The sequence below is a fragment of the Pseudomonas brassicacearum genome, from assembly GCF_003732175.1.
In the GTDB taxonomy this organism is placed as follows: domain Bacteria; phylum Pseudomonadota; class Gammaproteobacteria; order Pseudomonadales; family Pseudomonadaceae; genus Aquipseudomonas; species Aquipseudomonas brassicacearum_G.
In genome coordinates this window covers 1-55,301 of record NZ_MOBI01000011.1, presented here as the reverse complement: position 1 = coordinate 55,301, position 55,301 = coordinate 1, and the positions used below count along the sequence as shown (strand labels likewise).

56 protein-coding genes, 2 tRNA genes and 2 pseudogenes are annotated in these 55,301 nt (G+C 59.4%); 38 read left to right on the top strand and 22 right to left on the bottom strand.

Annotation, left to right across the window (positions count from 1 at the left end; translation table 11 throughout):
- Positions 1–61 precede the first annotated feature (61 nt).
- The 14 genes from BK658_RS10085 (at position 62) to BK658_RS10020 (ending at position 15,938) form a co-directional block, all read left to right on the top strand.
- Positions 62–1,261: a hydroxymethylglutaryl-CoA synthase gene (locus tag BK658_RS10085; RefSeq protein ID WP_221178604.1), complete on the top strand. Its 1,200-nt coding sequence runs from the start codon at positions 62–64 to the stop codon at positions 1,259–1,261.
- A complete protein-coding gene (locus BK658_RS10080) occupies positions 1,261–2,043 on the top strand; it encodes an enoyl-CoA hydratase-related protein (RefSeq protein WP_123582185.1) in 783 nt (260 codons plus the stop codon). The genes BK658_RS10085 and BK658_RS10080 overlap by 1 nt, the downstream gene beginning before the upstream one ends.
- Before the next feature lie 99 nt (positions 2,044–2,142).
- Positions 2,143–4,089, top strand: coding sequence for an asparagine synthase (glutamine-hydrolyzing) (asnB, locus tag BK658_RS10075; RefSeq protein WP_123582184.1), 1,947 nt, complete (start codon positions 2,143–2,145; stop codon positions 4,087–4,089).
- Positions 4,086–5,210 carry an FAD-dependent monooxygenase gene (locus tag BK658_RS10070; RefSeq protein WP_123582183.1) on the top strand — a complete coding sequence of 375 codons (1,125 nt, stop codon included), beginning with the start codon at positions 4,086–4,088 and terminating at the stop codon, positions 5,208–5,210. The genes asnB and BK658_RS10070 overlap by 4 nt, the downstream gene beginning before the upstream one ends.
- Positions 5,211–5,220: 10 nt before the next feature.
- Entirely contained in the window at positions 5,221–6,297 is a 1,077-nt protein-coding gene (locus BK658_RS10065) for an acyl-CoA dehydrogenase family protein (RefSeq protein WP_123582182.1), read from the top strand.
- Between the two features lie 10 nt (positions 6,298–6,307).
- Positions 6,308–6,745: a PaaI family thioesterase gene (locus tag BK658_RS10060; RefSeq protein ID WP_123582181.1), complete on the top strand. Its 438-nt coding sequence runs from the start codon at positions 6,308–6,310 to the stop codon at positions 6,743–6,745.
- A 218-nt stretch (positions 6,746–6,963) separates the two neighbouring features.
- The gene (locus tag BK658_RS10055; RefSeq protein ID WP_185019809.1) at positions 6,964–7,611 is read left to right on the top strand and encodes an FMN-dependent NADH-azoreductase; all 648 of its coding nucleotides are present in this window, start codon (positions 6,964–6,966) and stop codon (positions 7,609–7,611) included.
- A 1-nt stretch (position 7,612) separates the two neighbouring features.
- Entirely contained in the window at positions 7,613–8,482 is an 870-nt protein-coding gene (locus BK658_RS10050) for a glutathione S-transferase C-terminal domain-containing protein (protein ID WP_123582179.1), read from the top strand.
- 582 nt (positions 8,483–9,064) lie between these two features.
- Positions 9,065–9,673 (top strand): thermostable hemolysin, encoded by a 609-nt coding sequence (locus tag BK658_RS10045; protein ID WP_123582178.1) that lies wholly within the window; start codon positions 9,065–9,067, stop codon positions 9,671–9,673.
- Positions 9,670–11,202, top strand: a complete 1,533-nt coding sequence (locus tag BK658_RS10040) for an AMP-binding protein (protein WP_123582177.1) — start codon at positions 9,670–9,672, stop codon at positions 11,200–11,202. The genes BK658_RS10045 and BK658_RS10040 overlap by 4 nt, the downstream gene beginning before the upstream one ends.
- A 12-nt stretch (positions 11,203–11,214) precedes the next feature.
- Entirely contained in the window at positions 11,215–12,084 is an 870-nt protein-coding gene (locus BK658_RS10035; RefSeq protein WP_123582176.1) for a TauD/TfdA family dioxygenase, read from the top strand.
- On the top strand, positions 12,084–13,217 hold the full coding sequence (locus BK658_RS10030; protein WP_123582175.1) for an aminotransferase class III-fold pyridoxal phosphate-dependent enzyme: 1,134 nt from the start codon (positions 12,084–12,086) through the stop codon (positions 13,215–13,217). Before BK658_RS10035 ends, BK658_RS10030 begins: the two co-directional genes overlap by 1 nt.
- Positions 13,207–14,535, top strand: a complete 1,329-nt coding sequence (locus BK658_RS10025; RefSeq protein WP_123582174.1) for an aspartate aminotransferase family protein — start codon at positions 13,207–13,209, stop codon at positions 14,533–14,535. The genes BK658_RS10030 and BK658_RS10025 overlap by 11 nt, the downstream gene beginning before the upstream one ends.
- Positions 14,532–15,938 (top strand): amidase, encoded by a 1,407-nt coding sequence (locus tag BK658_RS10020; protein ID WP_123582173.1) that lies wholly within the window; start codon positions 14,532–14,534, stop codon positions 15,936–15,938. Before BK658_RS10025 ends, BK658_RS10020 begins: the two co-directional genes overlap by 4 nt.
- Positions 15,939–16,028: 90 nt before the next feature.
- On the opposite strand, the gene BK658_RS10015 is transcribed toward BK658_RS10020, so the two are convergent.
- Positions 16,029–16,667 carry a helix-turn-helix transcriptional regulator gene (locus BK658_RS10015; RefSeq protein WP_259740074.1) on the bottom strand — a complete coding sequence of 213 codons (639 nt, stop codon included), beginning with the start codon at positions 16,665–16,667 and terminating at the stop codon, positions 16,029–16,031.
- 134 nt (positions 16,668–16,801) lie between these two features.
- Here BK658_RS10015 and BK658_RS10010 point away from each other — a divergent pair, with 134 nt between their 5' ends.
- The 4 genes from BK658_RS10010 to BK658_RS09995 all read left to right on the top strand — a co-directional run bounded on the left by BK658_RS10010 (position 16,802) and on the right by BK658_RS09995 (position 19,661).
- The gene (locus BK658_RS10010; RefSeq protein ID WP_123582171.1) at positions 16,802–18,220 is read left to right on the top strand and encodes an MFS transporter; all 1,419 of its coding nucleotides are present in this window, start codon (positions 16,802–16,804) and stop codon (positions 18,218–18,220) included.
- 109 nt (positions 18,221–18,329) lie between these two features.
- A complete protein-coding gene (locus BK658_RS10005) occupies positions 18,330–18,671 on the top strand; it encodes a type II toxin-antitoxin system RelE/ParE family toxin (protein WP_123582170.1) in 342 nt (113 codons plus the stop codon).
- 10 nt (positions 18,672–18,681) lie between these two features.
- On the top strand, positions 18,682–18,984 hold the full coding sequence (locus BK658_RS10000; RefSeq protein WP_123428043.1) for an XRE family transcriptional regulator: 303 nt from the start codon (positions 18,682–18,684) through the stop codon (positions 18,982–18,984).
- Positions 18,985–19,367: 383 nt separating this feature from the next.
- Entirely contained in the window at positions 19,368–19,661 is a 294-nt protein-coding gene (locus BK658_RS09995; RefSeq protein WP_123582169.1) for a short-chain dehydrogenase, read from the top strand.
- 103 nt (positions 19,662–19,764) lie between these two features.
- Here BK658_RS09995 and BK658_RS09990 read toward each other — a convergent pair whose 3' ends face one another.
- The 3 genes from BK658_RS09990 to pdxR all read right to left on the bottom strand — a co-directional run bounded on the left by BK658_RS09990 (position 19,765) and on the right by pdxR (position 22,027).
- Positions 19,765–20,052 carry a type II toxin-antitoxin system RelE family toxin gene (locus BK658_RS09990; protein ID WP_123582168.1) on the bottom strand — a complete coding sequence of 96 codons (288 nt, stop codon included), beginning with the start codon at positions 20,050–20,052 and terminating at the stop codon, positions 19,765–19,767.
- 12 nt (positions 20,053–20,064) lie between these two features.
- The gene (locus BK658_RS09985; protein ID WP_123582167.1) at positions 20,065–20,355 is read right to left on the bottom strand and encodes a type II toxin-antitoxin system Phd/YefM family antitoxin; all 291 of its coding nucleotides are present in this window, start codon (positions 20,353–20,355) and stop codon (positions 20,065–20,067) included.
- A gap of 169 nt (positions 20,356–20,524) precedes the next feature.
- The gene (pdxR, locus tag BK658_RS09980; RefSeq protein WP_123582166.1) at positions 20,525–22,027 is read right to left on the bottom strand and encodes a MocR-like pyridoxine biosynthesis transcription factor PdxR; all 1,503 of its coding nucleotides are present in this window, start codon (positions 22,025–22,027) and stop codon (positions 20,525–20,527) included.
- Between the two features lie 204 nt (positions 22,028–22,231).
- Here pdxR and BK658_RS09975 point away from each other — a divergent pair, with 204 nt between their 5' ends.
- Entirely contained in the window at positions 22,232–23,476 is a 1,245-nt protein-coding gene (locus tag BK658_RS09975) for a multidrug effflux MFS transporter (protein ID WP_123582165.1), read from the top strand.
- Between the two features lie 104 nt (positions 23,477–23,580).
- Here BK658_RS09975 and BK658_RS09970 read toward each other — a convergent pair.
- The 5 genes from BK658_RS09970 to dapA all read right to left on the bottom strand — a co-directional run bounded on the left by BK658_RS09970 (position 23,581) and on the right by dapA (position 27,267).
- Positions 23,581–23,670, bottom strand: a tRNA-Ser gene (locus tag BK658_RS09970).
- Between the two features lie 84 nt (positions 23,671–23,754).
- Positions 23,755–24,465, bottom strand: coding sequence for a phosphoribosylaminoimidazolesuccinocarboxamide synthase (gene purC, locus BK658_RS09965; RefSeq protein ID WP_019692525.1), 711 nt, complete (start codon positions 24,463–24,465; stop codon positions 23,755–23,757).
- A 27-nt stretch (positions 24,466–24,492) separates the two neighbouring features.
- A complete protein-coding gene (locus BK658_RS09960; protein ID WP_123582164.1) occupies positions 24,493–25,251 on the bottom strand; it encodes an MBL fold metallo-hydrolase in 759 nt (252 codons plus the stop codon).
- A gap of 4 nt (positions 25,252–25,255) precedes the next feature.
- Positions 25,256–26,371 carry an outer membrane protein assembly factor BamC gene (bamC, locus tag BK658_RS09955; RefSeq protein WP_123582163.1) on the bottom strand — a complete coding sequence of 372 codons (1,116 nt, stop codon included), beginning with the start codon at positions 26,369–26,371 and terminating at the stop codon, positions 25,256–25,258.
- A gap of 17 nt (positions 26,372–26,388) precedes the next feature.
- Positions 26,389–27,267 carry a 4-hydroxy-tetrahydrodipicolinate synthase gene (gene dapA / locus BK658_RS09950; protein WP_054596114.1) on the bottom strand — a complete coding sequence of 293 codons (879 nt, stop codon included), beginning with the start codon at positions 27,265–27,267 and terminating at the stop codon, positions 26,389–26,391.
- Positions 27,268–27,596: 329 nt separating this feature from the next.
- Between dapA and BK658_RS09940 the strand changes: the two genes are divergently transcribed.
- Complete coding sequence (locus tag BK658_RS09940; RefSeq protein ID WP_019692529.1) at positions 27,597–28,157, top strand: glycine cleavage system transcriptional repressor; 561 nt, start codon at positions 27,597–27,599, stop codon at positions 28,155–28,157.
- Between the two features lie 10 nt (positions 28,158–28,167).
- The gene (locus BK658_RS09935) at positions 28,168–28,641 is read left to right on the top strand and encodes a peroxiredoxin (RefSeq protein WP_123582162.1); all 474 of its coding nucleotides are present in this window, start codon (positions 28,168–28,170) and stop codon (positions 28,639–28,641) included.
- Positions 28,642–28,766: 125 nt separating this feature from the next.
- On the opposite strand, the gene BK658_RS09930 is transcribed toward BK658_RS09935, so the two are convergent.
- The gene (locus BK658_RS09930; protein ID WP_123582161.1) at positions 28,767–29,837 is read right to left on the bottom strand and encodes an AI-2E family transporter; all 1,071 of its coding nucleotides are present in this window, start codon (positions 29,835–29,837) and stop codon (positions 28,767–28,769) included.
- 31 nt (positions 29,838–29,868) lie between these two features.
- The gene (locus BK658_RS09925) at positions 29,869–30,108 is read right to left on the bottom strand and encodes a sulfurtransferase TusA family protein (protein WP_054596111.1); all 240 of its coding nucleotides are present in this window, start codon (positions 30,106–30,108) and stop codon (positions 29,869–29,871) included.
- A gap of 97 nt (positions 30,109–30,205) precedes the next feature.
- Between BK658_RS09925 and BK658_RS09920 the strand changes: the two genes are divergently transcribed.
- The gene (locus BK658_RS09920; RefSeq protein ID WP_123582160.1) at positions 30,206–31,639 is read left to right on the top strand and encodes a M48 family metalloprotease; all 1,434 of its coding nucleotides are present in this window, start codon (positions 30,206–30,208) and stop codon (positions 31,637–31,639) included.
- Positions 31,640–31,703: 64 nt separating this feature from the next.
- Here BK658_RS09920 and BK658_RS09915 read toward each other — a convergent pair whose 3' ends face one another.
- The 4 genes from BK658_RS09915 to rpoE all read right to left on the bottom strand — a co-directional run bounded on the left by BK658_RS09915 (position 31,704) and on the right by rpoE (position 35,548).
- The gene (locus BK658_RS09915) at positions 31,704–33,131 is read right to left on the bottom strand and encodes a DegQ family serine endoprotease (RefSeq protein WP_123582159.1); all 1,428 of its coding nucleotides are present in this window, start codon (positions 33,129–33,131) and stop codon (positions 31,704–31,706) included.
- A 248-nt stretch (positions 33,132–33,379) separates the two neighbouring features.
- A complete protein-coding gene (locus tag BK658_RS09905) occupies positions 33,380–34,339 on the bottom strand; it encodes a MucB/RseB C-terminal domain-containing protein (protein ID WP_123582157.1) in 960 nt (319 codons plus the stop codon).
- 8 nt (positions 34,340–34,347) lie between these two features.
- On the bottom strand, positions 34,348–34,935 hold the full coding sequence (locus BK658_RS09900; protein ID WP_054596107.1) for a sigma-E factor negative regulatory protein: 588 nt from the start codon (positions 34,933–34,935) through the stop codon (positions 34,348–34,350).
- A 31-nt stretch (positions 34,936–34,966) separates the two neighbouring features.
- On the bottom strand, positions 34,967–35,548 hold the full coding sequence (gene rpoE / locus BK658_RS09895; protein WP_019692537.1) for an RNA polymerase sigma factor RpoE/AlgU: 582 nt from the start codon (positions 35,546–35,548) through the stop codon (positions 34,967–34,969).
- A gap of 555 nt (positions 35,549–36,103) precedes the next feature.
- On the opposite strand from rpoE, the gene nadB reads away from it, so the two are divergent.
- Positions 36,104–37,720: an L-aspartate oxidase gene (gene nadB / locus BK658_RS09890; protein WP_123582156.1), complete on the top strand. Its 1,617-nt coding sequence runs from the start codon at positions 36,104–36,106 to the stop codon at positions 37,718–37,720.
- Here nadB and BK658_RS09885 read toward each other — a convergent pair.
- Both BK658_RS09885 and BK658_RS09875 read right to left on the bottom strand, forming a co-directional pair.
- Positions 37,689–38,138 carry a protein YgfX gene (locus BK658_RS09885; RefSeq protein WP_123582155.1) on the bottom strand — a complete coding sequence of 150 codons (450 nt, stop codon included), beginning with the start codon at positions 38,136–38,138 and terminating at the stop codon, positions 37,689–37,691. The genes nadB and BK658_RS09885 overlap by 32 nt on opposite strands.
- Before the next feature lie 146 nt (positions 38,139–38,284).
- A complete protein-coding gene (locus BK658_RS09875; RefSeq protein WP_007944081.1) occupies positions 38,285–38,539 on the bottom strand; it encodes an FAD assembly factor SdhE in 255 nt (84 codons plus the stop codon).
- Positions 38,540–38,688: 149 nt separating this feature from the next.
- Here BK658_RS09875 and ygfZ point away from each other — a divergent pair, with 149 nt between their 5' ends.
- Both ygfZ and BK658_RS09865 read left to right on the top strand, forming a co-directional pair.
- Positions 38,689–39,630: a CAF17-like 4Fe-4S cluster assembly/insertion protein YgfZ gene (gene ygfZ, locus BK658_RS09870; RefSeq protein ID WP_123582154.1), complete on the top strand. Its 942-nt coding sequence runs from the start codon at positions 38,689–38,691 to the stop codon at positions 39,628–39,630.
- A 36-nt stretch (positions 39,631–39,666) separates the two neighbouring features.
- On the top strand, positions 39,667–40,488 hold the full coding sequence (locus tag BK658_RS09865) for an HDOD domain-containing protein (protein ID WP_123582153.1): 822 nt from the start codon (positions 39,667–39,669) through the stop codon (positions 40,486–40,488).
- Between the two features lie 119 nt (positions 40,489–40,607).
- On the opposite strand, the gene BK658_RS09860 is transcribed toward BK658_RS09865, so the two are convergent.
- Complete coding sequence (locus BK658_RS09860) at positions 40,608–41,993, bottom strand: sensor histidine kinase (RefSeq protein WP_123582152.1); 1,386 nt, start codon at positions 41,991–41,993, stop codon at positions 40,608–40,610.
- Positions 41,986–42,657, bottom strand: a complete 672-nt coding sequence (locus BK658_RS09855) for a response regulator (protein ID WP_019692544.1) — start codon at positions 42,655–42,657, stop codon at positions 41,986–41,988. Before BK658_RS09855 ends, BK658_RS09860 begins: the two co-directional genes overlap by 8 nt.
- Positions 42,658–42,891: 234 nt before the next feature.
- On the opposite strand from BK658_RS09855, the gene BK658_RS09850 reads away from it, so the two are divergent.
- The 5 genes from BK658_RS09850 to BK658_RS09830 are packed head-to-tail and all read left to right on the top strand — an operon-like array spanning position 42,892 to position 48,291.
- Positions 42,892–44,184: an OprD family porin gene (locus BK658_RS09850; RefSeq protein ID WP_123582151.1), complete on the top strand. Its 1,293-nt coding sequence runs from the start codon at positions 42,892–42,894 to the stop codon at positions 44,182–44,184.
- A 54-nt stretch (positions 44,185–44,238) separates the two neighbouring features.
- Complete coding sequence (locus BK658_RS09845) at positions 44,239–45,228, top strand: Bug family tripartite tricarboxylate transporter substrate binding protein (RefSeq protein ID WP_054596101.1); 990 nt, start codon at positions 44,239–44,241, stop codon at positions 45,226–45,228.
- Positions 45,229–45,286: 58 nt separating this feature from the next.
- Complete coding sequence (locus BK658_RS09840; protein WP_123582150.1) at positions 45,287–45,745, top strand: tripartite tricarboxylate transporter TctB family protein; 459 nt, start codon at positions 45,287–45,289, stop codon at positions 45,743–45,745.
- 1 nt (position 45,746) lies between these two features.
- Positions 45,747–47,261, top strand: coding sequence for a tripartite tricarboxylate transporter permease (locus BK658_RS09835; protein WP_123582149.1), 1,515 nt, complete (start codon positions 45,747–45,749; stop codon positions 47,259–47,261).
- Positions 47,254–48,291: an AbrB family transcriptional regulator gene (locus BK658_RS09830; RefSeq protein WP_123582148.1), complete on the top strand. Its 1,038-nt coding sequence runs from the start codon at positions 47,254–47,256 to the stop codon at positions 48,289–48,291. Before BK658_RS09835 ends, BK658_RS09830 begins: the two co-directional genes overlap by 8 nt.
- A 183-nt stretch (positions 48,292–48,474) precedes the next feature.
- Here the strand turns inward: BK658_RS09830 and ung are convergent, their stop codons facing one another.
- Positions 48,475–49,167 carry a uracil-DNA glycosylase gene (ung, locus tag BK658_RS09825; RefSeq protein ID WP_123582147.1) on the bottom strand — a complete coding sequence of 231 codons (693 nt, stop codon included), beginning with the start codon at positions 49,165–49,167 and terminating at the stop codon, positions 48,475–48,477.
- A 131-nt stretch (positions 49,168–49,298) separates the two neighbouring features.
- Here ung and BK658_RS09820 point away from each other — a divergent pair, with 131 nt between their 5' ends.
- On the top strand, positions 49,299–50,411 hold the full coding sequence (locus BK658_RS09820) for an enoyl-CoA hydratase/isomerase family protein (protein ID WP_123582146.1): 1,113 nt from the start codon (positions 49,299–49,301) through the stop codon (positions 50,409–50,411).
- A 53-nt stretch (positions 50,412–50,464) separates the two neighbouring features.
- Here BK658_RS09820 and BK658_RS09815 read toward each other — a convergent pair whose 3' ends face one another.
- Entirely contained in the window at positions 50,465–50,881 is a 417-nt protein-coding gene (locus tag BK658_RS09815; protein WP_123582145.1) for a hypothetical protein, read from the bottom strand.
- A 203-nt stretch (positions 50,882–51,084) separates the two neighbouring features.
- Between BK658_RS09815 and BK658_RS09810 the strand changes: the two genes are divergently transcribed.
- The 7 genes and pseudogenes from BK658_RS09810 to BK658_RS09780 all read left to right on the top strand — a co-directional run bounded on the left by BK658_RS09810 (position 51,085) and on the right by BK658_RS09780 (position 54,894).
- Positions 51,085–51,291 (top strand): cysteine-rich CWC family protein, encoded by a 207-nt coding sequence (locus BK658_RS09810; protein ID WP_123582144.1) that lies wholly within the window; start codon positions 51,085–51,087, stop codon positions 51,289–51,291.
- A 37-nt stretch (positions 51,292–51,328) separates the two neighbouring features.
- Positions 51,329–52,021: a pseudouridine synthase gene (locus BK658_RS09805; protein WP_123582143.1), complete on the top strand. Its 693-nt coding sequence runs from the start codon at positions 51,329–51,331 to the stop codon at positions 52,019–52,021.
- Positions 52,022–52,333: 312 nt separating this feature from the next.
- Positions 52,334–53,218 carry an alpha/beta fold hydrolase gene (locus BK658_RS09800; protein ID WP_123582142.1) on the top strand — a complete coding sequence of 295 codons (885 nt, stop codon included), beginning with the start codon at positions 52,334–52,336 and terminating at the stop codon, positions 53,216–53,218.
- A gap of 248 nt (positions 53,219–53,466) precedes the next feature.
- Positions 53,467–53,540 (top strand) — tRNA-Gly (locus BK658_RS09795).
- A gap of 275 nt (positions 53,541–53,815) precedes the next feature.
- Positions 53,816–54,058 (top strand): annotated as a pseudogene (locus tag BK658_RS09790) (Fic family protein); the annotation flags it as partial.
- A gap of 116 nt (positions 54,059–54,174) precedes the next feature.
- Complete coding sequence (locus tag BK658_RS09785; RefSeq protein WP_123582141.1) at positions 54,175–54,657, top strand: hypothetical protein; 483 nt, start codon at positions 54,175–54,177, stop codon at positions 54,655–54,657.
- A 3-nt stretch (positions 54,658–54,660) separates the two neighbouring features.
- A complete protein-coding gene (locus BK658_RS09780) occupies positions 54,661–54,894 on the top strand; it encodes a hypothetical protein (RefSeq protein ID WP_123582140.1) in 234 nt (77 codons plus the stop codon).
- A gap of 149 nt (positions 54,895–55,043) precedes the next feature.
- Here the strand turns inward: BK658_RS09780 and BK658_RS30720 are convergent.
- A pseudogene (locus tag BK658_RS30720) lies at positions 55,044–55,169 on the bottom strand (LysE family translocator); the annotation flags it as partial.
- Between the last annotated feature and the right edge of the window lie 132 nt (positions 55,170–55,301).

The window sequence follows — 55,301 nt, the reverse complement described above, 5'->3', positions numbered from 1 at the left end:
TACTTGACAAATCGACGCCGCACTGCCGTACACCAACACCTCACTTATGGAATAAAAGATCATGGAATTGAACATGAAGATCGGCATCGATGTCATTGGGCTGTATGTACCGGAACACTTCTTCCCGCTTCACGAACTTGCCGTGCGGCATAACATTGATCCCAACAAATATCTGGTGGGTATTGGTCAGGAATTCATGGCGGTTCCAGCGCCTGACGAAGACATCGTCAGCATGGCCGCCAATGCCACTCAACCACTGTTGACCGACGAGCTGAAAGCGTCCATTTCGACCGTCATCCTGGCCACCGAGAGCGGTATCGACCAGTCCAAGTCCGCCGGGCTTTTCGTGCACCGGATGCTGGGGCTCAAAGCCGATTGCCGAGTCATCGAATTCAAACAGGCATGCTACGGCGCAACCGCCGGCCTGCAGATGGCCTGTGCCTTGGTACGCCAGCGTCCAAACGAAAAAATCCTGCTGATTGCCTCGGACATCGCCCGCTACAAACAGGACTCGGAAGGCGAATGCACCCAAGGCGCAGGAGCCATCGCGATGATCATCGCCAAGGACCCGCGCATTCTGGAAATTCACCCGCACCAGGGTAAATACAGCCTGGACGTCATGGATTTCTGGCGTCCGAACTTCGCCTCCACCGCGTTTGTCGACGGTAAGCTGTCGATCGATATCTACATGGAATCGCTCAAGCATTCCTGGCAGAACTACCGCAATGACGGTGGCCTGGCGCTCACCGATTTGAGCTACCTGTGCTTCCATCAGCCGTTCACCAAAATGGCCAAGAAAGCTTTTTCGGTGTTCGAAACCCTGGAGCCAACCGCAGCCGCCGCGCTCGGCGAAAGCAGCTACGCCGACAGCCAGATCTACGGTAAAGCCATCGGCAACTGCTACACCGCCTCGCTTTACATCGCACTGTTGTCACTGCTGGAAAACAACACGCAAGACCTCTCTGGCAAAAACATCGGCCTGTTCAGCTACGGCTCCGGCAGCGTCGGCGAGTTCTTCTCCGGTACGGTGGTCAAGGATTATGCAAAGCATTCGCGCAAGCGCTTCCACGCCGACATGCTCGAACACCGCACACAGCTGGAACACGCGCAGTACACCGATTGGTTCTACGACGACAAACACAGCGATGCCGAGACCTATCAAACGCCACGCATCAGCAGCGCCAGCTATCGCTTCGCCGGTACCGAAGGCTATCGCCGGCTGTATGAAGACAACACCCAGCAAGCCTTGAGAGTCGCGTAATGAGTGAGGTTCTGCTGAGCTGGATAACTCCGGACGTAGCTTGTCTGACACTGAACAGGCCCCATGCCGGCAATGCGCTGAACGAAGCGTTGTTGCTGCAATTGGCCGAGCACCTCGAACAACTCGCCAGCCAGGACGACCTTCGGGCCCTGGTGCTCGATGGGGAGGGACCGCACTTTTGCACCGGCGCAGACCTGCACTGGATGCGCCGCAGCCTGGAGTTCAGTCACGCGCAGAACCTGGACGATGCCGAACGCCTGGCCATCGTGCTGCAGCGCCTCGACGAATTCCCGGTTCCGGTGCTCGCCCTGGCCAAGGGCTCGGTGTTCGGCGGCGCCCTGGGGCTGATCAGTTGCGCCGACTATGTGCTGGCCAGCAGCGATGCGCGGTTCTCGTTCAGCGAGGCCCGCCTGGGGCTGGTCCCGGCATTGATCAGTCCCTATGTGGTCCGTGCCATCGGTCTGCGCCAGGCCCGGCACTACATGCTCTCAGCCGAGATTTTCGATACCGCCAGCGCCGTGCACCTCGGCCTGGTGCATCGACAGACCGCGACCTCGGCACTCCACCGCAGTCGCGATCAGTGGCTAGGGCATATCCACAAAGGCGGGCCGCAAGCCTGCCGCGAAATCAAAACCATGCTGCGCCGACTGGGCAAGCACGATGGTCTGCTGCAAGAGCAGCCCGACAACCTTCGCCTGATCGCCAAGGTCCGCACCTCCCCTGAAGGACAGGCCGGCCTGAATGCGTTCTTCAACAACCGCAAACCTGATTGGGCCCTCTGAAACATCGCCCGGACCGTACGTGAACACACGGTCCACGGGCTCGGAGCAAACGCAGTGAAGCGTTGCCAACATTATTGATTTTCTAAAGGAAAAATTTTTATGTGTGGTTTTATCGGTATGTATCAAGCCGCTCCAGGAGCCCTGTCCGAGCAGGCCATGGCCGACGCCCTTCAGAGCATCAACCATCGCGGGCCGGACGAAAACAGTGTCTGGCGCGACCCGGCGGGCCGTGCAGCACTGGGTCACACGCGCTTGAGCATCATCGGTCTGGACAATGGCGCACAACCCATCGTTGCCGACGAAGGCGACCTGGTGATCGTGGTCAACGGTGAACTCTATGACCATGAGCGGATTCGCCAGGAACTCGAAGCCGAAGGCTGCGTGTTCAAGACCGAATCCGACAGCGAGATCGCCTTGCACCTGTACCGTCGCTATGGCATGGCCGGCTTGAAACGCCTGCGCGGCGAGTTCGCGTTCGTGCTGTTCGACCGCCAGCGTCGCCTGATGCTGGCGGTGCGTGACCGCCTGGGCATCAAGCCGCTGTTCTACACCCAACACGAAGGCACCTGGTATTTCGCCTCGGAAGTCAAAGCCATCCTCGCGGCCGGCGTGCCTTGCGAGTGGGATGAAGACGCTTACGCCAGCCGCGCGTTCTACCTGCGCGACCATACCCTGTTCAAGGGCGTGCGCAGCGTCAAACCCGGTTGCTGGGTGCTGGTGGATAACGGCGGCATGCAGGGTGGCCGTTACTGGGACATGGAGTTCGCCCGCAAGGATGCGCCGGACCCTGCCGACGAACAGGGCATGATCGAAGCGATTCGCTCGGCCGTCGAAGAATCGGTGCGCCTGCGCCTGCGTGCCGATGTGCCAATCGGTGTTTACCTGAGCGGCGGTATCGACTCATCGGCAATGCTCGGGCTCGCCACGCAACTGACGGGCAAGCCGCTGGATGCGTTCAACCTGTCGTTCACCGACATGGAAGACTACGACGAAAACCGTTTCGCCCGCCTGGCCGCCGAGCACAACGGTGCTCGGTTCCACACCATCGAAATTACTCAGGATGACCTCGCGGACAATTTCGAACAGGCGCTGTGGCACAACGAAACTCCCTTCTTCAATGCCCACGGCGTGGCCAAGTACATCCTCAGCCAGGAAGTGCGCAAGGCCGGCATGAAAGTCGTGCTCACCGGTGAGGGCGCGGATGAAGTGTTCGCCGGTTACCCGCACTTCCGCCGCGACATGCTGCTGTACAACGTCGAACGCCAGGACCCGCAGGTCATCAGCAAGCTGCGCCAGCGCATCCAGGAAAGCGAACAGGGCTACACCCGTTCCGAGATGCCGGATGACATCCACTGGATGATCAATCAGCTCAACCACGGCGTGTCCTGGCTGGACAACCAGGCCGGCTGGTTCAAGGCGCTGGAAAGCCTGTACAGCAGCGACTTCCGTGATCACTTCAGCGGAATCGACCCGTATCGCCAGTTCTTCGATCGCCTCGATCACAACCAGCTCGAAGGTCGCGACCCGGTGCACAAGTCGATGTACCTGTGGGCCAAGTCATACCTGCCGAACTTCGTGCTGACCACCTTGGGCGATCGCATGGAAATGGCCAACAGCATCGAAGGTCGCGTGCCGCTGCTCGATCACCACGTGGTCGAGCTGGCCTGCAAGATGCCGGTCTGGATGAAAGTCCGTGGCTCGACCGAGAAGTTCATCTTCCGCGAAGCCATGCGCCCTTACCTGCCGCAGGCCCTGTATGAGCGCAAGAAGCATTACTTCCGCGCACCACCGGCCACGCTGCAGCAGCAAGGTCGTCTGTATCAACTGGTGCAGGACGTGCTGCACGGCAGCGAGCTGGACAACCTGCCGTTCTTCGATGCGGCGAAAGTCCGTCAATTGCTCGACCGCCTGCCAGGCCTGACACCACTGGAACAAGGCCTGCTCGATCCGATGCTGATGGAGCTGACCAGCCTCTGCCTGTTGCAGCGTCGCTACAAGATGCAAGCCTCCGTCAACCCGCAGTGGGCACGAGGAGTCGCGGCATGAAAATCGCGATCATTGGCGCCGGCCTAAATGGCCTCGCCTGTGCGCTGATGCTCAAACGTTTTGGGCTGTCCTGCACGGTGTATGAACGCAGCCTGGGTCCTCGCGACTCGGGCACCGGAATCTACGTCTGGCCCCAAGGCGTGCAAGTGCTGCGCTTTTTGTTCAATAACCGCGAGTTCCTGAAGTACGGCAAGGCGATCGAGTTTCTCGACACCTACTCGCGCGACGGCCGGTTGATCCACAGCCAGCCGGTGCGACCGAGCGGGTTGGGGATTCCCGCACCGGCAATGATGTTCCGGCGCACCGAGCTGTTCCGCCTGCTGTTGCAGGAACTGGGCGACGGCGCCGTGCGCTTTCAGATGGGCTGCAACCGCTTGCAGGATCTGGGACAAAAGACCCGGGTGAGCTTCAGCGACAACAGCGAAGAAGACTTCGACCTGGTGATCGGTGCCGACGGTGTCGGCTCCACCGTGCGCGAGTTCATCAACCCGAACCTTGCGCCTTATGACACCGGGCTGGTGGCCAGCCGCGGCATGGTGGATTTCGGCTCGGACCTGCTCAAGTCCGATCGCTGCCAGATCTTCACCTCGGCCTTCTCGCGGGTGGTGACTTACCCGCTGGATGCCCACAGTAACTATCGCTACTGGTTCGCCGCGTATCAGCATCATCACCAGCCCCTGCATGATCGGGCCGGCTTGCTGAAGCTGTTCGCCGAACTGCCGAGCGAGGTGGTGCAGATGATTGCCGCCACCGAGGAGTCGGACATCCTCACCCACAAGATGACTGCCCTGACCGGCGACGGCGCCTGGCATCGCTCACGGGTGGTGATGCTCGGCGACAGTATTCACGCGATGCTGCCGACCCTCGGCTATGGCCTGACCCTGGGTCTGGAGAACGGCTTCATGCTGGCCCAGGCGCTGATCGGCCATTGCGACGACAACCTCGACAGCGCCCTGCAGCGCTACGAAATTCGCGCCGCGCAACGCTCACGGTCGATGCTCAAGGTGATGAGTGACATGACGGATCTGTATTACTTCGAAGAAGACCGCGCCATGACTCCGACGCGCATCTCCCCCATCGTCAACCGCTTCCAGGACCTGGCCCTGACCACGGTATTTTGAGGGAATTGCCATGAGCGAACTCTTTCGCACGCGGGTCGCACACTTTGTCGCTGAACACATCACGCCCCATGTCGCCGAGTGGGAAACCCTGGGGGGCTACCCGCCGGCACTGTACCAGCGCGCAGGCCTTGCCGGCCTGTTGGCACTGGGTCAGGACCAGACCCTACTGCCCGATGATCCACGCACCGTGGCAATCCTGGTGCAGGAGCTGACCCGCAGCGGCGCGCAGGGCATCACCATGGGCCTGGCCTCGCACTTTGTCAGCCTCAAGGCACTGCAACTCTGTGCCCCAGAGCTTGCAAGCAGTGTGGTGCCCGCAGTGCTGAGCGGTGAATGCAGTATTTCTCTGGCGCTGACCGAACCCCAGGCCGGTTCGGACCTGCGCGGTATGAGCTGTCGCGCCGTACTCGACAACGGCCAATACCGACTGACCGGCACCAAAGCCTTCGTCTGCAATGGTGAACGGGCGGACTGGCTGTTGTTGATCGCGCATTCTCCAAACGGTCTGGCGCTGTTTCTTGCCGAAGGGCATGCCCCCGGCATCCGGCATACCCCGCAGCGATGCCTCGGCTGGCGGTGTCTGCCCTTGACCGACCTGCACTTTGAGAACACCCCGGTGGTCCGTCTCACTCAAGGCTCCGGGGTCGGACGCATTTTGCAAAACAGCCTGCTGCAGGAACGCCTGAATCTTGCGGTGATGGCCGTAACCTCCGCCGACATGGCGCTGCAAGCCAGTATCGACTGGTGCAAACAGCGTCAGGTGGGGGGCAAGCCGCTCTTCGACAAATCGGTGATCCGCCAACGGCTGGCCGAGTACCACGCGGAACTCGCGGTGGCGCAGCACTATGTCGAGTCGGCCGTGAACTGGATGGCCGAGGGCATTCTCGATCCACGCCGGGTCGCCATCGCCAAGAACCAGGCGGTCGCCGTGCTGGAAAAGATCGCTCGTGGCGCGGTGCAAGTGCACGGCGCCCACGGCTGCATCGAACCGGCCCTGGTAGAACGTATCCATCGCGATGCGCGCCTGTTGGCCATCGGCGGCGGCACCCACGAAATCATGCTGGACATCATCGGACGATCTTTATAGGAGCAGGGACATGCGCCAAATCAGCGAACACGCCGCCGCCCATTCCAGCGCGCTACTGGAACACGCCTACCAGCGCTACTGCGGTTTGCGCCTGGTGGAGCAACGAGAAGGGTTCTGTCAATGTCGACTGGTGGTCAGCGAGGCCATCGACAACCTCAGCCACACGCTCCACGGCGGGGTTATTTACTCGATGCTGGACGTGGTGAGCATGCTTGCCACACTGCCGCTGCTCGGGCCCGATGAATATGCGCTGACCAACAGTTTCAACAGCATGTTGATGTCAGCCACGCCCCTGTACAGCGAAGTAATCATTGAGGCCGAAGTTGTAAGAAACGGCCGAAACCTGATTTTTACTCAAGCGGCTGCTTGGAAAATAAACAGCGATCAGACCCGAACTAAAATCGCCTCAGCACAATTAAGCAAATTCCGCCTAAAGCATCAGTGGTAACCTCGAAAGCCCCGTTCCCGGGGCTTTCCTGCCCTCCTCCAGCGCTTGCGCCGCATCTACTTCCCCCCCCAAACGCCGACAAGGCCCCTGCAAGAAGGGCCCTGAGAAATACATGAATGGCATGGGTGAGTGAACCTGAATTTATGCGCTATTCCTGCCTCTCCGATTGTTCAAAACTTCCTCTCAAACAGCCGCTGCATTACCTGAGAGAGAAAGCCATGAGTCAAAAAATACTGGTGATACGTTCGTCGATCAAAACCGATGGTGGTTTTTCCGGGCAACTGGTGGACTACTTCCTGGACCAACTCAAAGAAGTCATTCCTGAATCCTCCATTGTCGTTCGCGACATCGCCAAGACACCGATTGCCCACCTCAATGCCAACACCATGGCCGCGCTGTATGGCCGCGAGCCGAGCGACGATGAAGGGCACCAGGCCCTGAGCCTGTCGAACGAACTGATCGAAGAAATCAACGAAGCCGATCGCATCGTCATCGGCCTGCCGCGCTACAACTTCGGCGCACCTTCGCTGATCCATGCCTACATCGATCATCTGGTCATTTCCGGCGTGACCTTCAAATACAACGAAACCGGTCCTGTCGGCCTGATCGACAGCAAACCGGTGTACGTCCTGACCGCCAGTGGCGGCATCTACAGCAATGGCCCGGACACCCTGGCCCTGTGGCTGTCGCAGATCCTCGGTTTCATCGGCCTGACACAGATCAAATACGTCTACGCCGAAGGCCTGGGCATGGGTGAAGAAAGCCTGGCCAAGGGTCTCAAGCAAGCGCGCCACGAGATCGACCAGGCGATCAACGAACTGGGCGAACGACCTCGCCTGAAAATGGTTGGTTCGCAAGGGAGGTAACATGACCAAAGCGGTGAACAACACCCTCAACGATCAGCTGTTTATCTCCGAGCTCGTGGCCGAAACCGACCGTTACCATCTGTACATCTCGCAGGCTTGCCCCTTTTCGCACCGTGCCTATCTGGTCCTGAGCGTACTGGGGCTCGAAGATGTACTGGATGTATCGTCGGTTGCCGCTCGCCGCCATGACCGGGGTTGGGAATTCGACAACGTGGACCAGGACCCTCTGCACGAAGAAGTGTCCCTGCTCTCCACGCTGTATGAACATTCCCGCCCCGGCTTCACCGGGAATCAATCGGTGCCGGTGCTGTGGGACAAACACCAGGAGCGGATCGTCCATAACGATTCCGCAGACCTCGCCTGGCAGATGGCGACCCGGTTGTTGCCGCTGGCCAAGACGCCCATGGAACTTGTGCCCGACGACCTGAGCGACGAAATCGCGAGCCTCAACGACTGGCTGCATACGCACGTCAATCGCATGGTTTACAACATGGGGTTTGCCAGCGACCAGCAGAGTTACAGCGAGGCGTTTACGGTGTTCTTCAACGCCATGGACGAACTGGAAGCGCGTCTCGCTGACCAACGCTACCTGTTCGGCAACCGACTGACGCTGTCCGACCTGTTCCTGTTACCTACGCTGATTCGCTTCGAGGCCGTGTATTGCCTGCACTTCAAGGCCAATCTGCGCCCCTTGCAAGACTACCCGGCCCTGTACGACTACCTGTGCCGGATGAGCCAACGCGAAGACGTGCGGCGCACCATCGACATGGAACACATCAAGCTGCATTACTACTACTCCCACAACCACATCAACCCGACACGAATCGTTCCCGACGGCCCGCAACTGGCCTGGTTGGCACACCCCGCCTGATCAACGCCCCGCCTCCGAGTCCGGGCCCTGCCCGGACTCATATCCGCCGATATTCCCCCTCGCCTGTATTCGTTCTGTCATATAACTAAGACGCGATAATCAATACCCCCGTTTTTATTTGTTTTTTTACCCGTAAAAGAAGCACCTGGCATCGCTGTCATGCTTCACATGAAGATTCTGAATAGGTACTGGCTAATTAATTCACTTTAAACAATCAAGCCACTTATGAGAAAAATTGAATCCCAGCAGGACGCTGTCTAATTACCGCTTCGAAAGGACTCACTCTTCACTGACACACTGAACTACGCCAACCATCGTTCCCGACCGGAAAATCCCACAGACTGCTGTGGCTTTAGCTGTGGGTACGAGTGGGAGTCTAAAAACAACAGGCATCCCAGTGTGAACGAACGCCTTCGAGGAACAGGGCAAAACAGCTGATTACACCAGGCTGTTACAGGGGGGCATGGAAACCCCCCTGTTGCCATCAATAACAACAAGATCAATCAGCACTCGTGTACCAGAACAACCAGACAATTCAACAATCCGTTTATCGACTCACGCAGAAAAGCAAGGAAAACTGACATGCGTACTCAAGTAGCCAAACGCAACACCCTACTCTGGAAGTCCGCCGTTGACTTTGTAAAACGTCGGTACATGAAAGCCTTTAATGCCATCATCGAGCCTTCCCCCGAGTACTTTTTAATCGTATTCGATAACAATGACTCCATTCAGTCGTGTGCAGGTTTCAGTTTCGCCAAGTCAGGCCCTCTATTGTCCGAATGTTATCTGGACTCACCGTCCGAGGAGACGCTGTCGAGAATCACCAACACCCGGATCGAACGCGACAGCATCGTCGAAATCGGCAATACCGCGTCGATCAATTCGGTTGCCGGCCAGACCCTGTTCAACATGCTCTCAATGGTGACCTGGTGCATGGGCGCACGCTACGTGCTGTGCACCTGCACACCGCAATTGATCAAATCGATGGGCTACTGCAACGTCAAGGTCCACAAGATCTGCGATGCCGACCCGCAACGCATGACCGCCCAAGCGGAAGTCGAATGGGGCTCCTACTACGAGCAGACGCCCATCACCGGCTACATCAAGCTGGGCGAGATGAAGCATCACTATCACGAGACCGTCCTCAAGACCGTTTTCCGACTTGACGTGCAGAGCGAGCAAGCAGCATGACACATTTCGTCGAACACTTGCTGGCCCAGGCCCAACGCACACCGGATGCCGTCTGCGTCGTCGATATTCCTTCGGCGGACGGCACGGGTGGGCGCCGCCTGACCTACACCCAGGTGCTGGAGCATGCCCGGCAGCTTGGGCAACACATGAACCGTCAGTTCACCGACGAAAAGCGCACCATCGGCATCGTCATGCGCAACAGCAGCGACTGGGTCATCGCCGACTTCGCCTGTCTGCTCTTCGGTTTCACCTCCTTGCCGCTGCCTTTGGGCTTCAGTAAGTACCAGGCCGAACACCTGGCCTTCGAATGCTCGGGCTTCCTGGTCGATGACAAAGGCCGGGAGACGCTGGAAAAACGCTGGGAAATCGACCTCAACGCCAACCGCCTGGTCCATGTACCCAGCGCACTCGAGACCTCGCTTGCGGTGCCGACGGGCCCGAGCTTCATCGACAGCGCCGATGCCGAATGGACCTGCAAAGTCATCCATACCTCCGGCACCACCAGCAAGCCCAAAGGCGTGAAGCAAAGCCTGGCTGGCCTGAGCGCCGTGCTGCAATCGCTACTCGGCGTGGTCCCGGCCAGCTATCAAAAACGCTACCTGTCGGTGGTGCCGCTGAGCCTGTTGATCGAACAGGTCACGGCGGTCTACCTGCCGCTGCTGTCTGGCGGCACGGTGTACTTCCTCGACGAGCACACGCCGTTGATCGGCGAGGCTGGCTACGACACCTCGGCGATTCTGGCGCAACTGCTCAGAACCCGGGCGAGCGCGGTCACCGTACCGCCGATAATGCTCGACGTGCTCCTTGAAGTGGCCGAGCGAAACACCGACCCGGAACTGCTGTCGTTACTGCGCAATGAGTTGTACATCACCGCCGGTGGCGCTCCGATCAGCAGCGAAAAACTGCAGCGCCTGAGCGCGCAGGGTATTCAGGTTCATCAGGGTTACGGGCTGAGCGAAAACGGTTCGGTGGTGAGCGTCAACACCCCGGCCAACAGCAAGCTGGGCAGCGTTGGCAAACCCTTGCCGCACGTCCAGGTCCGGGTGACGGATCAGCAACGGGTAGAAATCAAAAGCAGCTCATTGTTCCAGGGTTACTCGTGGGTCGATCCGAGCGCCTGCTCCTTCACCGAGGATGGCTGGCTGCGCACAGGTGATATCGGCGAGTTCGATGACGAGGGTTTCCTGTTCATCACCGGACGCGAGAAAAACATCATCTGCCTGCCCAACGGCCGCAATGTTTCTCCGGAACAAATCGAGCTGGAGTTCAAAGAGCAAGCCGGCGTGAACGATGCGCTGATGTTCATGACCGCAGACAGTCAACTGGCGATCATGCTCAGCGTCGGACCGCAATTCAATCACCAGCACACCCAGGATTGGGCGCAACAGCGCTTCTCGGAAGTCGAGCTGCCGCAGGCCATCTGGCCACTGGCACCGGACGCCCCGCAGCTTAAAAGCCTCTATGCCCTCAATGGCCCGGCGCGTAGAGCCCACGCCACCGACCTGCATCGTCAGACATGTACTCACTAAAGGATTAGCGACATGACTCAATCTACTTATCAGGCGAGTGTCATCACCGATCGTGCGTATGCCTTGAACGCCGACACTGCGGCGGTTTTCGAAGAGCTTTCGAATGCTGGCGTGATTATCTTCCGCAACTGCATCCAGTCGCTGGACGAGTTCGGCGCCTTCGTGAAAAAACACAGCTCGCGCCTGAGCCTGGACCCGGGCCGCGTGATCGCCAAAGGCGTCGCACAACTGGTCGACGCCGGCACCGACGCCGTAGGCCTGCACTGCGAAAACGGCAACGCGCCGATCTGGCCTGACCTGACCTGGTTCTTCTGCGAGATCGCCCCCACCAAAGGTTCGCAAACCACCTTGTGCGATGGGGTGAAGGTCTACCAGGAACTCAGCGAAGAGGCCCGTCAGCGCTTCGAGAGCAGCCGCATCCGCTACCGCCGCACGGTGCCGGGCGAAAAGTGGCGCAAGATCGTCTGCTACTACAAACCGGAAATCCAGCAGCTGGAAGACGCCAGTTTCGAGCACCTGAACGAGATCATCGGCCAGGACCCCAACACCCGGATGGAATACAACCCAAGCACCGATTGCGTGGCCTATGCCTACAGTGTCCCGGCGTGCCAGACCTCCAGTTTCTGTGAGCACCCGGCCTTCGCCAACAGCATTCTCGGGCCGTCCTTCAACTACGAAAAACCGGTGATCGACTTCGAGAACGGCGAAGAGATTCCCGCCGACCTGCTGGCGGAAATCACCGAGGTCACCGAACGCAATACGCACACCGTGGGCTGGCAGGACCTGGACCTGGTGATGATCGACAACCGTCGGGTCATGCACGGCCGGCAAGCGATCATCGATGACCAGCGCCGCATCTTCAATGCACTGAGCTATCGGTAATGCTCGCCGTGGCGAATCACCCAGGTCAGACCTGGGCCGTCGAAGGCCAGTATGAAAGTTTCATCGACAACCACGGCCATAAACTGATTGACCTCAGCGGCGGGTTCGGCCTGCAAGTGCCCGAGGTGGTGCAGGCCGTGAGTCGGCAGGTCGATAAAATCGGCCTGTCCAACCGTGTCCTGCTGTCCGCGCCGTTGATCGAGTTGTGCAAGCAACTCAGCGACTTCATGCCCGAAGGACTGGAGAACTCGTATGTCTGCAACTCTGGCGACGAGGCGTTTGAAGGTGCGCTGAAACTTGCGCGCTCGATCAACCCCCATCGGCGTACGGTGATCGCCGTGGGGGGCGTGGCATATGGCTCGTTGTCTTATGGGCGCTACCTGAGCGCCCCCGAACTTTATCCGGAATCCGGGGAGTTTCTGGGGATCAAGGTGGTGCATGTCGACTCGGTGCACGACCTGCCGCACATGGCGATCTGGCAGGACTGTTTTGCCCTGTGCTACGGCCCGTTGCGCACAGCCGCCAACGGGCTGCTGGAAGCGGTCGACCCGATGCTGATCGCCAGTCTGGAACGGATCGCCAACAGCCAGCGAATCCCTACCCTGTTCAACGACGTCGATACCTGCCTGGGCAGCGTCGGGCATCTGCTGTCGCAGAGCCTGTCCGGTGCGCGCCCGGACATCGTTGTCCTCGGCAAAAGCCTGGGCGGCGGCTGCATCCCCATCGGCACCTACACCTGCAGCCATGCGCTGGCCTACAAGGCCTACGGCAAAGCCTCGCCGGCCAAACACGGGAGCACCACCGCCGGTAACCCGCCATCGTGCATCGCGGCCCGGACCGCTCTGCGCTATGCGCAGGAACAGCGGCTGGACCAGCGCAGTCTCGACAACGGCAAGGCGCTGGCCACAGAACTGGCCGACCTCAATGCAAGGGCCATCGGCGGCATCGTCAAGGTACCGCTAGCCAGCACCGAGCAAGCCATCGAGGCGCAACGGACGCTGTACGCCGCCGGTGTGCATATTCGCCGGCCAAGCGGGCGCGAACTGCTTTTGCGTTGCCCATTGGTCGCGCGCACGGAGCGCGTCGTCGACGCCGCACGCCTGATAAAAAGGACTTTGCAATATGCTGCTTAACCGCCTGGTGGATGACTGCTACAAACACTGGACGCCCTCGGCGGCCAAGCTTTATCGCATTGCCAATACCGGCATCGAACGCTCCGCCGAAGGGGCGATCGTCACCGACCATCGCGGCAAGCACTTCATCGATTGTGCGTGCAGCTATGGAATATTCCTGGTCGGTCACCAGAACCCTCAGGTCAAGTACGCCAGCCAGCGTCAGCTGAGCCGGATGGCCTGGCAGCCCGAGGGGCTGACCCACAATTCGCAACACCAGCTGAGCGAGACCCTCAAGCGTCTGGCTCCCGGCGAGTGGGGTGATGTGCGCTACACCATGACCGGTGCCGAAGCCATCGAGCAAACCTTGCGCTACGTGCTCAAACGGCAGTTGCCGCGCAAACGGATCGTGGTCATGCGCAATGCCTACCATGGCAAAACCCTGACCACCATGGCGATCCTCGGCCAGCAGTACGAGAGCAACCAGTATGGCCTGAACCGCGTGATGGTCGACTTCATTCCCTACGGCGACTTCGCCGCCCTGGAACACGCCATCACCGACCAGGTGGCGGCGGTCTACATCGAGCCGATCCTCGGCGGTGCCTACCTGACCCTGCCCAAAGTTGGCTACAACGCGCGAATCCGCGAATTGTGCAGCGCCCACGGCTGCCTGATGATCGCCGATGAAATCCAGACCGCGTTCGGTCGCTGCGGTAAATGGTTCGCTGTCGATTACGACAACGTGGTGCCCGACATCATGGTGCTGTCCAAGGGCTTGACCGGCGGCTACGCAGCCATCGCGGCGGTGATGTACAGCCGCGCCTTGATCGACCGGCAGCCACTCGACCCACTTGAAGATCAGGTCTGTGGCCAGGGCGGTTTGCCCTATGCCTGCGAAACGGCCCTGGCTGCCATTCGTGCGATTGAAGAAGGCCAACTGATCGAAAAATCCCAGGCTGCCAGCACACAGTTGTGCCGGGGATTGCAGCTACTGGCCGAAGCCTACCCGCAGATCATCAGCGACGCGCCAGCGATTGGCCTGATGACCGGTTTACGCCTCAAGGGCGCGGTCTGGGAAAACCTGATCAGCATGGAACTGAGCAAGCGCGGGGTGCACGCCGGGCACTCGATGAACGAAAAGGCCACGGCGCCGGTGTTGCGTTTCTATCCACCGCTGACCATCAGCACCGCGCAAATCAGCCAGGTGCTCAAGGCCCTGGAAGAATCCCTCGAGGCCGTCGCCAGCAAGCCGCGCTGGATGCTCAAACTGATGACGCCGATCATCCGCAACCTCTACCGAATCCCCTACGCCATGACCCCACGGAGCGCAGACCAATGATTCGCGTGGACGATCTTTCCCTGGTTGAAATGGCCTCGCTGATCCGTCATTCAACCCTGACCAGTGAAGCCATCACCCGGCACTACTTGCAGGCCTTGAACGAACGCAACCCCGCCATCAACGCGGTGATCCAGAAGCACACCGACGAAGCGATCCTCGCGCAGGCTCGCGAGGCCGACGCCGCGGTTTCCCGGGGCCAGCCTCTGGGGCCGCTGCACGGTGTACCGATCACCATCAAGGACGTGTTGCATGTCGAAGGTTATCGGCTATCGCGCGGGCTCACCGAGTTTCTCGGCAGCACCAGTCAGAACGACGCCACTGCCGTCGCCCGTCTGCGCGCTGCGGGGGCAATCATCATCGGGCTGACCAACGTCCCCGAGCTGTGCATGGCCTTTGAAACCGACAATTTCATCTACGGCCTGACCCGCAACCCGCATGACCTGAGCCGTTCCGCCGGCGGCAGCAGCGGTGGCGAAGGCGCTGCCATTGCCGCCGGGATTTCCCCAGCCGGGCTGGCGTCGGATGCCAGCGGCAGCGTGCGGATTCCGGCGCACTTCAACGGGGTTTGCGGCTTCAAGCTGACGCAAGGCCGAGTACCGTTGACCGGACAGTTTCCACGCGAGCGCTCCGGGCTCTTCCACCACACCTCCAGCTTCGGGGTAATGGGCCGTTATGTCGCCGACGTCGAAGTCATGGGCCGACTGATCGCCGGCCCCGACGGGCACGACCCGGATACTGTCGACGTGCCCTGGCAAGGTCTGGATAAACCGCTGGATCAACTGCGGGTGGCCTTCGTGTATGAAACCTCACGGGTTTCACCCTCGCCCGCCGTCGCCCGCACGCTGGATACGGTACGCGAACTGACCAGCAAAATAGTCGCCAGCCTCAGCGACGAACAACCACCGATGCTCGAAGAATCCTGCGATGTACTGTGGCGTCTGTTCATCACCGGCGGTGATTCGGGCAGGGGCTGGAAACAGTTGTTCAGCGACATTGGCAAGAAGTCATTCACCCCGGCCCTCAACAGCCTGTTGGCCAAGAGCGAGGAGATCGAATGCAGCATCGACCAGGTGAAGCTCGACTGGAACAACCTCGATCGCATGCGCTACCAGCTGGCGGCGTTCTTCAGAACGCATGACCTGCTGATCACGCCGGTCCACCCCACTGTCGCCTTCGAGCATGGCCGCTCCATGGACGATCGTCACCAGTATGACTACGTGTTCCCGTTCAGCCTGTCCGGGTCGCCGGTGCTGGTGATTCGGGCCGGGATCGATGAAGCCAGCGGTTTGCCGATCGGTATCCAGATCGTCGCTCCGCACTGGCAGGAAGCGCGGCTGATCGAGTTCGGCAAGCGCCTGGAGGCCGCCTTGCCAAAATGGCAGGCGGTGATTCCCGCTCGGTGACCCTCCCCCGCTGACATCGTTGCCGGGGTCATCCCCGGCAGCGTGATCAGCTGGCCCTGGTGTGCCGCAAATGAGTATCTCGAAGGCTCTTCAGACCGGAGTAATGCGGTAAGCGCAACGGCGGGCATTCATCAGAATATGCTCCACGCGTTCAACCCTGGCTTGCAGAACGTGCTCGAACACATCCAGTTCAGCGCGACAAAAACCCTGACACGCGGCCGCCGCCGCGCAGATCGGACAATGGTTCTCAATAAACATGAAGGCCCCGTCCGGTTGCTCGCTCCATTCGGCCATATAGCCTTCACGGGCACGCAGGGCGGCAAGGCGCTTGACCCGTTCCTGAAGGGTCTCGGCACCGGCGAGTTCTTGCAGGTACAAGGTGCGACTCTGCTGCTCGCGAACGTCGATCAGACGATCGATGGCCTCGGGCCCGAAGGTCTCGCGCACGGTCTGCAAGAGCTGCACGGTCAGCTCCGAATGGGTATCGGGAAACCGCGCATGGCCGGCCGCCGTCAGGTGCCATACCTGCGACGGGCGCCCGACGCCTCGGGCCTCGGACTGAGCCTCCACCAGGCCACTGGCGGCCAGCTTGACGAACTGCTGTCGCGCCGCCTCCCCCGTGGTACCCAGCGCGCGCCCGGCATCGGCCGCCAGTTGCGGGCCGCGGGTCTTGAGCATGTGAAGCAGTCGGTCGGCAGGTGACAGCGATGCTTCATCCTGGTTTTCCAAGTATTTTCTTGACAAACAACGGACCCCGCGGCTTCAATATTTAAAGAATTTACTTGGTAAATCTAACCCAAGCCTTGAAAACAGGCAATTGACTCTCGCAATCCGCCGGGTCGCGAGTCACAGCAGGAGGTTGTATGTCTACGCAAGGAAGCAGCTGGAGCGATTTACTCTCCGGAAAAAACGCCGCGCGATCCATCGCACTGTCAGGAGGCGTTACGCTGCACGCGATCAATATCTACATCGCTACGACGATCCTGCCCTCTGTAGTCAAGGAAATCGGCGGGCTCGACCTTTATGCCTGGAACACTACACTGTTCGTCGTCGCATCGATCCTCGGCTCCGCGCTCACGGCCAAAGTCCTGCAACGCACAGGGCCACGCGTTTCCTATGCGATAGCCTCGTTATTTTTCCTCGCCGGCAGCCTCATCTGTGCGCTGGCGCCGAGCATGCCGGTGATGCTGGTCGGTCGCGCGGTTCAAGGTTTGGGCGGCGGCCTGATGTTCGCCCTGTGCTACTCGATGATTCAGCTGGTGTTCGAAGAGCGCCTCTGGCCTCGAGCCATGGCCCTGGTTTCGGGCATGTGGGGGATCGCCACACTGATCGGCCCGGCCATCGGCGGTATCTTTGCTGAAATGGATGCCTGGCGTTTAGCCTTTGGTTCGCTGGTCCCTGTGACACTGGCGTACATCCTGCTGACCAGCAACGTGCTGCCCAAACGTGACATGGATCAACCGCCCGTGGGCCGCTTGCCCTTGCTGCAATTGTTCCTGCTGGCTGCGGCGGTGCTCTCGGTATGCATTGGCAGCGCTTCGTCGCTTCCGACCTGGAACCTGCTGGGCATAGGCCTCTGCCTGCTGCTGGTGTTTTTCCTGGTTCGTCATGAATCCAGCGCCCTGACACGCCTGCTGCCCAAGGACGCCTTGCGGCTCAATACCCCACTCTGTGCGCTGTACGCGACCATGGGGTTGTTGGTGGTCGGCATGACCAGCGAAATCTTCGTGCCGTACTTCCTGCAAACCCTGCACGGGCAGACGCCGCTGATTTCCGGCTACCTGGCGGCCCTCATGGCGGCTGGCTGGACGCTGTCCGAAGTGATGAGCTCCGGCTGGCGCGAGCGTGGCGTTCGCCGCGCAATCATCAGCGGCCCGGTGTTCGTACTGGTCGGACTGATCATCCTGGCCGTCGCCATACCGTTCAACAGTGGCGGAGACTGGGCACTGCTCACCCCGATCTGCATTGCCTTGACCCTGGTGGGATTCGGCATCGGCATCGGCTGGCCACACTTGCTGACCCGGGTCCTGCAAGTGGCTTCGGCCGAAGACCAGGACTCGGCGGCTTCATCCATCACCACCGTACAACTGTTCGCCACCGCACTCGGCGCGGCACTGGCCGGGATGATCGCCAACATGGCCGGGCTCAACGACCCGAGCAACATGGAAGGCACTGCCAACGCCGCACGCTGGCTGTTTGCGCTGTTTACCATTGCACCGATGATGGCGCTGGTGACTGCGGTTCGTTCGGCGCGGATTCGGCCGGGCCTTGCTACGGCCTGAAACGGCTCGCGCAAACGCCGCTTTCTCATGTCGAGATAAGCGGCGTTTTTCTTATTTACCATCACCAATATACGGTTGTGTTGAGCACCTATTTTGGTACACTTCAGTCATGACCAATATCGCCCCAGTACTGAAAGTACGTTTCTTCTGCACGGACGCCGGAAATGAACCGGTACGTGAATGGCTGACAGATCTGTCTCGCGACCATAGGCGAATGATCGGGACCGACATAAAAACCGTTCAGCTTGGCTGGCCAATCGGAATGCCTGTGGTACGAAAACTGGATACGGGTCTCTGGGAAGTCAGGATTGATCTTGGAGACACCATCGCCCGTGTTCTCTTCACCGTAGAGGGCTCCGACATGGTCCTACTCCATGGTTTCATCAAGAAGAGCCAAAAAACACCAGCGTCTGACATGGCCACTGCCAAGCAGCGCAAAGCAAGACTATGAGGTACGGCACATGAACAAACACATCGGATCTGACTTTGACGATTTCCTGGCCGAGCAAGGCCTTGCCGAGGAAGTCTCCGCAGCAGCGCTCAAGCGCGTCATCTCCTGGCAGATTGCCGAAGCGATGAAGCTGCAACGCGTCAGCAAAAAAGCTCTCGCTGAGCGGATGCATACCAGTCGTACGGCTGTGGATCGCGCGCTTGATCAAAATGACGCTGGCATGACGCTGGCCACTCTGGCCAGCGCTGCCCGCGCACTGGGTCAGCGCGTAGAGGTTCGCCTCGTTCCTGAGCATGAAGAACATCGCGCATAAATCCGGTCCTTGCCTGCAAGCCCAAGGACGGGAAGGAAAGGAGGGATAATACCTGTCAATTAAGCGTTGGCTGCCCCAAAAGATCGCAGCCTGCGGCGGCTCCTACGGATTTGCGTACGGCTTCGACTGATCGGCGTAGGAGCTGCCGCAGGCTGCGATCCTGGCGATCCCACACACACCGAAAATGTCCGGAGCGTTGGCGCTCGCACACAAAAAATCTGACAGCTCCAAGGACTCAATACCCTACACCCTTCTCGGAATCCCCCTTCTCATCCATCCCTTGCACCGCCTTCAGCGCGCGGCTTATAGTCCGCCCGTCACCCATACGGCGACCGGGTTTGGCGACCCGCTGTGGTAAACCTCTATCCAGTGGAGCTTTACTCATGAATGACTACATGGCTTTAACCAGCAACGCCGACGACCTCCCCACCTTATTCGTCAAAACCTCTCAACCCTTGCACGCACTGCTCGACACGGCCGGTTATCGAATCCGGGCCGTTACGCAGATTCTGGAAAACCTCGCGATGCGTGGCGACATCACCACCGACTCTGTGATCCTCAGCGACTTCGCGCAGCTCTGCTGTATTCCTCTGCGCGACGGCTGTGACTTGCTCGATGTGATTGCACGACGTTTGGATGCGCAGCCGTCGCCCGCAAGTGAACGCGCCAAACCATAACCCCTGAAACGAAAAAGCCCCGTCGCTTGTTCAGCAACGGGGCTTTCCATGTAGTGCGTACAGCCGCCTATGAATTGTCACAGGTCTTGAAGCCGTTTGTTTGTCAGACACGACGCTCAGCCGCGTCATAAACCTCTTTATCGCGCCGGGCACCAACAGCCACAATCAGCACCTGGATGGCTTTACCGTCGACACGGTAGACGATTCTCGTGTCTCCCGTTCTGATTCTTCGACAACCCGCCAGGCTGGCACGTAGAGGCTTGCCACTTTTATCTGGCTCACCATTGATGATCCGCTCCTCAATCACATCAAGGATGCGGTTAGCACCAGCAGCACCTAGCTGATCAAGATCGTCCTGAACCTCTGGATGATAAATAACACCCCAAACCATCCAGCCCCCTCATTAATCGTTATTGCTATACCGCGCACGCATATCATCGTGGGAGATAGCGTTAGCTTTATCAAAGCCTATCAGCCGCTCGCGGGCTGTCGCTTCGACCCGCAGGTTCTCTAGCTCGTCCAGCATTTCCTGAAAGGCATCCACATTGATGATCACCGCAGCAGGCTCGTTATCCTTGAAGATCACAAGACGCTCGGTTGCTCGGCTGGATACCTCTTTCAGCTTCGCACTGAAGCCTCTGACCATGGCCGTCACCGATACAGCCTGATCAGCACGTTCCAACAATGCTGTCATTGTCCCATCTCCACTTTCAAAGCCACACATTGTGCATATTTTTATACATACCTTTATGCGCAGAGTATTGCGCACAACTTCTCACATCGCAAGCAGCCACAAGCCTGTCGTTGTACCCACCGATCAGACGGATGAAGCACTGGAAGCCTGAATCGACGCTGCCCCTACGCTAGCCATCTGAGCCTGATGCGAGAAGTGCCGTCTGCCCAGCCAGCAGCTGCCCGAGCTTTCGGCCGCTGAAGCGGATCTGCGACAGGCTCAGGGCGGTGAATCCGATCATCACCGCCGCCGGCCGTCGCACCTCCTGACAGAATTCGCTGACCGGTTGCAAGACCAGCCCGATGGCGCTGGCACGGCGACAGAAGTCGGATTCGTCGCTGCCCGCCGGCAACTCCAGGACGAAGTGCAGACCGGCATGTTGCCCGGAAACCGAATAACCTCCCGGCGCCTGTTCCGCGAGGCAGGCCAGCAGCGCGTCACGGCGTTCCTGATAGGCCTGGCGCGCGGAGCGCAGGTAACGCACGAAGGCCCCGCTCCTCATGTATTCCGCCAGCGCCGCCTGCTCGGTGACCCCAACGGAGCGGCCGGTGGTCTGCAGGGTAGCCAGCAGCCGATTGCGCAACGCCCTGGGGACCAGCATGAAACCGACGCGCAGCCCGGCGAACAAGGTCTTGTTGAAGCTGCCGCAGTAGATCACCCGGTCATCGCGGTCCAGGGCCTTGAGGGCCGCCAGTGGCGCGCTGTTGTAGTTGAATTCGCTGTCGTAGTCGTCCTCCACCACCCAGGCATCGGTCCGGCTGGCCCAGTCCAGCAGGGCCAGGCGCCGCGACACCGAGAGGGTCACCCCCAGCGGCGACTGATGCGCGGGCGTGACATAGACCAACCGGGCATCGCCGTGCCGGCGTAACGCCCCATCGTCGATGCCGTCTTCGAGGACCGGGATATACACCAACCGCGCTCCGGCCATGGAGAAGATCCTTTTCGCCGACAGGTAGCCCGGATCTTCGACACACACCTTGTCGCCCTGCGTCACCAGGCTGCGGGCCACCAGATCCAGGGAGTGGCGAATGCCCGTGGTCACGATCAGGTCGTCCGGCTTGCAGCGGATGCCACGGTACTTGGCCAGGTAATCGGCAATCTGTTCGCGCAGGGCCAGCATGCCGCCCGGGTCTGGCGAACAGAGCAACTGCGCCGAGGCTTCGGCCATGGCCTTGGCCACCGCCCGCGACCACACGCGAATGGGGAACAGCGCTGGGTCCGCCAGGCGCGCCACGAAGGGCAACCCCACCCTGACCGCGGTCTCCAGCGCCAGCGGCGATGCCGCTGACGTCTGCTGCTCTCGCGCAGGGAGGGTCGGCTGGACCTGCGGCGCGCGGATAAAGAGATCGGGCACCACCGCACTGACCCGAGTCCCCGAACCCGACACCCGGGTCACGTAACCTTCGCTGCGCAAGCGGTCGAAGACCATTTCCACGGTCCCCCGGGACAGCGACCAGCGCTGCGCCAGGGTTCGCGTAGAGGGTAACTGGCTACCGGCGGGCAGGAGTTTTTCCAGGATCGCGCCGCGCAATGCCTCATAGGCGCTTTCCTGTTTGGTCAACATCCGGCTGCCATCGCTCAGGCTGCCGGGCTGGGGCAGATCAAGGGGAACGGAAACCTTTCCTCGGCTCATAGTGGTCCAGTCGAAATACTAATTAACGGCTCTCGGAATTAAACCACAAAGCGCCTAACGTCGCGGCCCTGTAATGGATACCCGAGAGCGGCATGGCTTCTCCCCCCCCCGAATTCACCCTCGCAATCATTGGTGGCCCGAGCCTGACTTACCACCTGGATGGTCATGCTCGCCTCGCCATCGCTTGCCCTTACTGAGTAGCCCATGCCTGTAAAATCTGACCTGGCACCCTGGATCTGGTCCGCGCTGTTGCTGGTGGTCGTCTGCCTGCCACGCGTCACCATCGACATCTACCTGCCCTCGTTGCCGGCGATGGCCGATGCCCTGCATGCCAGCGATGCCCAACTGCAACTGACCCTAACCCTATACATGGTCGGGTATGCCTTTTCGATGCTGATCGGCGGCCCGCTCTGCGATCGTTTTGGTCGGCGGCCGGTGCTGATCGGCGGCACGGCGCTGTACCTGATGGCGACCCTAATGTGCGTGCTCGCCCGCGATGTCGAGGTGCTGATCGTCGCCCGGATGCTCCAGGCCCTCGGTGGCTGCTGCGGCACGGTGATCGGCAGGGTCATGGTCCGCGACCGTTTCGACCGCCGTGAACAGACCCGCCTACTCAGCCGGATCTCCATGGGCATGGCCATTTCGCCGATGGTGGCCCCGATTATCGGCAGCCTTATCGAAACCGCCTTCGGCTGGCGTGGGGTGTTTGTGGTCCTGAGCGTGATTGCCGCGCTAACGCTGATCCTGATCAGCCTGCTGCTGCCGGAAACCCGTCCGTCCGCCCGGCCCGATACGCGCCAGCAAGGCACTCTGCACATTTATGCGCGACTGCTGCGCGACCGCTATTTCCTGCGCTACTCCCTGGCCATAGGCTGCGTGTACTGCACCTATTTTCCGTTTATCGCCGAGTCCTCGACCCTGCTGCAACGCACCCTGCACCTGTCCTCGATGGAATATGCCCAAGTGTTCGCCGTCACCGTGGCCGGTTATGTGCTGGGTTCCAATCTGTTCCGCCGCCTGTCCGTCAGACACGATGCCGATGCCCTGATCGGCTACGCCATCGCCCTGAACCTGGTGGGCTCGTCGCTACTGATCATGGCCACCCGGCTCTGGCCCGAGGCGCTGCTGTCGATTGTCTGCCCGATGCTGCTGATCATGCTCTCGGTGGGTATCGCCATCCCGGCCTGCCAGCTGGCGGTACTGCAACCCTTCTCGGCCATTGCCGGCACCGCTTCCGGACTGTTTTTCTTTATCCAGATGGCCATGACCGCGGTGTGCGGCTTCGTCACCGGCAAACTTTCGGATGGCAGCGTCTACCCGATGATGATTATGACCTCGATCTTCAGCATCAGCTTCTGCCTGGTCTGGCTGCTGTTCAAAACAGAAACTGCCCCGCTTGGAGGAGGCGCTGGGCGAACGCTGAAGCGGCACACCAGAAACGGTTTTTAGCGGCGCGTCGGCCACCTGAACCGGCGCTGAGCGTGTGACAAGCAAAACGCCGAAAACGAAAAAGCCCCCGTAACTTTTCAGCTACGGGGGCTTTTTCTATGTAATGGCGGAGAGATAGGGATTCGAACCCTAGGTACCGGTGAAGGTACAACGGATTTCGAATCCGTCCCATTCGGCCACTCTGGCATCTCTCCAACGGCGCGCATCATAACAGCACATTCACCGGAAGCGAACCCCCCAAGTGAAAATTTTTCCGTGCTATCAGATGCTTGCGTCGATTACAGCGGTACGCCGAGGCGCTTGGCAACTTCTTCGTAGGCTTCGATGACGTCACCGAGGCCCTGACGGAAGCGGTCCTTGTCCATTTTCTTGCCGGTGGCCTTGTCCCACAGGCGACAGCCGTCCGGGCTGAACTCGTCACCGAGGACGATTTCACCGTGGAACACGCCGAATTCAAGCTTGAAGTCGACCAGCAGCAGGCCTGCGTCGTCGAACAGTTTGCTCAGGACTTCGTTGACCTTGAGCGACAGTTCTTTCATGCGAACCAGTTGCTCGGCCTTGCCCCAACCGAATGCCACGACGTGGGATTCGTTGATGAACGGGTCGCCCTTGGCGTCGTCCTTCAAGAACAGTTCGAAGGTGTAAGGGTTGAGCTTCATGCCCTCTTCGACGCCCAGACGCTTGACCAGGCTGCCGGCGGCGTAGTTACGCACGACGCACTCGACCGGGATCATGTCGAGCTTCTTCACCAGGCACTCGTTGTCGCCCAGCAGTTTGTCGAATTGGGTCGGCACGCCGGCTTCTTCGAGTTTCTGCATGATGAAGGCGTTGAACTTGTTGTTCACCATGCCTTTGCGGTCGAGCTGCTCGATGCGCTTGCCGTCGAACGCCGAGGTGTCGTTGCGAAACAGCAGGATCAAGCGGTCAGCGTCATCGGTCTTGTAAACCGATTTGGCTTTGCCGCGGTAGAGTTCTTCACGTTTTTCCATGATGGCTCCGCTTGCTAAGTAGATGGGCTAGGCGATATGTCGCCAGTCGAGCCCTGAATCTTGATCGGCCAATTGCAGCCAGTCCGGGTCGCACCCGAGGGTGTCGACAAAACATTGCCGGGCCAGCTGCGGCAGGTTGTTCTTGCTGCTCAGATGGGCCAGTACCAGGTGTTGCAGGTCCTGCCAGCCCAACTCGGCCACCAGGTTTGCGGCCTGATGGTTGTTCAAATGTCCCAGTTCACCGCCTACCCGCTGCTTGAGAAAGTACGGGTAGTGACCGCGGGCCAGCAGGTCGCGGCAGTGATTGGATTCGATCATCAATGCATCGAGATCCCGATAACCGTCCAGCACCGTGGCGCAGTACGAACCGAGGTCCGTCAGCAGGCCGAAACGCCGCGAACCGTCACTGAAGACGTATTGCGTCGGTTCCTGCGCATCGTGGGCCACGGCAATGACGCCGATACTCAGCCCGCCGATCTGCAACTGATCACCACCGGCGACAAAGCCTGCCGGTTCAACCGGCTTGCGCATCCCGCGCAGGGTGCCGCGACTCAGGTAGACAGGAAGATTGTAGCGCCGAGACAGCAAACCCACGCCATGCACGTGGTCGGCATGTTCGTGGGTCACCAGTATCGCGCTCAGCTGCGTCGGGCTTACACCCAGGCGCAGCAGGCGTTTTTCGGTTTCGCGCAAGGAGAAACCACAATCGACCAGGACATACGTGTCATCACTGGCTATCAGCGTGCCATTCCCTTGGCTACCACTGCCGAGAACGGCGAAACGCATCTGATCAGCCCAGGTTGTCCTGAATCACGCCCAACACTTTGCGCGCCACTTCAGCCGGCGCAACGGTGTTGATGTTCTTCTCGACGGTCACTTGTACGTTCTCGCCAACCTTGCTCAGGCGAACCTGATAACGCTCGGCACGGGCTTCAACTTCTTCCTTGCTCGGCGCGCTGCCGAACAGGTTGCTGAAGAAGCCTGGCTTCTGGTCTTTCTTCTCGGCTTTTTCGGAAAGGTTGATGTAGTACAGGCCCAGGCTGCGGTTGATGTCTTCAACGCGCCATTCACCCTTCTCCAGCGCGCGCCCTACGCTCGACCAGGCACGGTCAAGGTCGGTACCGACGTTGAGCACCGGGTTGCCGCTGCCGTCTTCAGTCAGGCTGACACGGTTTGGCGTATCGAAATCACGCGAAGCGAGCATCGAGACCGAACCGCCCTTCTCCGACGTGCGGCTCATGCTGGCGAGCATGTCGTCGATCAGCGCAGCGTCCAGGCCAGTGTTGATCGAACGGTTGGTGAACGCGACATCGGCGGAGCTACCGGCAGGACGCTCGGCACTGACCACGTAGACTTCACTGGTGTTGCGCTGCACGCCTGGCTCAATGCGTACCCGCACGCGAGTTTGGCTGTCAGAACCAACGCCGGTACTGCTCAGGCGCTTGGCCATCGTCGCGGAAAGCTCGTCAGGACGCTGCCAGGCCGTGGTGAACTCGCCGGTTTGCGGGCGCTGCTGATCCAGACGGAAGCCGTTATCCTGGAAAAACTGCACAGCCACCGGCCAGACCTCAGCAGGAGGATGTTGGGCCATGACCCAACGCGTATCGCCGCTTTTTTGCAGGCTGTAATCGCTGGCATCGGCAATCGCCGACAACGGCTGCGGACGAGGAACGACGTATTCGCCCTTGAACGTGTCATCGGCGACGTTGCGCGGAATCGGCAGCAACGGGTCCAGGCGCTTGGAGGTATGGACATCCGGCGGCAGTTGCATCGGTGCAGTCTGTTGCGCTTCCAGGTAATCGCTACCACGGTCACGGAAGTAACCTTCCGGGCCCCAGATCCATCCACAGCCACTGGTGCTGGAGATAATCAAGGCAAGTGCGGAAAGTCCGGCCATTCGCTTCATGCGTTGTACTTCCTCAATTAAACCAATACGCCGGACTGGCGCATGGCCTGTCGCAGCGGTTCGTGACAGGCTTCGCTGAGCCAGGTGAGCGGCAGACGGATACCGTCCGGCATCAAGCCCATTTCATGCAGCGCCCATTTCACGGGGATAGGGTTGGATTCGATAAACAGGGTTTTATTGAGCGGCATCAGCTTTTCGTGGATCGCGCGGGCTTTCACGGCATCACCGTTCAAGGCGGCGATGCACAGATCGCTCATGTCACGCGGCGCGACGTTGGCGGTCACCGAGATATTGCCTTTGCCGCCCAGCAGGATCAGCTCGACTGCGGTGGCGTCGTCACCGGAAATCACCAGGAAGTCCTTGCTGACACCGTCCAAGATGGCCTTGGCGCGCGAAAGATCGCCTGTGGCTTCCTTGATGCCGATGATGTTCTTCACGGTCGACAGGCGGATAACCGTCTCGGCCTGCATGTCGCACGCGGTACGACCCGGCACGTTGTAGAGGATCTGCGGGATGTCGACAGCTTCGGCGATGGTCTTGAAGTGCAGGTACAGGCCTTCTTGCGTCGGCTTGTTGTAGTACGGCGTTACCAGCAGGCACGCATCGGCGCCGGCGGTCTTCGCATTGGTGGTCAGTTCGATCGCTTCGCGCGTCGAATTGGCGCCTGTACCGGCGATCACCGGAATACGACCGTTGACCTGCTTGACCACGCGACGAATCACTTCGATGTGTTCGTTCACGTCAAGGGTCGCAGACTCACCTGTGGTGCCGACCGCCACAATGGCGTGGGTGCCGTTTTGCAGGTGAAAGTCCACCAGTTTGCTCAGGCTGTCCCAGTCAAGACGACCCTGTGCATCCATGGGTGTGACCAGTGCCACCATACTGCCCGCAATCATGCAACCGCTCCTGCCGGAAAAAGAGAACGGTAATGGTACTGGCGCCAAGATGCTTGTACAAGCGAAGTACTGCGCTCGCGCCATTCCCCTAAGCGCCGGTTTTCGCTACCCTTCAGACTTTGATCAGTACCGACAGGCTCGTACGCCGGGTTCCAGCCTCCACTTTCGGCCTCACAAGCCCCGATCCTGCGTTGCCGCCTACCCGATCTCGCCTCACTGGAGCTCGTCGCAACCATCTGGCTCGGGCTTTTTGATTTCGCATCCGGACGCCCACCCCGACGAATCGGCCCTTGATAAGTACCGACCGCTCATCGCTTTAGGAATGCTGCATGTCCACCCCCACAGTTCGCGAACAATTCCTTGTCATCAGTGCCCTTGGCGCCAACCCCATGGAGCTGACTAACGTCCTGTGCCGCGCCAGCCATGAAAACCGCTGTGCCGTGGTCACCTCTCGCCTGACCCGTCATGGCGAGTGCAGTGCGTTGGTCCTCGAGATTTCCGGTAGCTGGGACGCGCTGGCGCGCCTTGAAGGCAGCCTGTCGAGCCTCGCCAAAAAGCACGCCTTCACGGTCAACGTGGTACGCAGCGCGGCGCTGGAGAACCGTCCACAGGCCCTGCCGTATGTCGCCTATGTCAGCTCGGCTTACCGCTCGGACATCATCAACGAGCTGTGCCAGTTCTTCATGGACCACAACGTCGAGCTGGAAAACCTGACCTGCGACACGTATCAGGCGCCGCAAACCGGCGGCACCATGCTCAACGCCACGTTTACCGTGACGCTACCGGCCGGCGTGCAGATCAGCTGGCTGCGCGATCAGTTCCTGGATTTCGCCGACGCGCTGAACCTGGACGCGCTGATCGAACCGTGGCGCCCACAGAACCCAATGTAAGGAAGCTCCCATGGCCGTTGCTATCGACCAACCTGTCGCCGACTTCGAAGCGCCTGCCACCAGCGGGCAGACCGTCAGCCTCGCGGCCCTCACGGGCAAGCAAGTGGTGATCTACTTCTATCCCAAGGACAGTACGCCGGGTTGCACCACCGAAGGTCAGGGCTTTCGCGACCAGTATGCGCAGTTCACCGCGGCCAACACCGAAGTGTTCGGCGTGTCGCGTGACAGCCTGAAATCCCACGAGAACTTCAAGTGCAAACAGGAGTTCCCGTTCGAGCTGATCAGCGACAAGGACGAAGCCATCTGCCAGCTGTTCGACGTGATCAAGCTGAAAAAGCTCTATGGCAAGGAATACATGGGTGTTGATCGCAGCACCTTTCTGATCGACCAGAACGGCGTGCTGCGTCAGGAATGGCGTGGTGTGAAAGTGCCAGGGCATGTTGACGCGGTATTGGCTGCGGCCCAAGCGCTGAACAAGGCCTGAATATTTCGGCGCCTGTCCGGACCTCATCGCGAGCAGGCTCGCTCCCACAGAGCCTGCGCAAATCCTGTGGGAGCGAGCCTGCTCGCGAAGAGGCCCGTCTGCCAACGCACACCTAAAATCGATCGCTAGAGCAGCGGCGCGACAATCGGCTCCTTGCGCGGCCATGCATCCAGCACGGCCTTGAACAGGGTGGCCAGCGGAATCGCGAAAAACACGCCCCAGAACCCCCACAGCCCGCCGAACAGCAGCACTGCGCATATGATCGCCACCGGGTGCAGATTGACCGCCCCCGAAAACAGCAGCGGCACCAGCACATTGCCGTCCAGCAACTGAATGATCCCGTAGACCGCCATCAAGTAGATGAACTGATCGCTCCAGCCCCACTGGAACAAGGCAATCAGCAGCACCGGCACGGTCACCACCACCGCCCCGACATACGGCACCACCACCGAAACGCCGACCAACAGCGCCAGCAGCGCGGCGTAGTTGAGCCCCAGGGTAACGAAGCCGATGTAGGTCGCTGCGCCGCAAATGACCATTTCCATGACCTTGCCGCGAATGTAATTGGCGATCTGCCGGTTCATTTCTTCCGCAACGCGGGTGATCAGTGCACGCTCACGCGGGAGATACCCGCGGACCCACTGGCCGATCATCGCCCGGTCCTTGAGGAAGAAAAACACCAGAATCGGCACCAGCACCAGATAGATCATGATGTTCACCAGCAATGGCAAGCTGGACAGCGAGAACGTCAACGCCCACTGACCGAACTTGCCAATCTCGCCACGCGCCACTTCGATGGCCTGCAGCACCTGTTGATCGGACACCAGATGCGGATAGCGTTTGGGCAGCAACAGCAGCAACGACTGCCATTTGGCGAGCATGCCCGGCAGTTCGTTGAACAAGGCAATCAGTTGATGCCAAAGCAACGGCAGCACCACGACCAGAAATAGCAGCAACATGCCCATGAACAATGCGAACACCAACCCCACCGCGGCGGCAGCGGGCAAATGCAGGCGTTCAAGGGTGCTGACCAGACCTTGCATCAGATACGCCAACACCATCCCCGCCAATACTGGCGCGAGCATTCCACCCAGAGTCAGGACCGCGGTGAAGGCCAGAAAGAGCAGCACGGCCAGGACCACGGCCTCCTCATCGGAGAAGTAGCGCTGAATCCAGTCGCGTAACACTTTGAACATCAATATTCCTTAACAATGAACGCCGCAAAATTCAGGCTTTTTTCAGCCAGTAGCGATAAACGCCAGCCTCATCCTCTTCATGAAGCAGCGTATGACCGGCCAAACGGGCAAAGGTGCGAAAGTCGCGTTGCGAACCGGCATCGGTAGCGATGACCTTGAGTACCGCGCCGCTGGGCAGGCGATTGAGCTCCAGCTTGGCCTTGAGCAACGGCAATGGACAGTTCAACCCGCTGGCGTCCAGTTCGGCGTCATGCTCTACAGCGTCGGTCATTGCTTCACTCCGGATAGGTGATTGAGTGATCTAGAATATCTGGTCGCAACGCATGTGTCCGGCTACAGTAAGGTCTTTGTCGACTAAGGCTTTGTGCATGACTTTTCTGCGCCCCACCCTGCTGACGCTCGCTTGCCTGCTAGCCTCGCCAGGCTTTGCCGACGACCTGCCGTCACTTGGCGATGCCAGTTCTGCCATCGTATCGCCACAGCAGGAATACCAGTTGGGCCGCGCATGGCTGGCGATGCTGCGCAGCCAGGTGTCACAGCTCAACGACCCACTGCTCAAGGATTACGTCGAAACCAGCGTCTATAAACTGGTGGAAACCAGCCAGGTCAACGACCGGCGCCTGGAGTTCATTCTGATCAACAGCCCGCAACTCAACGCCTTCGCCGCACCCGGCGGGATTGTCGGGGTCAACGGCGGCCTGTTTCTGAATGCCCAGACCGAAAGCGAATACGCTTCGGTACTTGCCCATGAATTGGCTCACGTGTCGCAACGCCACTTTGCTCGTGGCGTCGAAGCGTCGCAACGTATGCAAATCCCGATGATGGCCGCTCTACTCGGCGGGATCATCGTGGCCGCGGCTGGCGCCGGAGACGCCGGTATCGCCGCCATCGCCAGCACCCAGGCAGCGGCCATTCAGGAGCAACTACGCTTCTCCCGGGAGAAGGAGCAGGAGGCCGACCGTATCGGCATGCTCAACCTCGAGAAAGCCGGTTACGACCCGCGCTCGATGCCGACCATGTTCGAACGTCTGATGCGCCAGTACCGTTTCAATGCCAAACCTCCCGAATTTCTGCTGACTCACCCGGTCACCGAATCGCGAATCGCCGACACCCGCAACCGCGCCGAGCAGTTCAAGCCGGGCGGCAAGGAAGACAGCCTGACGTATCAATTGATTCGCGCGCGCGTCCAGTTGTTCTACGAAGACAGTCCAGGTCTTGCCGCTAAACGCTTTCGCGCCCAACTCGATGAAAACCCGAAAAGCGACGTAGCACGTTATGGCCTGGCAATCGCCCAGATCAAGGGCAGCCTGTTCAACGACGCCCGCGAGAACCTCAAGCAGTTGCTGGCCAAGTCGCCTGACGAAATCATCTACAACCTGGCGCAAGTCGATCTGGACATCGCCAACAATCGCCTGCCGGATGCACAGACGCGGGTCGACCGGATACTCGTGCAGTACCCGCGCAACTATCCGCTGAATCAGGTGCGGGTCGACTTGCTGCTCAAGCAGAACCGCCCGGCTGACGCCGAGAAAGCCCTTGAAGCCCTGCTCAAGAACCGCCCGAACGATCCGGACGTCTGGTACATGGTAGCCGAGACTCGCGGCCTGTCCGGTAACATCATTGGCCTGCATCAGGCCCGCGCCGAGTACTTCGCACTGATCGGCGACTACCGCCAGGCGATCCAGCAACTGGATTTTGCCAAACGTCGCGCAGGCACCAACTTCCCGCTGTCGTCACGCATCGATGCGCGTCAACGGGAGCTGATGGAGCAAGAGCGCCTGGTCAAGGACATGATGGGCTGACATTTCTTTGCCCCATAAAAAAACGCCTCTTTCGAGGCGTTTTTTTATTCAGTGACTAACCGGTTTACTCAGCCAGTTTGAAGGTAATGAAGCTGGCACGTCCCTGACGCAAGACCCGCATCGATACAGAGCGGTTCTTTGGCAGCGCTTGGGCGATTTCCGTGAACTCCTTGGCAGAACCAATCGCCTGATTGTTCAAGTGAGTAATCACGTCGCCCGGTTGCAGGCCGATCAGGGCGGCAGGACCTTCCTGAACGTCCTTGATCACCACGCCGCCTTTGAGATCGAAGGCCTTTTTCTGCTCATCGCTCAAATCGGCCACGGATACACCCAGTCGATTGCTGCTGCGCTCGACACCGGGCTTGGCAAGGGTATCCAGCTCTTTACCTTCCTCTGGAATTGCGCCAACCGTCAGCTCGACGTTTTTATGCTTGCCGTCGCGAATCACCTCAAGCTTGGCTTTCTCACCGGCCTTGAGCGCGCCTACCAGATGCGGCAGATCCGCCGACATGATGATCGGCTGACCGTTCATGCTCAGGATCACGTCACCGACCTGCAAACCACCCTTGGAAGCCGGACCACCGTCCTGGATCTGCGCCACCAGCGCACCGGCCGGTTTCTCCAGACCGAAGGACTCGGCGAGATCCTTGCTCACTTCCTGAATGACCACACCCAACCAGCCTCGGCTGACTTTGCCACCGCTTTTCAGCTGATTGGAAACATCCATGGCGACATCGATCGGGATCGCAAACGACACACCCATGAAACCACCGGAACGGGTGTAGATCTGCGAGTTGATCCCTACCACTTCACCCGCCAGGTTGAACAGCGGACCACCGGAGTTACCTGGGTTGATCGGGACGTCGGTCTGGATGAACGGCACATAGTTTTCGTTCGGCAGACTGCGACCAATGGCACTGACGATGCCCTGGGTCACCGTGTGGTCAAAACCAAACGGCGAACCGATGGCGACAACCCACTGTCCGGCTTTCAGATCCTGGGATTTACCCAATTTGAGCACAGGCAGACCTTTGCCCTCGACCTTCAGCAACGCCACATCGGAACGTGGGTCAGTGCCGACCAGCTTGGCTTTAAGCTCACTGCGATCGGCAAGACGCACAATGATTTCATCAGCATCGGCGATCACATGGTTATTGGTCAGAATGTAGCCATCAGGCGAGATGATGAACCCTGAACCCAAGGATTGTGCTTCACGCTGACGACTACGAGGCGAACGCTGCTGTGGCGGCATGCCACGCTCGAGAAACTCGCGCAGCGCCGGCGGCAAGCCTTCCAGATCCGGAATATCCTGATTGGAGACCTTACGGTCCGGCAATTTCTGCGTGGTACTGATGTTCACTACCGCAGGCGAGGCTTGCTCGACCAGTTGCGTGAAGTCAGGCAGCTCGGCCGCCTGGGCACTGACTGCCTGACCGAGCACCAATACAGCGGCAAAAATGGAGAGGTAGGATTTCAAACGTGGTATCGACATACGGCTCCCGTTACGACGAGCATGGTTAAGCGATATGGAGCAAGGAATACCGGGAAACATACACCGGTACTTTTGTTCCGGGAACAACAAACAAGGCCAGAGCCGTGGGACTCTGACCTATAGAAAATTTTTGGGGATTTTGCAAATGGAAATGCTCACCAAACATTTCGACATCTCAATTGTGCAGTGGACAATTGCTGGCCTCTTTCACAACTGACCGGCTGCCCGATGAGCATCACTGGATCAACTCACTGCTTGGCCGCAGTGGTATCGGCGCGCATGGAGAGCGCAATGCGCTCAGCGGTGCCGATCGGAATTTCGCCGACTACAGTGACCATCATCTCGCCATTCGGCGTTGTCAGGCGTCGCGAAACTGCAACGGTCGGGCCTAGCTGAGTACGCGTATCGGTAACCACTGCGCCATTGAGCGGCTCCAGGAACACCGAAAAACGCGCCAGGCCATCGTCATACATCAAACTGCTGACCTGAACCTTGGTCTCTGGATCCTTGCGTGCGCTACTGCTGCTGAGTTCGAAGCCAGGTGGCAACCAGTCGGAATGCCATACCTGAGCGGTTTTCACCGCTAATGCCTTGTCGTTATCGAGCGTCACAGCCTTGCACTCGATGCTGGCTTGCAGATCACGCTCGGCCGGTATTTCGGCCGTATCCAGGCGGGTAAACTGGAAACGCTCCAGCAACTGCCCCTTGTCATTGAGCAGCAATGACTTCAACGGCAGGCCGGTTTCGCGATCCAGATGCAATTCAAAACCATAACGATGCTGATCACGCGGCGTCAGTGAAACAATGACCGCCGGGCGTCCAGCCACGCGCGATTTGCCGATGACGGCAAGGTCGTACCAATTCTTGAGCTTTTGTGGATCAAGTGCACGCGCAGAAGAGTCGGGAGTATCCCCCAGCCCCGCTACCAGACTACCGCTGACGCATTGAGTATGCCCATCAATACGTACGACTTCCTGAGCAGAACCGTCAAGCTGAAGCAAACGCTCGCGGACTTTGCCATCCTGGACGCGATGCCAGATGTTGTGAGTAGAAAAACTACCGTTACGCTCGTAGACGAAAGTGCCTTGGAAGCTTTGCTGTTGTTCGGCCTGGCTCAGGCGGGCCAACCAGTCCTGAGCCTCATCGGCATAGGCTGGAACAACAAACCAGCCAGTCACCAGCAGCGTAAGTAGAGGGATGGCGCGCATGATCCTCCTTAACGGTTTTCCAGGCTTGCCGCACGAGCATAAGGCAGAGCACTTTCAGTGCCTTTCAGTGCAGCTTGTTGAGCATGTTGGCGCAAGTAGCCTGGCAGACGCTGATCATGCCAGCCCGGCTGACCTTGCAATACGCCGTTGGCCATAGGACCAGTGGCTTCCGAACTCTCATTGTAGCCTGCCAAAACGGCTGGACCTTTTACTTGAGGAACGGCCAGACCCGGTTGAGTGGAGTGCTGGGCCAATTCGACACCGGCGATCTCATCCTGGTTGTACAGGCGCACGCCAGCCAGAACAGCAAGGGTCACCGATGCGGCCACCGCCAGACGACCCACGGTACGCCACGGACCACGAGTGGTCTTGACCGGTACGGCCTCGTCAGCCAGGGCAGCAGAAACGGCCGAAGCAAGATCCAGACGAGGGATCAGCAGGTCTTTGTGCATGACTGCCCGAGCGACTTGGTAACGGGCCCAGGTCTCGCGGGTTTCAACATCGTCAAAGGCATTTAATACCCGACGCAATTCCAGTTCGTCCGCTTCGTTATCCATCACTGCGGACAGCGATTCCTGCAGGGCTTCACGACTCATGGCGGTTCCTCTCTTGGCTGTCGCCGCTGTCTCAGCTTTCCTGCAACAACGGCTGCAGGGCTTTGTCGATGGCTTCCCGAGCGCGGAAAATCCGGGAGCGCACGGTACCCACCGGACACTGCATGACGCTCGCAATGTCCTCGTAACTCAGACCATCGAATTCACGTAAAGTTAATGCCGTACGTAAATCTTCTGGCAGTTGCTGGATGGTTCGATGGACGGTGCCTTCGATCTCATCACGCAGCAATGCACGTTCTGGAGACTCGAGATCCTTGAGGCCATGATCGCCATCGTAGAACTCTGCATCCTCTGAACTGACATCGCTATCCGGCGGCCGGCGGCCGCGTGAAACCAGATAGTTTTTCGCCGTATTGATGGCGATGCGGTAAAGCCACGTATAAAACGCGCTGTCGCCGCGAAAATTTCCAAGTGCACGGTAGGCCTTGATAAAGGCTTCTTGTGCGACATCCTGGGCTTCATGGGTGTCGTGCACAAAACGCACGATCAACCCGAGAATTTTGTGCTGGTATTTCAGCACTAGCAGATCGAAAGCGCGCTTGTCGCCGCGTTGAACGCGCTCGACCAGCTGCTGATCCTCTTCCTGGGTTAGCATGAACACTCCTCGATAAGCTCGGAGGAGGCTTGCATAACTAATCGATCAGGCTTGCAAACATAGACTCGGGCTTTTCGCAAAAGTTCTCCCCCTCCAAGCAAGTTTCCTGCGCGCTCTGATTTGGCACACACGAAAGACGCAGCACAGGCTGGCCGGCTACGCGAATAATCTTTTCGTCGAATCCACCCGCAATGACCAAAACACAAATCCTGCGTGAAGCCGACGCTGTTCCTTGTTTCAGGCAACCTTCTATTGAGCTTGGACGCCTGGCAAAGTTCCCAACCTTTATAGTCGTGCGAAACGAATAATGTATTACCATGCGGCGAAAAACAGCGCTTCATCGGCGATCAGGCTGTCTTATCGTCGATCCCGCGTGTAAATTGTCCTACAGACCCTCTACCTTTTCCGTCACAGTAGTTTCACATTGCCACGTAGGCCCGACTATTGTGCCGATCCACCCCTCTATATACTAGTGCGCTGTGTGGCTGTCTCGACTCGCCGATTCAGGTGTCTAGCGCCAACCCCGACCCGGGTCGCTTTGAGCGGAATCCTGAAATGAGCCAACAGTTTCAACACGATGTTCTGGTGATTGGCAGCGGCGCTGCCGGTTTGAGTCTGGCATTGACCTTGCCCGATCATTTGCGCATTGCCGTACTGAGCAAAGGCAACCTCGCCAACGGTTCGACGTACTGGGCCCAGGGTGGTGTCGCCGCCGTGCTGGATGACACCGATACCGTTGAATCCCACGTCGATGACACGCTCAACGCTGGCGGAGGCCTGTGCCACGAAGACGCCGTGCGCTTTACCGTCGAGCATAGTCGCGAAGCCATTCAATGGTTGATCGATCAGGGCGTGCCATTCACCCGCGATGAACAGTCCGGCACTGAAGACGGCGGTTTCGAGTTTCACCTGACCCGCGAGGGCGGTCACAGTCATCGACGCATTATTCATGCCGCCGACGCCACAGGCGCTGCGATTTTCAATACGTTGCTTGATCAAGCACGGCAACGACCAAACATCGAGTTGCTGGAGCAACGGGTCGCCGTTGATCTGATCACCGAAAAGCGCCTGGGCCTGGAAGGTGATCGCTGCCTTGGCGCCTACGTGCTCAATCGCGGCACCGGCGAAGTCGATACCTATGGCGCGCGGTTCGTGATCCTCGCCTCCGGCGGTGCCGCGAAGGTCTATCTCTACACCAGCAACCCTGACGGTGCTTGCGGCGACGGCATTGCCATGGCCTGGCGTTCGGGCTGCCGGGTGGCGAATCTGGAGTTCAACCAGTTCCACCCCACCTGCCTCTACCACCCGCAAGCCAAAAGCTTCCTGATTACCGAAGCCCTGCGCGGTGAAGGCGCACATTTGAAGCTGCCGAACGGCGAACGCTTCATGCCGCGCTTTGACCCGCGTGCCGAGTTGGCGCCACGGGACATCGTCGCCCGGGCAATCGACCATGAAATGAAGCGCCTGGGTATCGACTGCGTGTACCTGGACATCAGCCACAAGCCTGAAGCCTTTATCAAGTCGCACTTCCCGACGGTGTACGAACGCTGCCTGGAGTTTTCCATCGACATCACCAAGCAGCCGATCCCGGTGGTTCCGGCTGCGCACTATACCTGCGGTGGTGTCATGGTCGACCAACACGGTCGTACCGACGTGCCCGGCCTGTATGCGATTGGCGAAACCAGCTTCACCGGCCTGCACGGTGCCAACCGCATGGCCAGCAACTCGCTGCTGGAGTGTTTCGTCTATGCCCGTTCGGCGGCGGCAGACATTCTTGAACAACTGCCTCAAGTCGAGATTCCGAGCACCCTGCCCGCCTGGGACGCCAGCCAGGTCACCGACTCCGACGAAGACGTGATCATTGCGCACAACTGGGATGAGCTTCGGCGGTTCATGTGGGACTACGTGGGCATCGTGCGCACCAATAAGCGCCTGCAACGCGCCCAGCATCGCGTGCGCCTGCTGCTGGACGAGATCGACGAGTTCTACAGCAATTACAAGGTCAGCCGGGATTTGATCGAACTGCGTAATCTGGCCCAGGTGGCCGAACTGATGATTCGCTCAGCCATGGAGCGCAAGGAAAGTCGCGGCCTGCATTACACCCTCGATTACCCGAACATGCTGCCAGAAGCGCTGGACACTATTCTGGTACCGCCCACCTACGCCGACTGAACTTGAGCCGGACCCGCAGGCGTCGGTGAACATCCGCCGCCTGCGCATCGCGTGGCACACAGATCGCCCGGACCCGCCGCTCGCCGCGCAGACGAAAACGCAACACGACGACCAACGGCAGCGCCAGGCTGTCTGGACGTAATTGCACAGTTTGCCAACCCGACGCCTGATTCCACAGTTGCCAACCATCGGCGTCCCGGCGCAAGCCGCGAAATGCCTGCGGGTGTGTCAGCAGAATCTGTCGCGGCAACACCCAAAAACCGTGAACCGCGCACAGCGCAATGCCGAGCAAACTGGCCCATACCGGTATAGAGAGCAGCAACAGCGAACCCAGCGCGAACAGCTGGGCGAGAAGATAAGCCGCCAGCAATTGCCGCGAGGCATGCCAGCGGCACTCAAACTGGGTGTCCTTTCTCACGGTTACGTTTCTCTTTTGGCGAGTGGCTGTTGTTGCCAGGCAAGGCGCCGCGACGAGTCATAGCCCGCTATGGCGAGGAGCGGCAACGCGGCATGGCGACAACAGACGCCGTCAAAAAGAAACAGTAACTGTGAGACAGGACACTCTCACTTGGGTTGGACACGGTCCAGAATCATGCGAACCATGCGCTGCAGCTCAGGGTCTTCCGACTCGGCGCGTTCCATGAACCAGCCGAACATGTCCTGATCTTCGCATTCGAGCAGTTTGCGGTAGCAGTCGCGATCGACATCGTTGAGGTGCGGATAGACCTCTTTGACAAACGGCACGAGCAACACGTCAAGCTCGAGCATGCCGCGACGGCTGTGCCAGTAGAGGCGATTCAGTTCAACATCTTCGACCATGGAGCGCTCCTCAAATAGAGTGCAAGTATACAGCCCCAATCCCTGTCGAACAGTCGGCTTTGGTCGGGCACGTTCGAACCTTTGTGAACTACCCATTTCAAGGGCGCCCCCTTATGATGTCCCCCAGACTCTTTACCCTGCGATGACCCATGGCTGATTCTGCTTTTTTCTGCACCTTGTCCCACGAAGGCGTGCTCGCCGTCCGCGGCTCCGATGCCAGCAAGTTCCTTCAGGGACAATTGACCTGCAACCTCAATTACCTGAGCGACACCCAGGCCAGCCTCGGCGCACGCTGCACCCAAAAAGGCCGCATGCAGTCGAGTTTTCGCATCCTGCTGGAAGGTGACGGGGTCCTGTTGGCGATGGCCAGCGAGTTGTTGGAGCCACAGTTGGCGGACCTCAAAAAGTACGCGGTGTTCTCCAAATCCAAATTGACCGACGAAAGCGCTGCCTGGGTTCGCTTTGGCCTGCAGCACTCGGAAGCCGTCCTGTCCGGCCTGGGCCTGGCGCTTCCCCGGGAAGACGGCGCAGTTGCTCGCGCGGACGGTCTGATTGCCATTCGTGTGTCAGCCGATCGCGTCGAACTCTGGGCGGCGGCCAGTCAGGTCGGCACCTTGCGCAACACGCTCGCCGCACTACTGCCTGAAGGCGACCTGAACCAGTGGCTGCTCGGGCAGATCCGCGCCGGCATCGGCCAGGTCATGCCGCAGACCCGCGAGCTGTTCATTCCGCAAATGCTCAACCTGCAAGCCGTGGGCGGCGTGAGCTTCAAGAAAGGTTGTTACACCGGCCAGGAAATCGTCGCGCGCATGCAGTACCTGGGCAAACTCAAGCGTCGGTTGTATCGCCTGCAACTCGACGCCACCGAGCTGCCCGAGCCAGGCACCGCACTGTTTTCCCCAACCCATGGCAGTTCCATTGGTGAAGTGGTGATCGCCGCTCGTGCCGAACAGAACATCGAGCTGTTAGCGGTGCTGCAAGCCGAAGCCGCGGACAGTGGCGATGTGCACCTTGGTGCCCTGGAGGGCCCGGCCCTGCACCTGCTCGATCTGCCTTACTCACTGGATCGTGATCGCGAGATCCAGCGTTAACTGCAGCATTTTTTTGCAATGCCCTAGAGAAACTAAATGAGCGAGCTGGCGGAAAAGGTCCAACAGGATTTGGTTGAGGCCATCGATAACGATGACCTGGTTCTGCCAACGTTACCGGAAGTGGCCCTGCAGATTCGCAAGGCCGCCGAAGACCCGGAAATCAGCGTCGCCGACCTGAGCAAAGTCATCGGCCGCGACACCGCGCTGTCCGCGCGCTTGATCAAGGTGGTCAACAGTCCGTTGCTGCGTGCAGCTCAAGAGGTGACCGACCTGCACACGGCGATCACCCGACTGGGCATCAATTACAGCAGCAACCTGGCTATCGGTCTGGTCATGGAACAGATTTTCCATGCCCGCTCCGACGTGGTGGAACAGAAGATGCGCGAAGTCTGGCGAAAGAGTCTGGAAATCGCCGGCGTCAGCTATGCGCTGTGCCGCAGCCATACCCAATTGAAACCGGATCAGGCGGCCCTTGGCGGGCTGGTGCATCAGATCGGCGTGCTGCCGATTCTGACCTACGCCGAAGACCACTACGAGCTGCTGTCAGACCCGGTCAGCCTCAACCATGTGATCGAGCACATTCATCCGTTGCTCGGTGACAAGCTGCTGCAGGTCTGGGAGTTTCCGGAAATGCTGGTGAAACTGCCGGGGCTGTATCTGGACTTCAAGCGTCAGTCCGAGCAGGTCGATTATGTTGATCTGGTGCAGATCGCCAGCCTGTATTGCCACAAGGACACCGATCATCCGCTGTCCAGAATCGATGTGTTCAACGTGCCAGCGTTCAAAAAACTGGGGATTGATCCGGAGAACACGGCAATGTGCAGCGATCTGGATGAATCACGATCAATGTTTTATTGATCAAGAGACCGCAGCGCCCCCATCGCGAGCAGGCTCGCTCCCACAGGACTTCCGACACACAGGGGATCAAGTGTGGGAGCGAGCCTGCTCGCGATGGGGCCAGAACAGACACTACAAAACTACCCGGCAATAAAACTGACGCGAACCTTCAGCCCACGTTGTGCACCATCGTGCAGGCTGATCTGGGCCAGATGGGCGCGGCAGATTTCACCGACAATCGCCAGGCCCAGGCCTGAACCCTTCACCTGCTGATTCCGCCGGTAGAAGCGTTCGAACACCCGGTCGCGCTCCTCAAGCGGTATCCCCGGCCCATCATCCTCGACCTCCAGCACCGCGGGCGCACGGACGCGCAAGATCACATTGCCGCCGGGGGGCGTGTGGGCCAAGGCGTTATCCACCAGATTGCTCAACAGTTCATTCAACAGCGTTGGCTCGCCGCGCAGCCATACCGGCTCCTCAGCCTCCAACGCCAACGCGACGCCCCGCGCGTGGGCCAACGGCGCCATGGCCATGCCCAACTCGCGAGCCAGTTGACTCAGATCGAGCAACTGCGCCCCACCCTCGGCAATCGCCCGTGCACCGTTCTCGACGCGTGCAAGCGACAACAATTGATTCGCCAGATGAGTCAGCCGATCGGTGCCCTGAGCAGCGCTCTCCAACGTATTTCGCCAGGTTTCAGACTCGCTCGCCCGCAGCCCTAATTCAAGCCTTGCCTTGAGGGCCGCCAACGGCGTTCGCAACTCATGGGCCGCATCGGCGATGAACTGGGCCTGGCGCTCGAACTGCCCGCGCAAACGTTCGGTAAAGTGGTTAAGCGCGCGTACCAGCGGCCACAATTCGCGTTGCACTTCTACCAGCGGCAAAGGCCGAAGGTCATCCGACTGCCGCTCCTCCACCACCGTGCGCAAACGCTCGAGCGGGCGCAATGCCGCGCTCACCGCAAACCACACCAGCAGCAACGCCCCTCCGGCCAGCATGCCCAGACGCAGCAAGGTATCGGTCATCAGGCTGCGAGCCATGCGGACACGCGCCTCGTCGGTTTCCGCCACGCGGATTTCCGCCATGCCATTCATATTCGGTTCGGTCACCGGCTTGAGCAGGCTCACCACCCTCACGTTCTGCCCTTGGTAAATGGCATCATAGAACCGCGCCAGCGCTGGATAATCGTCGGTTCGCGGCGTGCCTGGCGGTGGTCCGGGCAAGTTTTCGTAACCGGAAATCAGCTGCTGATGGATGTCGTTGACCTGGTAGTAAATGCGTCCGGCGCTGTCGTAGGCGAACGTGTCCAGCGCCACGTAAGGCACATCGGCGCTGAGGCTGCCATCGCGCTGGGAAAGCCCGGCGGCGATGGTTCGCGCCGAGGCCAGCAAGGTCCGGTCATACGCCGTGTCGGCCGCTTCGCGACCATTCCAGTAGGCACTCAAACCGCTGGCGATCATCAGCACCACCAGCAGCAGTGCGAGGTTCCACAGTAACCGCCAGCGCAGACTGCCGGGCTTATGCATCGCGGGCTTCCAGCAGGTAACCGAGCCCCCTGAAGGTCACGATTGCTACTGCATGGCCGTCGAGTTTTTTGCGCAAACGGTGGACGTAGATTTCGATGGCGTCAGGGCTGGCCTCTTCGTCCAGACCAAACACCTGGGAGGCAAGCTGCTCCTTGCTCATCACCCGCCCAGGGCGCGCGATCAACGCTTCGAGCACCGCTTGTTCGCGGGAAGTCAGGGTCAGCAGCTCATCGCCGAGGGTGAAGCGCCGAGTGTCCAGGTCATACACCAACACGCCGCAGCGTTGCTGGCGCTCGCCGCCGAGTACGCTGCGCCGTAACAGGGCCTTGACCCGCGCTTCCAGCTCGGTCAGTTCAAAGGGTTTGGCCAGGTAGTCATCGGCACCAAGGTTGAGCCCGTGAACCCGATCCTTGACATCGCTGCGGGCCGTCAGCATCAGCACCGGCAGGTTCTTGCCGCGACTGCGCAAACGCGCCAGCACCTCGAAACCGTCCATCCGCGGCAGGCCGACATCAAGGATCGCCACCGCGTATTCCTCGCTGTTCAAGGCCAGGTCGGCGGCCACCCCATCGTGCAGCACATCGACGGTCAAACCGGTGCTCTTGAGCGCTTGGGCGACACTTTCGGCCAGCTGCAGATGGTCTTCGACGAGAAGAACACGCATGGATTTTTACCTCGTTCGGGGATGGTCGACGCCATTCTTTGGCGCGGAGTTTACAGCCGCATCCGCCACTGTGAAGCCCGAAAACCGTGAAAGTCTGCTGAAAGGTTGGAGAAAGGTTAGCCCGTTAGAGTCCAGCCACGGACAGTTTCGGCTGCCGTGACCATGAAGCGCTGTAACCGAAAAACGCCTCGAAGCGTTTTCGTCAAATAAGAACAATAAACGGAGTATTTCAGCATGCTGTCCACACAGCCTCAGGCTTGCCCGCCTGCGCGTTTTTCCCGTCTCGGCTCCACCGCCCTCGCCAGTGCCGCCGCCCTCGCCGGCTTTTCGCCCGTCAGCCAGGCTGCCTTCTTCGAAGACAGTAGCGCGACCCTCGAAACCCGTAACATGTACTTCAACCGCGACTTTCGCAGTGGCACCAGTGCCCAGCAATCCAAGCGTGACGAATGGGCCCAGGGCTTCATGCTCAACGTGCAGTCAGGTTACACCGACGGCACCGTGGGTTTTGGTGTCGATGCGCTGGGCATGCTCGGGGTCAAGCTCGATTCCAGCCCCGACCGCACCGGCACTGGCCTGCTGCCGACGCACGATGACGGGCGTGCCGCCAATGAGTACTCCAAACTCGGCCTGACCGGCAAAATGAAGATCTCCGCCACCGAGCTTAAAGTCGGTAGCCTGATCCCGGAACTGCCGACCCTCAAACCCAACGACGGGCGGATTCTGCCGCAGACCTTTGAAGGCGGCCTGGTGACCTCAAAGGAAATCAAGAACCTGATCTTCACCGGCGGGCGCCTGGATAAAGCCAAGGACCGCGACAGCTCCGATTTCGAGGACATCGCCCTCAACAACAAGAACAGCCGTTTCGCCGGCACTGTGCCCGGCACGCATTTCGATTTCGGCGGTGTCGACTACAAGTTCACCGACAAGATCACCGGCAGTTACCACTTCGCTCAACTGGGCGAGGTCTACAACCAGCACTTCCTTGGCCTGGTCGCCTCGCAACCGTTCGGCCCGGGCACTTTCGCCACCGACCTGCGGCTGGCCATCAGCAATGACCAGGGCCAGGCCCGCGGCGGCAAGATCGACAACAAATCCCTCAACGGCCTGGTGAGTTATGCCTTGAGCGGGCATAAACTCACCGCCGGCTATCAGCATATGTCCGGTGACAGCGCGTTCCCGTATGTCGATGGCGCCGACCCTTATCTGGTCAACTTCGTGCAGATCAACGACTTTGCCGGTGCCGAAGAACGCTCCTGGCAGGCGCGTTACGACTACGACTTCGCCAAGCTCGGGGTTCCGGGCCTGAGTTTCATGACCCGTTACATCAGCGGTGACAACATCAAGCTGAAAAACGGCGCCACCGGCGAAGAGTGGGAACGCAACACCGAGATCAAATACGTGGTGCAAAGTGGTGCCCTCAAGGACGTCGCCGTACGTCTGCGCAATGCCACCTACCGCTCCAACTACTCCGCCCGTGACGCTGATGAAGTGCGTTTGCTGGTGAGCTATAGCGTTGCCCTTTGGTAATTGATTCAACAAACGACAGCTCCTACACAACAACAACTCCTGTGGAGACGAAAAATGGACTTATCACTGCGTAAAGTTGCATTAGCCGCCAGCTGCCTGCTGTTCGCCGGCCCACTGCTGGCCGATGTGGCCGGCGAGCCCAAGCGCCCGGAATGTATCGCCCCGGCCTCCCCCGGCGGAGGCTTCGACCTGACCTGCAAACTGGCGCAAAGCGCCCTGGTGAACGAAAAAATCCTGACCAAACCGATGCGCGTGACCTACATGCCCGGCGGTGTCGGCGCGGTGGCTTACAACGCCGTCGTCGCCCAGCGCCCAGCCGATGCCGGTACCCTGGTGGCCTGGTCCAGCGGCTCGCTGCTGAACCTGGCCCAAGGCAAGTTCGGTCGCTTCGACGAAAACGCCGTGCGCTGGCTGGCAGCGGTGGGCACCAGCTACGGTGCCATCGCGGTGAAAAGCGACTCGCCCTACAAGAACCTCGACGACCTGGTTCAGGCGTTGAAGAAAGACCCGAGCAAAGTAGTGATCGGTTCCGGCGGCACGGTGGGCAGTCAGGACTGGATGCAAACCGCGCTGATCGCCAAGGCCGCCGGGATCAACCCGCGTGACCTGCGCTACGTCGCCCTCGAAGGCGGCGGCGAAATCGCTACCGCACTGCTGGGTGGTCACATTCAGGTTGGCAGCACCGACATCTCCGACTCCATGCCACATATCCAGAGCGGTGACATGCGCCTGCTGGCCGTGTTCGCCAACGAGCGTCTGGACGAGCCGGAAATGAAGGACATTCCGACCGCCAAAGAGCAAGGCTACGACATCGTCTGGCCAGTGGTTCGGGGTTTCTACCTCGGGCCAAAAGTCAGCGATGCGGAATACGCCTGGTGGAAAAACGCCTTCGACAAACTGCTGGCCTCGGAAGACTTCGCCAAGCTGCGCGATCAGCGTGAACTGTTCCCGTTCGCCATGACCGGGCCAGAGCTGGACACCTACGTGAAGAAGCAGGTAGCGGACTACAAACTGCTGGCCAAAGAGTTCGGCCTGATTCAGTAATCGCCTCTGTCTCGCGGCCAGCCCCTTGCGCATCAAGGGGCTGGCCCAGGAGTTTGTCATGCTCTTACAACGTATTTTTGCCTCGGTGCTGCTACTGGCCTGCATTGGCCTGGCGCTGATGGCCTGGCCGTATCAAGCGGCTTTTTCCTATGAGCCCGTCGGCCCCAGAGCCTTTCCGCTGTTGATGCTCGGCTTGATGGGCGTGGCACTGCTGTACATGGTGTTTCGCCCTGCGCCGATCAAACACAGTGAAGACGAGCCGCCACTGGACCGCGAAACCCTGACCAAGATCGGTATCTGTGTCGTTCTGCTGCTGGTGTTCGCCGGAACCTTCGAACCCCTCGGGTTCATTGTTTCGAGCATCCTCATCGGCGTACCGATGGCCCGTTTGTATGGCGGTCGCTGGTTGCCCAGCGTGGTGATCATCAGCTTGATGAGCGTCGGTCTGTACATGCTGTTCGACCGGTTGATGGACGTGCCACTGCCGTTGGGCCTGCTCGACGTTCTGGAGAACTGATATGGATACCCTTAACTACCTCGGCCAGGGTTTTGGCGTCGCACTGACCCCTTACAACCTGGTCACCGCGTTGTGCGGCACCCTGATCGGCACCGTGGTCGGCTTGTTGCCGGGCCTGGGGCCGATCAACGGTGTGGCCTTGTTGATCCCGATCGCTTTCGCCCTCGGCCTGCCACCAGAGTCCGCGCTGATCCTGCTGGCTGCCGTCTACCTGGGTTGCGAATACGGCGGGCGTATCAGTTCGATTCTGTTGAACATCCCGGGTGAAGCATCCACCGTCATGACCACCCTCGATGGCTACCCCATGGCCCGCCAGGGCATGGCCGGCGTGGCGCTTTCGTTGTCGGCCTGGAGTTCGTTCATCGGCGCGTTCATCGCCACCTGCGGCATGGTGCTGTTCGCCCCGCTGCTGGCGAAATGGGCCATTGCCTTCGGCCCTGCGGAATACTTCGTGCTGATGGTCTTCGCCATTGTCTGCCTCGGTGGCATGGCCGGTGATCGACCACTGAAAACCTTTATCGCCGCGCTGATCGGGTTGTTTCTGTCGTGCGTCGGGATCGACGCCAACAGCGGTGTCTACCGTTTCACCGGAGACAACATCCACCTCACCGACGGTATTCAATTCGTGGTGTTGGTGCTGGGCCTGTTCTCCATCAGCGAAATCCTGTTGCTGCTGGAAAAAACCCATCACGGCCAGGAAGCCGTGAAAGCCACCGGGCGTATGATGTTCAATCTCAAGGAAGCCGCCTCGGTGTTCACGGTGAACATCCGCTGCGGCGTTCTGGGGTTCATCATGGGTGTGTTGCCGGGTGCCGGTGCGACGCTGGCCAGTGCCGTTGCCTACATGACCGAGAAACGTATTGCCGGCGCCAGCGGCACCTTCGGCCAGGGCGACAAACGTGGCCTCGCGGCACCGGAAACCGCCATCGGCGGTGCAGCCTGCGGCGCATTGGTACCGATGCTGACCCTCGGCGTGCCGGGTTCGGGCACCACGGCGGTGATGATCGGCGCGCTGTCGCTGTACAACATCACCCCGGGGCCGCTGTTGTTCCAACAGCAACCGGACATCGTCTGGGGCCTGATCGCCTCGTTGTTCGTCGCCAACGTCATGCTGGTGATCCTCAACATCCCGATGATCCGCATCTTCACCCGCATCCTTGCCGTGCCGAACTGGGCACTGGTGCCGGTGATCGCGATCATTACCGGGATCGGCGTCTACGCCGTGCACGCGACGACCTTCGACCTGTTCCTGATGATCGGCATCGGCATCTTCGGCTACATCCTGCGCAAGCTGGATTTCCCGCTGTCACCGGTTTTGCTGGGGTTCATTCTCGGCGGCTTGATGGAGCAGAACCTGCGTCGCGCGCTGTCGATTTCCAACGGTGCGCTGGAAATCCTCTGGTCGAGCCCCATCACCTTCGGTTGCTGGGTACTGACGGCAATCATGTTGCTGATGCCGATCCTGCGGATCTGGCGCAAACGCTCCGTTGCGCGGCGTGCAATCGCCGATGTCTGATCGGCCCTTCAAAAGCTGGTGGGGAACACCGCTGGCCGGTCTGCTGGGCGGGTACCTCGCCAGCCAGATCGGCTGGCCGCTGCCATGGATGGTCGGCTCGTTGCTGGCGATCATCCTGGTGCGCTGCCTGACACCCTGGCAATTGGCGGAAATCCCTGGCGGGCGTAAATGCGGCCAGTGGATTGTCGGCATCGGTATCGGCCTGCACTTCACCCCGGTGGTGATGGAGCAGGTCATGAGCCACTTTGGCCTGATCTTTTTCGGGGCGCTGGTCACCAGTCTGTCGGCAGTGGTCGGGGTCTGGTTGCTGCGGCGCACCGGCGAGGATCGCGCCACTGCATTTTTCTCCAGCATGCCGGGCGGTTCCGGTGAAATGGTCAACCTTGGCGCACGCAATGGCGCCGTGCTCAGCCAGGTTGCGGCGGGGCAAAGTCTTCGGGTGCTGGTGGTGGTGCTGTGTGTACCGGCAGCCTTCAAATACCTGCTTGGCGACGGTGTCCCGCAACTGCATCCGGCCAGCGTCGATTGGCGCTGGCTGGCGGTGTTGTTTCCGGCCGGTGCCCTGCTCGCCTGGATCTGGCAACGGTTGCGCCAGCCCAACCCCTGGCTGTTCGGCCCGTTGCTGGTGAGTGCGGCGGTGAGCATCGGCTGGGACTTGCACATCGGCCTGCCCCAAGGCGGCAGTCAGATCGGCCAATGGCTGATCGGCAGTGGCCTGGGCTGTCACTTCAATCGGCAGTTCTTTCGTCGCGCACCATCGTTCATGGGCCGGACCTTGATCGGTACGGCGCTGACCATGCTGATCGCCGCACTCGCGGCGTTGGGGCTGAGTGCGCTGACCCAACTGGACCTGCGTTCACTGACCCTGGGCATGATGCCCGGCGGCATTGCAGAAATGAGCCTGACTGCTGAAACCTTGCAACTGTCGGTGCCCTTGGTAACGGCGATGCAGGTGATGCGCTTGTTGTTTGTGCTGTTTCTGGCGGAGCCGTTGTTCAGGTATTGGAACCGGTTGCCGGATGAAACCTGAGTTGATCACCTGTGGCGAGGGGGCTTGTCGGAACGCCGCACCGCCCCGTTCGGCTGCGTAGCAGTCGTAAACCATATGTCTGTGGTGTGTCTGACGAAATGCAGTGGCTGGTTTTGGGGCCGCTTCGCGACCCAACGGGGGCAAGCCCCCTCGCCACAGAAGCCCCTTCACTTTCGCGTCGTTTCAGACTGGAGGCAACCGCCAGTCGATCGGCGTCTCGCCATTCTGTTCAAGAAACTTGTTGGCGCGGCTGAAATGCCCGCAACCGAGGAATCCGCGGTAAGCGGACAGCGGCGACGGGTGCACCGACGTCAGTACCAGATGCTTGGTGGCATCGATCAGTTTCTGCTTGCTCTGCGCGTGAGCGCCCCACAGCAAAAACACCAGGTGGGGCTGATGCTCGCTGACGACCTCGATAATCCGGTCGGTAAAGTGCTGCCAGCCCTTGCCCGCATGGGCGTTGGCATTGGCCCGTTCCACGGTCATGGTGGTGTTGAGCATCAGCACGCCCTGGTCGGCCCAGCTTTGCAGGTAACCGTGGTTCGGGATGTCGATGTTCAGGTCGCGCTTCAACTCTTTATAGATGTTCACCAGCGACGGTGGCGCCGGTACACCCGGTTGCACAGAGAAACACAAGCCATGAGCCTGACCGGGGCCATGGTATGGGTCCTGGCCGAGGATCACCACTTTGACCTTGTCCAGCGGCGTCGAATTGAGGGCGTTGAAGATCATCGGCCCCGGCGGATAGATTTCCTTGCCTGCGGCGTTTTCCTGACGCAGAAACTCGCGCAACTCAGCCATGTAAGGCTGGTCGAATTCAGCACGCAGTGCTTCCTTCCAGCTCGGTTCGAGTTTGATACGGTCTTCAACAGTCATGGTTACACCCGAGAATTCAATGGGGCGAACCCTAGGAAAGCCCACCGCGCTTGTCAATTGATCTGACACAGATCCAGCACTTTCTCGTACAGCGATCATACTGAACGTTCAATTCAGTCATCGAGGTCAAAATGAATCTGCACTTCGAAGAACTCACCGGCACGGACGGCGCACGCATCGGTATCGCCAGCCTGGATGCCGAAAAAACCCTGAACGCCCTCTCGCTGCCGATGATCAGAGCCTTGAGCGATCAACTGGAGGCCTGGGCCAAAGAGCCGCAGATTGTCTGTGTGCTGTTACGCGGCAATGGTGCCAAGGCATTTTGCGCCGGCGGTGAAGTGCGCAGCCTGGTAGAAGCCTGTCGGGCCCATCCCGGTGAAGTGCCGCCACTGGCTGCGCAATTTTTCTCGGCGGAATATCGCCTTGATTTTCGCTTGCACACCTACCCTAAACCGCTGATCTGCTGGGGTCACGGTTACGTCCTCGGTGGCGGCCTGGGATTACTACAAGGCGCGAGCATTCGCATCGTCACCCCGAGCAGCCGCCTGGCCATGCCTGAAATCAGTATCGGCCTGTACCCGGATGTTGGCGCCAGTTGGTTTTTGTCACGGCTGCCCGGCAAGCTCGGCCTGTTTCTTGGCTTGACCGGCGCGCAGATGAACGCACGCGACGCCATTGATCTGGACCTGGCTGACCGCTTCTTGCTGGATGAACAGCAGGAAGAGCTCATCGAAGGTCTGCTGCAATTGAACTGGCAGGAACAAACGCCAATGCAGCTCAACAGCCTGCTCAAGGCCTTGCAACAAGAAGCCGTCGGGCAAATGCCCGAGGCCCAATGGTTGCCACGACGCCCACAGATTGATGAGTTGCTGGATGTCAGCGATGTGCGCTGTGCCTGGCGTGCCATCAGTCTGTTGCGCGATCACCGCGACTTGCTGCTGGCCCGCGCGGCGAAAACCCTGCACGAGGGCTGCCCGCTGACCGCCTATCTGGTCTGGGAGCAGATCCAGCGTGCTCGGCACCTGTCATTGGCCGAGGTATTCCAGATGGAATACACCATGAGCCTGAACTGCTGTCGGCACCCGGAATTCAGCGAAGGCGTTCGTGCGCGTTTAATCGACAAGGACCAGAAGCCGCATTGGCATTGGTCGAACATCAACGCGATACCTGAAGCGGTCGTCCAGGCGCATTTTCATAAGGCCTGGGAAGGTCGACATCCGCTGGCGGATTTGTCGGGTTACTGAAATCCAGGCATAAAAAAAGCGGCGCTGAATGCGCCGCTTGGTCGTTGCAAGACTTAACGGTTATGGCCGTCCCAACTGCCGCGACCATCGCGACCATCACGGTTACCCTGTCTGTCGTGATCACGCCCGTCACGATGCCCTCGATCATCCCATTCCCGGCGGCCATGACCACCCTCTTCGCGATGACCCCAGCCATGGCGGTCGCGGTCATCCCAGCCACGGCTCTGGTAAACGCGGTACTCGACTCGCGGTGGTGCCTGGTAATAACGCGGCGCTGGCTGGTAGTAGCGCGGCGGCGAGTAGTAACGCACAGGCGGTGGGGAATAATAGGGTCCACCTCCGTAGTAATAAGCCGGCGCTGGCGAGGTGTAGACCTCAGGGCCGTAATTACCGGGACCTTCGTCGTAATAGGGAACACAAGCAGAAAGCGTCAAACCCAATGAAGCGATAAGAAGAAGTCGGCGATACATGGCGGCCTCCTGGACCGCGAATGAGCCATACCAGCGACGCTGGTCAGCGGCAGCCAATTCATCTGACTGACGAAATATCTGACAGCAAAATCGGAATCTGGTGCGATTCAGAAATAAATTTAAACAAGTAGCCGATCAGGCGGTGTACCGTGCCAAGCCTATCGACCCTAACCGAACCTGCGCAGAAGTGCCCCACTCCAGCGATGAATAAACCAGACCTATGCCCAGCCTGCGGCGCCAGCAACGATTGCAGCCTGGCCGACCCGCGAACCGCCGACCAGGCCTGCTGGTGCTACGCCGTGGCTATCGACCCGGCAGTGCTGCTGGCGTTGCCCGCCGAACTGCGCGACCAGTCGTGCCTGTGCCCGAGCTGCGCTCAAGTCGAGTCGCAGCTGCAAGCAGCCCTATAGGGTAAGATGCGCGCCCTTTTCCGATCTGCCGACCGTCATGCGCGTTGACCGTTTCCTCAGCAACCTGCCCCGTTTCAACCGCAAACAGGTGCGCCTGCTGCTGGTCGAACGGCGGATCAAGGTCGACGGACAGATCGTCAGCGATCCGCACTGTGAAGTGCGCGAGTTCAGTCGTATCGAGTGCGACGACGAAGTACTGCAAGCCGGCAAACCACCGCGCTACTTCATGCTGCACAAACCGCCGGGCTGTGTCAGCGCCACTCGCGACCCGGAACACCCGACCGTCCTCGACCTGATCCTTGAACCTGACAAAGACGACCTGCACATCGCCGGGCGACTGGACTTCAACACCACCGGGCTGATGCTGATCACCAACGACGGCTCCTGGTCGCGGCGTCTGACCCAACCGCAGACCAAGCTGCCGAAGGTCTACTACGTCGAAACCGAACAGCCGATAACGCCAGAGTACGCACAAACCTTCGCCAAAGGCCTGTACTTCGCCTTTGAGGATCTCACCACACAGCCCGCCGACCTGGTGCTGCTGGGCGAAAAATCTGCACGGTTAAGCATTGTCGAAGGCCGTTATCACCAGGTGAAACGGATGTTCGGCCACTTCGATAACAAGGTCTTGCGCCTGCACCGCGAACGCATGGGGCCGCTGGTACTCGATGACACATTGAGGCCGGGTGAGTACCGTCCGCTGAGCGCCAGAGAGATCCAGCTGATCTGAAGCAAGCGACCGCTGAGCAGAAGTTGTCGAACAATTTACGAACTGCACTTGCGCGATGGCCACTCCCCTGCTTGAATCAGGACGTCGGCCCAAATGTGACCGGCAAGTCATAACATACTTCTAAGAAACTTTTTGTCGGCAGAGAGCCTCGCAGATTCCACCTCTCCCGACAGACTGCCCGCCAATAACAATACCCGTCGACCAGCCTTCACCGGATCGACATGGGCTCAAAAATTCCAGGCGTATGCCTACCTGTCACAAAGCTCGTGCAATCTCATTGCGCGCATACCCGCTTGCCAGGAGTCTTATGACATGAGGCCAGAAATCGCTGTGCTGGATATACAAGGTCAGTACCGGGTTTACACGGAGTTCTATCGCGCAGACGCCGCAGAGAAGACCATCATTCTGGTCAACGGCTCGATGGCCACGACTGCATCGTTTGCACAAACCGTGAAAAACCTGCACCCGCAATTCAACGTGGTGCTGTACGACCAGCCCTACGCGGGCAAGTCAAAAGCCCACAATCGCCATGAGAAAATGCTCACCAAGGAAGTCGAAGCGCAGATCCTCCTTGAGCTGATCGACCATTTTGCCGCGGAACACGTGATGTCATTCTCGTGGGGTGGCGCTGCCACCATGATCGCTCTGGCGCAGCGCCCGCGCCGGATCGAAAAAGCCGTGATCAGTTCGTTCTCGCCGGTGGTCAACGAGCACATGCGCGATTATCTGGAGCGCGGTGTCGACTACCTCGGCAAGCTCGACCGCGACCGTGTCGGCCATCTGGTCAACAACACCATCGGCAAGCACCTGCCATCGCTGTTCAAACGCTTCAACTATCGTCACGTCAGCACCTTGGCCGAACACGAATACGGGCAAATGCACTTCCACATCAGCCACGTGCTCAACAGCGATCGCCTGTGCTACCTCAAGGCAGCCAAGCAAATCGACGTGCCGGTGCTGTTCATGAACGGTGAATGGGACGAGTACACCGCCGCCAGCGATGCCCACCTGTTCGCCAGCCATGTGCAACACAGCACGTTCAGCACCATCCGGGCCACCGGGCACTTTCTCGACATGGAGCATAAAGCCGCCTGCCGAGACAGCCGCCATGCACTGATGGGGTTCCTGAAACCGGCTCATCATGAAGGCCGAACGCGTTCCCACTTCACCCAGGACCACCATGCATTGGCCATTTGAAACAGCGTTCTCGCGAGCAACCTCGTCTTCCTGACTACACGCATCACCTGTAGAACGAGGCTTGCCCGCGACAGACCGCAATATGCTTTCAAACCCGGTGTACCGCCGCCATCGCCAGCGCTGAGCCCAGCTGCCGACGACGCATTGCCTTGCCTGCCAAAAACCTGCAAAAAACCACGTAACCGCAGATCCGCCAAAGAAAAACTTCAAATCCAGCGCCACATCTGGTACAAAGTCAGCCGCTCTGAGCGGGTGTCGTATAATGGCATTACTCCAGCTTCCCAAGCTGATAACGAGGGTTCGATTCCCTTCACCCGCTCCAATCAGATTTCAGTCTCACGTCGTTTTTTGACGGGGGATGCAGATTAAGAAAAACCGGCCTTGATGGCCGGTTTTTTTGTGTCTGGGGTTTGGTGGAATCGGGCTCTGAGGCTCCCCCACTTTCGTCCGTTGTCCGCTGATCGATGAGTAAGTGCTCTCGGGGCGTTAGCGACTACCCTGAAGTCTGTTAGCGTTTTTTTCTAAAAACACGGATTTATTATCAAATTTCATCAAGCGTTAACATTTTCATATCCAAGAAAATTAGCGTTTTCTTACGGGACTCGCAGCAACTTCATCTTCGATGAATACGAGGACGCGTGCTTTGCCTGGCGCTATCCCGATCTGACCGAACACGTCCTGTACACCGCACGTGTCGTCGAGCACACGATTCGAAAGGAAATGGCGGATGAAACCAGAGTACTGGTGATCTTTCAGCGAGCTCAGGACCGGCTGAAAGAAGTACTGGAAATGCCAGAACAAGATGCGAACCGCATCATCCGCTCCATCAAGGAGGCCGGCTAATGGGCGTCACCTTTTTATCCCAAAGTCTTTTTCAGCGTCTTACCAAGCGCTTGCGAAAGCCCATGGGCTAAGACAGACTCCCCGCCTTTCCAGACTCGACAAGGATGCGAGCATTGAAGTTTGAGAGTGACCAGTTTTCCGGCAACCATGGAATTGTCTTCAACGTATCGCGCTTCACCCTGTCAGCCAGTGAACGGGGTAGCCTCAGAACGCTGCATTTTGGTGAAGCGAAAGCCGCCCACTATGAAGTGAACAATCTGGTGGTGGAGCTCTACGACAAAATGCTCGCCAAGGATTTGCCCTGCCAAATGATGGTCGGGATCTCCAAACCCCTGACCCGGCAACAGGGGGATTTACTCAATGCCCAACGAACGAGTATCGCCATCCTCACCAGTGGTGTTTTCGCCGCAGCGGCAGGCAGGTTTATGCCTGTTTTGGCCTTTCCGGTGGGATGGACAGTCCGCGAGTTCACGCTGAGCAAATTGCCGACTTATCACGCCGGCGATGTCATCGTCAGTCTGGATGCGCAGGTCAGCGGCGGCATAGGCCCCCAGCATTCCGTATCGTCCATGATCATCAAGAATCAAGGCGGATAGACCATGAGCGAATATGGCTTGTATGCCGGTGCTTACGCGGTGTTCCTGCTGCTGTTCTTTTATCTGAAATCCTACCGCCTCAGAAAATGGCTGGGCATCACCCTGGTCGCTCTGGGGCTTGTGATTATTTTTATGCTGCCACCTTTCATTGCCGGCTTCGATCTGGGCATCGCTTCGATCTATGCCATCGGTAGCGGGGCGGCGCTGTTTTTTAGTCGGGCCCGGTATGTGGAATGAGCCAGGTGCTCATTAATAATCGGCCACTCTCGAGATCGAAGTACGGATTTCATGCCGGGAGGCGTGGTAGGAGAACCCGCATAGGACTGGCAACCCGTCCAACCACGCAGATGAGTCGCAGACGCTTCGCATCATCTGCTAACTGCGAATCACGCTCGACGTGCCATCAATAGCATCGAGGCGGCAGCCGACAACAAACCAGCGCAGCAACGGTTGAAAATTTGCTTACCCTGAGGCAGGGCAAACCAACGTCGCATATACAATTCGATGTACGCAGTCAGCACGCCAGCGTATTCAAACAGGTGTGTCCCCCCGGACGCTTACGATGTAGAGACAGAAAAAGCCGGTCCAAGTGGCTAATGCCGATCAGTTAAGCCCTATTGCTTGACCTTTGGCCGCAAGAAATC

What these genes read in the sequence shown, in the direction of transcription:
- BK658_RS10005 (WP_123582170.1), top strand. Translation starts at nt 18,330, where the DNA reads ATGACCAATATCGCCCCAGTACTGAAAGTACGTTTCTTCTGCACGGAC.
- BK658_RS09850 (WP_123582151.1), top strand. Translation starts at nt 42,892, where the DNA reads ATGCTGTCCACACAGCCTCAGGCTTGCCCGCCTGCGCGTTTTTCCCGT.
- BK658_RS09985 (WP_123582167.1), bottom strand. Translation starts at nt 20,355, where the DNA reads ATGACAGCATTGTTGGAACGTGCTGATCAGGCTGTATCGGTGACGGCC.
- dapA (WP_054596114.1), bottom strand. Translation starts at nt 27,267, where the DNA reads ATGATTGCGGGCAGTATGGTGGCACTGGTCACACCCATGGATGCACAG.
- BK658_RS10035 (WP_123582176.1), top strand. Translation starts at nt 11,215, where the DNA reads ATGACTCAATCTACTTATCAGGCGAGTGTCATCACCGATCGTGCGTAT.
- BK658_RS09780 (WP_123582140.1), top strand. Translation starts at nt 54,661, where the DNA reads ATGAGCGAATATGGCTTGTATGCCGGTGCTTACGCGGTGTTCCTGCTG.
- BK658_RS10020 (WP_123582173.1), top strand. Translation starts at nt 14,532, where the DNA reads ATGATTCGCGTGGACGATCTTTCCCTGGTTGAAATGGCCTCGCTGATC.
- BK658_RS10000 (WP_123428043.1), top strand. Translation starts at nt 18,682, where the DNA reads ATGAACAAACACATCGGATCTGACTTTGACGATTTCCTGGCCGAGCAA.
- BK658_RS09995 (WP_123582169.1), top strand. Translation starts at nt 19,368, where the DNA reads ATGAATGACTACATGGCTTTAACCAGCAACGCCGACGACCTCCCCACC.
- BK658_RS09805 (WP_123582143.1), top strand. Translation starts at nt 51,329, where the DNA reads ATGCGCGTTGACCGTTTCCTCAGCAACCTGCCCCGTTTCAACCGCAAA.
- BK658_RS09800 (WP_123582142.1), top strand. Translation starts at nt 52,334, where the DNA reads ATGAGGCCAGAAATCGCTGTGCTGGATATACAAGGTCAGTACCGGGTT.
- BK658_RS09865 (WP_123582153.1), top strand. Translation starts at nt 39,667, where the DNA reads ATGAGCGAGCTGGCGGAAAAGGTCCAACAGGATTTGGTTGAGGCCATC.
- BK658_RS10065 (WP_123582182.1), top strand. Translation starts at nt 5,221, where the DNA reads ATGAGCGAACTCTTTCGCACGCGGGTCGCACACTTTGTCGCTGAACAC.
- BK658_RS09845 (WP_054596101.1), top strand. Translation starts at nt 44,239, where the DNA reads ATGGACTTATCACTGCGTAAAGTTGCATTAGCCGCCAGCTGCCTGCTG.
- asnB (WP_123582184.1), top strand. Translation starts at nt 2,143, where the DNA reads ATGTGTGGTTTTATCGGTATGTATCAAGCCGCTCCAGGAGCCCTGTCC.
- BK658_RS09990 (WP_123582168.1), bottom strand. Translation starts at nt 20,052, where the DNA reads ATGGTTTGGGGTGTTATTTATCATCCAGAGGTTCAGGACGATCTTGAT.
- BK658_RS09975 (WP_123582165.1), top strand. Translation starts at nt 22,232, where the DNA reads ATGCCTGTAAAATCTGACCTGGCACCCTGGATCTGGTCCGCGCTGTTG.
- BK658_RS09920 (WP_123582160.1), top strand. Translation starts at nt 30,206, where the DNA reads ATGACTTTTCTGCGCCCCACCCTGCTGACGCTCGCTTGCCTGCTAGCC.
- BK658_RS10040 (WP_123582177.1), top strand. Translation starts at nt 9,670, where the DNA reads ATGACACATTTCGTCGAACACTTGCTGGCCCAGGCCCAACGCACACCG.
- BK658_RS10045 (WP_123582178.1), top strand. Translation starts at nt 9,065, where the DNA reads ATGCGTACTCAAGTAGCCAAACGCAACACCCTACTCTGGAAGTCCGCC.
- BK658_RS09815 (WP_123582145.1), bottom strand. Translation starts at nt 50,881, where the DNA reads ATGTATCGCCGACTTCTTCTTATCGCTTCATTGGGTTTGACGCTTTCT.
- BK658_RS09925 (WP_054596111.1), bottom strand. Translation starts at nt 30,108, where the DNA reads ATGACCGACGCTGTAGAGCATGACGCCGAACTGGACGCCAGCGGGTTG.
- BK658_RS09875 (WP_007944081.1), bottom strand. Translation starts at nt 38,539, where the DNA reads ATGGTCGAAGATGTTGAACTGAATCGCCTCTACTGGCACAGCCGTCGC.
- BK658_RS09940 (WP_019692529.1), top strand. Translation starts at nt 27,597, where the DNA reads ATGTCCACCCCCACAGTTCGCGAACAATTCCTTGTCATCAGTGCCCTT.
- BK658_RS09915 (WP_123582159.1), bottom strand. Translation starts at nt 33,131, where the DNA reads ATGTCGATACCACGTTTGAAATCCTACCTCTCCATTTTTGCCGCTGTA.
- rpoE (WP_019692537.1), bottom strand. Translation starts at nt 35,548, where the DNA reads ATGCTAACCCAGGAAGAGGATCAGCAGCTGGTCGAGCGCGTTCAACGC.
- BK658_RS10025 (WP_123582174.1), top strand. Translation starts at nt 13,207, where the DNA reads ATGCTGCTTAACCGCCTGGTGGATGACTGCTACAAACACTGGACGCCC.
- BK658_RS10060 (WP_123582181.1), top strand. Translation starts at nt 6,308, where the DNA reads ATGCGCCAAATCAGCGAACACGCCGCCGCCCATTCCAGCGCGCTACTG.
- BK658_RS10050 (WP_123582179.1), top strand. Translation starts at nt 7,613, where the DNA reads ATGACCAAAGCGGTGAACAACACCCTCAACGATCAGCTGTTTATCTCC.
- purC (WP_019692525.1), bottom strand. Translation starts at nt 24,465, where the DNA reads ATGGAAAAACGTGAAGAACTCTACCGCGGCAAAGCCAAATCGGTTTAC.
- BK658_RS10080 (WP_123582185.1), top strand. Translation starts at nt 1,261, where the DNA reads ATGAGTGAGGTTCTGCTGAGCTGGATAACTCCGGACGTAGCTTGTCTG.
- BK658_RS09900 (WP_054596107.1), bottom strand. Translation starts at nt 34,935, where the DNA reads ATGAGTCGTGAAGCCCTGCAGGAATCGCTGTCCGCAGTGATGGATAAC.
- BK658_RS09835 (WP_123582149.1), top strand. Translation starts at nt 45,747, where the DNA reads ATGGATACCCTTAACTACCTCGGCCAGGGTTTTGGCGTCGCACTGACC.
- ygfZ (WP_123582154.1), top strand. Translation starts at nt 38,689, where the DNA reads ATGGCTGATTCTGCTTTTTTCTGCACCTTGTCCCACGAAGGCGTGCTC.
- BK658_RS09855 (WP_019692544.1), bottom strand. Translation starts at nt 42,657, where the DNA reads ATGCGTGTTCTTCTCGTCGAAGACCATCTGCAGCTGGCCGAAAGTGTC.
- BK658_RS10070 (WP_123582183.1), top strand. Translation starts at nt 4,086, where the DNA reads ATGAAAATCGCGATCATTGGCGCCGGCCTAAATGGCCTCGCCTGTGCG.
- BK658_RS09830 (WP_123582148.1), top strand. Translation starts at nt 47,254, where the DNA reads ATGTCTGATCGGCCCTTCAAAAGCTGGTGGGGAACACCGCTGGCCGGT.
- BK658_RS09840 (WP_123582150.1), top strand. Translation starts at nt 45,287, where the DNA reads ATGCTCTTACAACGTATTTTTGCCTCGGTGCTGCTACTGGCCTGCATT.
- BK658_RS09905 (WP_123582157.1), bottom strand. Translation starts at nt 34,339, where the DNA reads ATGCGCGCCATCCCTCTACTTACGCTGCTGGTGACTGGCTGGTTTGTT.
- pdxR (WP_123582166.1), bottom strand. Translation starts at nt 22,027, where the DNA reads ATGAGCCGAGGAAAGGTTTCCGTTCCCCTTGATCTGCCCCAGCCCGGC.
- BK658_RS09930 (WP_123582161.1), bottom strand. Translation starts at nt 29,837, where the DNA reads ATGTTCAAAGTGTTACGCGACTGGATTCAGCGCTACTTCTCCGATGAG.
- BK658_RS10085 (WP_221178604.1), top strand. Translation starts at nt 62, where the DNA reads ATGGAATTGAACATGAAGATCGGCATCGATGTCATTGGGCTGTATGTA.
- BK658_RS09935 (WP_123582162.1), top strand. Translation starts at nt 28,168, where the DNA reads ATGGCCGTTGCTATCGACCAACCTGTCGCCGACTTCGAAGCGCCTGCC.
- bamC (WP_123582163.1), bottom strand. Translation starts at nt 26,371, where the DNA reads ATGAAGCGAATGGCCGGACTTTCCGCACTTGCCTTGATTATCTCCAGC.
- BK658_RS10055 (WP_185019809.1), top strand. Translation starts at nt 6,964, where the DNA reads ATGAGTCAAAAAATACTGGTGATACGTTCGTCGATCAAAACCGATGGT.
- BK658_RS09860 (WP_123582152.1), bottom strand. Translation starts at nt 41,993, where the DNA reads ATGCATAAGCCCGGCAGTCTGCGCTGGCGGTTACTGTGGAACCTCGCA.
- ung (WP_123582147.1), bottom strand. Translation starts at nt 49,167, where the DNA reads ATGACTGTTGAAGACCGTATCAAACTCGAACCGAGCTGGAAGGAAGCA.
- BK658_RS10010 (WP_123582171.1), top strand. Translation starts at nt 16,802, where the DNA reads ATGTCTACGCAAGGAAGCAGCTGGAGCGATTTACTCTCCGGAAAAAAC.
- BK658_RS10030 (WP_123582175.1), top strand. Translation starts at nt 12,084, where the DNA reads ATGCTCGCCGTGGCGAATCACCCAGGTCAGACCTGGGCCGTCGAAGGC.
- BK658_RS09810 (WP_123582144.1), top strand. Translation starts at nt 51,085, where the DNA reads ATGAATAAACCAGACCTATGCCCAGCCTGCGGCGCCAGCAACGATTGC.
- BK658_RS09820 (WP_123582146.1), top strand. Translation starts at nt 49,299, where the DNA reads ATGAATCTGCACTTCGAAGAACTCACCGGCACGGACGGCGCACGCATC.
- BK658_RS09960 (WP_123582164.1), bottom strand. Translation starts at nt 25,251, where the DNA reads ATGCGTTTCGCCGTTCTCGGCAGTGGTAGCCAAGGGAATGGCACGCTG.
- nadB (WP_123582156.1), top strand. Translation starts at nt 36,104, where the DNA reads ATGAGCCAACAGTTTCAACACGATGTTCTGGTGATTGGCAGCGGCGCT.